Origin of the sequence: Mycolicibacterium vaccae NBRC 14118 = CIP 105934, assembly GCF_001552715.1 — a bacterium.
GTDB lineage: Bacteria > Actinomycetota > Actinomycetes > Mycobacteriales > Mycobacteriaceae > Mycobacterium > Mycobacterium vaccae.
The window spans coordinates 1-50,656 of the sequence record NZ_BCRS01000021.1 but is presented as its reverse complement, the minus strand read 5'-3'; the positions used below and the strand labels follow the sequence as shown (position 1 = coordinate 50,656).

The 50,656-nt window shown below is 68.9% G+C and carries 45 protein-coding genes; 30 read left to right on the top strand and 15 right to left on the bottom strand.

Annotated features, from left to right (window positions below; all coding sequences use genetic code 11):
• The first annotated feature begins 198 nt into the window (after positions 1–198).
• Positions 199–2,532 carry a DNA helicase PcrA gene (gene pcrA, locus MVA01S_RS06660; RefSeq protein ID WP_003930048.1) on the top strand — a complete coding sequence of 778 codons (2,334 nt, stop codon included), beginning with the start codon at positions 199–201 and terminating at the stop codon, positions 2,530–2,532.
• On the opposite strand, the gene MVA01S_RS06655 is transcribed toward pcrA, so the two are convergent.
• Entirely contained in the window at positions 2,529–3,131 is a 603-nt protein-coding gene (locus tag MVA01S_RS06655) for a hypothetical protein (RefSeq protein WP_003930049.1), read from the bottom strand. The genes pcrA and MVA01S_RS06655 overlap by 4 nt on opposite strands.
• Positions 3,132–4,181 carry a M23 family metallopeptidase gene (locus MVA01S_RS06650; RefSeq protein WP_003930050.1) on the bottom strand — a complete coding sequence of 350 codons (1,050 nt, stop codon included), beginning with the start codon at positions 4,179–4,181 and terminating at the stop codon, positions 3,132–3,134.
• A gap of 252 nt (positions 4,182–4,433) precedes the next feature.
• On the opposite strand from MVA01S_RS06650, the gene sucC reads away from it, so the two are divergent.
• Both sucC and sucD read left to right on the top strand, forming a co-directional pair.
• Positions 4,434–5,597: an ADP-forming succinate--CoA ligase subunit beta gene (sucC, locus tag MVA01S_RS06645; protein WP_003930051.1), complete on the top strand. Its 1,164-nt coding sequence runs from the start codon at positions 4,434–4,436 to the stop codon at positions 5,595–5,597.
• Between the two features lie 12 nt (positions 5,598–5,609).
• Complete coding sequence (gene sucD, locus MVA01S_RS06640) at positions 5,610–6,512, top strand: succinate--CoA ligase subunit alpha (RefSeq protein ID WP_003930052.1); 903 nt, start codon at positions 5,610–5,612, stop codon at positions 6,510–6,512.
• Positions 6,513–6,578: 66 nt separating this feature from the next.
• On the opposite strand, the gene MVA01S_RS06635 is transcribed toward sucD, so the two are convergent.
• Both MVA01S_RS06635 and MVA01S_RS06630 read right to left on the bottom strand, forming a co-directional pair.
• Positions 6,579–7,688, bottom strand: a complete 1,110-nt coding sequence (locus MVA01S_RS06635) for a MarR family transcriptional regulator (RefSeq protein ID WP_003930053.1) — start codon at positions 7,686–7,688, stop codon at positions 6,579–6,581.
• Entirely contained in the window at positions 7,667–8,806 is a 1,140-nt protein-coding gene (locus MVA01S_RS06630; RefSeq protein WP_040540920.1) for an ATP-binding protein, read from the bottom strand. The genes MVA01S_RS06635 and MVA01S_RS06630 overlap by 22 nt, the downstream gene beginning before the upstream one ends.
• Positions 8,807–8,954: 148 nt before the next feature.
• Here MVA01S_RS06630 and MVA01S_RS06625 point away from each other — a divergent pair, with 148 nt between their 5' ends.
• Entirely contained in the window at positions 8,955–10,484 is a 1,530-nt protein-coding gene (locus tag MVA01S_RS06625) for an acetyl-CoA acetyltransferase (protein WP_003930055.1), read from the top strand.
• Here MVA01S_RS06625 and MVA01S_RS06620 read toward each other — a convergent pair whose 3' ends face one another.
• On the bottom strand, positions 10,485–10,997 hold the full coding sequence (locus MVA01S_RS06620; RefSeq protein ID WP_003930056.1) for a hypothetical protein: 513 nt from the start codon (positions 10,995–10,997) through the stop codon (positions 10,485–10,487). It abuts the gene before it with no gap.
• A 69-nt stretch (positions 10,998–11,066) separates the two neighbouring features.
• Positions 11,067–11,915, bottom strand: a complete 849-nt coding sequence (locus tag MVA01S_RS06615; protein ID WP_003930057.1) for an LLM class F420-dependent oxidoreductase — start codon at positions 11,913–11,915, stop codon at positions 11,067–11,069.
• 133 nt (positions 11,916–12,048) lie between these two features.
• Between MVA01S_RS06615 and MVA01S_RS06610 the strand changes: the two genes are divergently transcribed.
• From MVA01S_RS06610 to MVA01S_RS06575, 8 genes are all read left to right on the top strand, one after another.
• Entirely contained in the window at positions 12,049–12,579 is a 531-nt protein-coding gene (locus tag MVA01S_RS06610) for a hypothetical protein (RefSeq protein WP_003930058.1), read from the top strand.
• On the top strand, positions 12,548–13,705 hold the full coding sequence (locus MVA01S_RS06605; RefSeq protein ID WP_003930059.1) for a type III PLP-dependent enzyme: 1,158 nt from the start codon (positions 12,548–12,550) through the stop codon (positions 13,703–13,705). The genes MVA01S_RS06610 and MVA01S_RS06605 overlap by 32 nt, the downstream gene beginning before the upstream one ends.
• A 76-nt stretch (positions 13,706–13,781) precedes the next feature.
• Positions 13,782–14,921 carry a dimethylsulfone monooxygenase SfnG gene (gene sfnG / locus MVA01S_RS06600; RefSeq protein ID WP_003930060.1) on the top strand — a complete coding sequence of 380 codons (1,140 nt, stop codon included), beginning with the start codon at positions 13,782–13,784 and terminating at the stop codon, positions 14,919–14,921.
• 151 nt (positions 14,922–15,072) lie between these two features.
• Positions 15,073–15,933: a DUF5336 domain-containing protein gene (locus MVA01S_RS06595; protein ID WP_060941561.1), complete on the top strand. Its 861-nt coding sequence runs from the start codon at positions 15,073–15,075 to the stop codon at positions 15,931–15,933.
• 60 nt (positions 15,934–15,993) lie between these two features.
• Positions 15,994–17,475 (top strand): cell division protein PerM, encoded by a 1,482-nt coding sequence (locus MVA01S_RS06590; protein ID WP_003930099.1) that lies wholly within the window; start codon positions 15,994–15,996, stop codon positions 17,473–17,475.
• A gap of 9 nt (positions 17,476–17,484) precedes the next feature.
• Positions 17,485–18,141 carry a phosphoribosylglycinamide formyltransferase gene (gene purN / locus MVA01S_RS06585; RefSeq protein WP_040540922.1) on the top strand — a complete coding sequence of 219 codons (657 nt, stop codon included), beginning with the start codon at positions 17,485–17,487 and terminating at the stop codon, positions 18,139–18,141.
• Positions 18,138–19,727: a bifunctional phosphoribosylaminoimidazolecarboxamide formyltransferase/IMP cyclohydrolase gene (gene purH, locus MVA01S_RS06580; RefSeq protein WP_003930101.1), complete on the top strand. Its 1,590-nt coding sequence runs from the start codon at positions 18,138–18,140 to the stop codon at positions 19,725–19,727. Before purN ends, purH begins: the two co-directional genes overlap by 4 nt.
• A 13-nt stretch (positions 19,728–19,740) precedes the next feature.
• The gene (locus MVA01S_RS06575; protein WP_051015254.1) at positions 19,741–20,415 is read left to right on the top strand and encodes a hypothetical protein; all 675 of its coding nucleotides are present in this window, start codon (positions 19,741–19,743) and stop codon (positions 20,413–20,415) included.
• A 7-nt stretch (positions 20,416–20,422) separates the two neighbouring features.
• On the opposite strand, the gene MVA01S_RS06570 is transcribed toward MVA01S_RS06575, so the two are convergent.
• Positions 20,423–21,094, bottom strand: a complete 672-nt coding sequence (locus MVA01S_RS06570) for a FadR/GntR family transcriptional regulator (RefSeq protein ID WP_003930103.1) — start codon at positions 21,092–21,094, stop codon at positions 20,423–20,425.
• The gene (locus tag MVA01S_RS06565) at positions 21,091–21,768 is read right to left on the bottom strand and encodes a FadR/GntR family transcriptional regulator (protein ID WP_003930104.1); all 678 of its coding nucleotides are present in this window, start codon (positions 21,766–21,768) and stop codon (positions 21,091–21,093) included. Before MVA01S_RS06565 ends, MVA01S_RS06570 begins: the two co-directional genes overlap by 4 nt.
• A gap of 169 nt (positions 21,769–21,937) precedes the next feature.
• On the opposite strand from MVA01S_RS06565, the gene MVA01S_RS06560 reads away from it, so the two are divergent.
• From MVA01S_RS06560 to MVA01S_RS06500, 13 genes are all read left to right on the top strand, one after another.
• Positions 21,938–22,660, top strand: coding sequence for a transposase domain-containing protein (locus MVA01S_RS06560; protein WP_040540924.1), 723 nt, complete (start codon positions 21,938–21,940; stop codon positions 22,658–22,660).
• Positions 22,661–22,797: 137 nt separating this feature from the next.
• Complete coding sequence (locus tag MVA01S_RS06555) at positions 22,798–24,111, top strand: ABC transporter substrate-binding protein (RefSeq protein WP_003930106.1); 1,314 nt, start codon at positions 22,798–22,800, stop codon at positions 24,109–24,111.
• A 4-nt stretch (positions 24,112–24,115) separates the two neighbouring features.
• Positions 24,116–25,003, top strand: coding sequence for a branched-chain amino acid ABC transporter permease (locus MVA01S_RS06550; protein ID WP_003930107.1), 888 nt, complete (start codon positions 24,116–24,118; stop codon positions 25,001–25,003).
• Positions 25,004–25,111: 108 nt separating this feature from the next.
• Entirely contained in the window at positions 25,112–26,152 is a 1,041-nt protein-coding gene (locus MVA01S_RS06545; protein WP_003930108.1) for a branched-chain amino acid ABC transporter permease, read from the top strand.
• Positions 26,149–26,919: an ABC transporter ATP-binding protein gene (locus MVA01S_RS06540; RefSeq protein WP_003930109.1), complete on the top strand. Its 771-nt coding sequence runs from the start codon at positions 26,149–26,151 to the stop codon at positions 26,917–26,919. The genes MVA01S_RS06545 and MVA01S_RS06540 overlap by 4 nt, the downstream gene beginning before the upstream one ends.
• Positions 26,920–26,926: 7 nt before the next feature.
• Positions 26,927–27,718: an ABC transporter ATP-binding protein gene (locus MVA01S_RS06535; protein ID WP_051015256.1), complete on the top strand. Its 792-nt coding sequence runs from the start codon at positions 26,927–26,929 to the stop codon at positions 27,716–27,718.
• Positions 27,709–28,554, top strand: coding sequence for a fumarylacetoacetate hydrolase family protein (locus MVA01S_RS06530; RefSeq protein ID WP_003930111.1), 846 nt, complete (start codon positions 27,709–27,711; stop codon positions 28,552–28,554). Before MVA01S_RS06535 ends, MVA01S_RS06530 begins: the two co-directional genes overlap by 10 nt.
• A 1-nt stretch (position 28,555) precedes the next feature.
• Positions 28,556–29,518 (top strand): DODA-type extradiol aromatic ring-opening family dioxygenase, encoded by a 963-nt coding sequence (locus tag MVA01S_RS06525; RefSeq protein ID WP_003930112.1) that lies wholly within the window; start codon positions 28,556–28,558, stop codon positions 29,516–29,518.
• 37 nt (positions 29,519–29,555) lie between these two features.
• A complete protein-coding gene (locus MVA01S_RS06520; RefSeq protein ID WP_003930113.1) occupies positions 29,556–29,963 on the top strand; it encodes a RidA family protein in 408 nt (135 codons plus the stop codon).
• Complete coding sequence (locus MVA01S_RS06515; protein ID WP_003930114.1) at positions 29,960–30,823, top strand: alpha/beta fold hydrolase; 864 nt, start codon at positions 29,960–29,962, stop codon at positions 30,821–30,823. Before MVA01S_RS06520 ends, MVA01S_RS06515 begins: the two co-directional genes overlap by 4 nt.
• Positions 30,820–32,250: an amidohydrolase family protein gene (locus MVA01S_RS06510; RefSeq protein ID WP_003930115.1), complete on the top strand. Its 1,431-nt coding sequence runs from the start codon at positions 30,820–30,822 to the stop codon at positions 32,248–32,250. Before MVA01S_RS06515 ends, MVA01S_RS06510 begins: the two co-directional genes overlap by 4 nt.
• Before the next feature lie 133 nt (positions 32,251–32,383).
• Complete coding sequence (locus MVA01S_RS06505) at positions 32,384–33,766, top strand: sigma 54-interacting transcriptional regulator (RefSeq protein ID WP_003930116.1); 1,383 nt, start codon at positions 32,384–32,386, stop codon at positions 33,764–33,766.
• Between the two features lie 11 nt (positions 33,767–33,777).
• Complete coding sequence (locus tag MVA01S_RS06500; protein ID WP_003930117.1) at positions 33,778–35,787, top strand: VWA domain-containing protein; 2,010 nt, start codon at positions 33,778–33,780, stop codon at positions 35,785–35,787.
• A gap of 6 nt (positions 35,788–35,793) precedes the next feature.
• Here MVA01S_RS06500 and MVA01S_RS06495 read toward each other — a convergent pair whose 3' ends face one another.
• From MVA01S_RS06495 to MVA01S_RS06465, 7 genes are all read right to left on the bottom strand, one after another.
• Positions 35,794–36,387 (bottom strand): DUF1707 SHOCT-like domain-containing protein, encoded by a 594-nt coding sequence (locus tag MVA01S_RS06495; RefSeq protein ID WP_003930118.1) that lies wholly within the window; start codon positions 36,385–36,387, stop codon positions 35,794–35,796.
• Positions 36,388–36,493: 106 nt separating this feature from the next.
• Positions 36,494–37,264, bottom strand: coding sequence for an enoyl-CoA hydratase family protein (locus tag MVA01S_RS06490; RefSeq protein ID WP_003930119.1), 771 nt, complete (start codon positions 37,262–37,264; stop codon positions 36,494–36,496).
• On the bottom strand, positions 37,264–38,415 hold the full coding sequence (locus MVA01S_RS06485; RefSeq protein WP_003930120.1) for an acyl-CoA dehydrogenase family protein: 1,152 nt from the start codon (positions 38,413–38,415) through the stop codon (positions 37,264–37,266). The genes MVA01S_RS06490 and MVA01S_RS06485 overlap by 1 nt, the downstream gene beginning before the upstream one ends.
• The gene (locus MVA01S_RS06480; protein ID WP_003930121.1) at positions 38,412–40,394 is read right to left on the bottom strand and encodes an acetyl/propionyl/methylcrotonyl-CoA carboxylase subunit alpha; all 1,983 of its coding nucleotides are present in this window, start codon (positions 40,392–40,394) and stop codon (positions 38,412–38,414) included. The genes MVA01S_RS06485 and MVA01S_RS06480 overlap by 4 nt, the downstream gene beginning before the upstream one ends.
• An 88-nt stretch (positions 40,395–40,482) precedes the next feature.
• Positions 40,483–42,108: an acyl-CoA carboxylase subunit beta gene (locus MVA01S_RS06475; protein ID WP_060941560.1), complete on the bottom strand. Its 1,626-nt coding sequence runs from the start codon at positions 42,106–42,108 to the stop codon at positions 40,483–40,485.
• A complete protein-coding gene (locus MVA01S_RS06470; protein WP_003930124.1) occupies positions 42,105–43,277 on the bottom strand; it encodes an acyl-CoA dehydrogenase family protein in 1,173 nt (390 codons plus the stop codon). The genes MVA01S_RS06475 and MVA01S_RS06470 overlap by 4 nt, the downstream gene beginning before the upstream one ends.
• Entirely contained in the window at positions 43,277–45,076 is a 1,800-nt protein-coding gene (locus MVA01S_RS06465; protein ID WP_051015257.1) for an acyclic terpene utilization AtuA family protein, read from the bottom strand. Before MVA01S_RS06465 ends, MVA01S_RS06470 begins: the two co-directional genes overlap by 1 nt.
• A 266-nt stretch (positions 45,077–45,342) precedes the next feature.
• On the opposite strand from MVA01S_RS06465, the gene rpmF reads away from it, so the two are divergent.
• From rpmF to MVA01S_RS06440, 5 genes are all read left to right on the top strand, one after another.
• Complete coding sequence (gene rpmF / locus MVA01S_RS06460) at positions 45,343–45,516, top strand: 50S ribosomal protein L32 (protein ID WP_003930126.1); 174 nt, start codon at positions 45,343–45,345, stop codon at positions 45,514–45,516.
• A 72-nt stretch (positions 45,517–45,588) separates the two neighbouring features.
• Entirely contained in the window at positions 45,589–46,278 is a 690-nt protein-coding gene (locus MVA01S_RS06455; RefSeq protein ID WP_040540982.1) for a response regulator transcription factor, read from the top strand.
• A complete protein-coding gene (locus MVA01S_RS06450) occupies positions 46,278–47,717 on the top strand; it encodes a sensor histidine kinase (protein ID WP_003930128.1) in 1,440 nt (479 codons plus the stop codon). The genes MVA01S_RS06455 and MVA01S_RS06450 overlap by 1 nt, the downstream gene beginning before the upstream one ends.
• 211 nt (positions 47,718–47,928) lie before the next feature.
• Positions 47,929–49,314: a S1C family serine protease gene (locus MVA01S_RS06445; RefSeq protein ID WP_003930129.1), complete on the top strand. Its 1,386-nt coding sequence runs from the start codon at positions 47,929–47,931 to the stop codon at positions 49,312–49,314.
• A 47-nt stretch (positions 49,315–49,361) separates the two neighbouring features.
• The gene (locus MVA01S_RS06440) at positions 49,362–49,889 is read left to right on the top strand and encodes a MogA/MoaB family molybdenum cofactor biosynthesis protein (protein WP_174538855.1); all 528 of its coding nucleotides are present in this window, start codon (positions 49,362–49,364) and stop codon (positions 49,887–49,889) included.
• Positions 49,890–50,656 lie beyond the last annotated feature (767 nt).

The window sequence follows — 50,656 nt, the reverse complement described above, 5'->3', positions numbered from 1 at the left end:
GGGCTGGCGGGCAGCCGCGGCGATGACGGCGCGGCCGGGACCGCCGGTCGGGCCGACAGTGGCGACGACGACTAGCTGCTGAGTGGCGCATGCCTCCGCGCGCGGCTCAGTGCCGTGTCGCGGAGGTTTGTGCCGTCAGCACATGCGCCCGTGGCGCGGAAAAAAATGTCGGCGCGCAGCGGTAAGTTTGGGGTCGATATGACTTCGCTCTTCTCCGAAACCAGCACCGACGAACTCCTCGACGGGCTCAATCCCCAGCAGCGCCAGGCGGTGCTGCACGAGGGCACACCTCTGCTGATCGTCGCCGGTGCAGGCTCGGGTAAGACGGCGGTGCTGACCCGCCGCATCGCCTACCTGCTGGCCGCCCGCGAGGTCGGCGTGGGGCAGATCCTGGCGATCACGTTCACCAACAAGGCCGCCGCGGAGATGCGTGAGCGCGTGGCGGCGCTCGTCGGCCCGCGGGCCCGCAACATGTGGGTCTCGACGTTCCACTCGACGTGCGTGCGGATCCTGCGCAACCAGGCCTCGCTGCTGCCGGGCCTGAACTCGAACTTCTCCATCTACGACGCCGACGATTCCCGCCGCCTGCTGCTGATGATCGGCAAGGACATGGGGCTCGACACCAAGAAGTACTCGCCGCGGCTGCTCTCCAACAGCATCTCCAACCTCAAGAACGAGCTGATCGGGCCCCCGCAGGCCGCCGCGGAGGCCTCCGAGGCCGCCGACGATCTCGCGCGGATCGTCGCCGACGTCTACGCCGAGTACCAGCGCAGGCTGCGCGCGGCCAACGCGCTGGACTTCGACGACCTGATCGGCGAGACCGTCGCCGTTCTGCAGGCGTTCCCGCAGATCGCGCAGTATTACCGGCGGCGCTTCCGCCACATCCTCGTCGACGAGTACCAGGACACCAACCACGCGCAGTACGTGCTGGTGCGTGAGCTGGTCGGAACGGCCGCCTCGGACGACGATGCTGCCGGCGTACCGCCCGCGGAGCTGTGCGTCGTCGGTGACGCCGACCAGTCGATCTATGCGTTCCGCGGCGCGACGATCCGCAACATCGAGGACTTCGAGCGGGACTACCCGAACGCCACCACGATCCTGCTGGAACAGAACTACCGCTCCACCCAGACGATTCTGAACGCGGCGAACTCGGTGATCTCCCGCAACGTCGGCCGGCGGGAGAAGCGGCTGTGGACCGACGCGGGCGAGGGCGAGCTGATCGTCGGCTACGTCGCCGACAACGAGCACGACGAGGCGCGCTTCGTCGCCCAGGAGATCGACGCGCTGGCCGATTCCGTGCCCGGGTTCTCCTACAACGACGTCGCGGTGTTCTACCGCACCAACAACTCCTCACGCGCCATCGAGGAGGTCTTCATCCGGGCCGGCATCCCGTACAAGGTCGTCGGTGGCGTGCGGTTCTACGAGCGCCGGGAGATCCGCGACATCGTCGCCTACCTGCGGGTGCTCGACAACCCCGGTGACGCGGTGAGCATGCGGCGCATCCTCAACACCCCGCGCCGCGGCATCGGCGACCGCGCCGAGGCCTGCGTGGCGGTGTACGCCGAGACCACCGGCGCCAACTTCAACGACGCGCTCGCCGCCGCCGCCGAGGGCAAGGTGCCGATGCTCAACACCCGGTCGGAGAAGGCGATCAAGGGGTTCGTCGAACTGCTGGACGACCTGCGCGGCGGCCTCGACGGCGAACTCGGCGATCTCGTCGAGACCGTGCTGGACCGCACCGGTTACCGCGCCGAGCTGGAGGCCTCCACCGATCCGCAGGACCTGGCCCGGCTCGACAACCTCAACGAACTGGTCAGCGTCGCCCATGAGTTCAGCATCGACCTGGCCAACGCCAGAGCCCTGGCCGACGAGGACGCGGCGGCCACACCCGACGAGGACGTGCCCGACACCGGCGTGCTGGCCGCTTTCCTGGAGCGGGTGTCGCTGGTCGCCGATGCCGACGACATCCCCGAGCACGGCTCCGGCGTCGTCACGATGATGACGCTGCACACCGCCAAGGGCCTGGAGTTCCCGGTCGTCTTCGTCACCGGCTGGGAAGACGGCATGTTCCCGCACATGCGTGCGCTCGGGGACCCCACCGAACTGTCCGAGGAACGCCGGTTGGCCTACGTCGGCATCACCCGGGCCCGGCAGCGGCTGTATCTGAGCCGGGCCAAGGTGCGGTCGTCATGGGGTCAGCCGATGCTGAACCCGGAGTCCCGGTTCCTGCGGGAGATTCCGCAGGAACTCATCGACTGGCGACGCACCGAGCAGCCGTCGTCGTCGTTCTCGGCGCCCGTCGGCAACGCGGGCCGGTACGGTGCCCCGCGCCCGTCGCCGACCCGGTCCGCCGGGGGCAAGCGCCCGCTGATCGTCCTGGAGCCCGGCGACCGCGTCACCCACGACAAGTACGGGCTGGGCCGGGTGGAAGAGGTCTCCGGGGCCGGCGAGTCGGCGATGTCGCTGATCGACTTCGGCAGTGCCGGGCGCGTGAAGCTGATGCACAACCACGCGCCGATCAGCAAGCTCTAGCCCGACCGGCTCCACCGCGCGGTGGCCGGCAGCGCCGCCAGCACGATCGACGACAGCGGAAGCAGCGGCATCGCGTACACCAGCGCGGGCAGCTTCGCCCCGGCGACGAACAGGCTCGCGAAGATCAGGATCGCGATCACGGCCCCGACCACGATCAGCAGGCGCGCGTTGGGGCGGCGCAGCAGCAGCGCGATCACCCCGCTGATGGAGCCCGCGGCCGCCACGGCCGCGAGGAACCCCATCGCCACGCAGAACAGCAGGTCCGTGGCCCACCACCCCGCGATCAGATCGGTGGCGATGACGCCGGTGGCCCACCCGGACACGATCGCCGACACCGCGGTGGCCTGGGCGGTCCGGGAGTCCGCGCGGGGAACGCGCGGTGCGCCGACGGCGACGGGTTTGGCACGCGGGACGTACCGGGTAACAGGAGCGGAGACAGACGCGGCAGCGAGCTCTCCGGTGGGATGACGTCGGAGAAGGCTCGTCGGTGACTCAGAGGAGGTCTCAGCGCCGGACAGGACGGGCTGGGAGCCGGTGTTCAGCGGCGCGCGCCGCAGGATCCGGGTCTCTTCGGTGGAATCAGAGGACTCGTCGGCCACTCAGCCAACGTAGCCGCCGGGGCTCAGGCCCCGCTTGGCCAGCCATCCGACGGGATCGACGCGGGTGCCGCCGATGTGCACCTCGAAGTGGCAGTGCGGGCCCGTGGAGTTTCCGGTGTTGCCCATCTTGGCGATCTGGTCGCCGGCCATCACGCGCTCGCCGACGTTGACCATGATCGAGCTGTTGTGGCCGTACAGCGTCACGGTGCCGTCGGCATGGCGAATCTTGACCACGTTGCCGTAGCCGCCCTCGGACCCTGCCGCGACGACCAGTCCGTCGGCCGCCGCCAGGATCGGGGTGCCGATCGCGTTGGCGATGTCGATGCCGGCGTGCAGCACGCCCCAGCGGTAGCCGAAGCCCGAGGTCCACACGCCGGTGGTGGGCATCACGAACTGAGGCTTGGTGAGCCGGGCCTCGCGCTCGGCGCGCTCCTGGGCGAACGCCGCGGCCTTGGTGATCTCCTCGGCGTGCACCGCGGAGTTCGCGGCCGGGGTGACCGTCACGATCTGCATGCCGTCCACCGAACCGGTGATGGCACCGTCGCCGAGCGCCGCCTGGTCCGCGGCCAGCACCGTCGCGGCCGGCGCCTTCGAGGTGTTGTTGGTCATCGTGTACGCACCGGCAGCGGTCGCTCCGACCGCCATCGCCGCCACGACGAGCCTGCCCCTGACCGGCACTTCAGTCTTGCGGTGCAGGCCTTTGCTGCCCCGCATATCGATGATGTCGGTCTTTGCTGCGCCGTCGCTGACGTCGGTGTGGCTGTCGCGGTAGGCGTGGGCGGACGGTTGCCGATCGGCGCGCGGTGCGGCGCGGAACTCGGCCGGCACGGCCAAGCGAAGGGGCGTCTCGTCGGCGGCGTCGTTGAGGTCGTCCAGCTCGGGAGCGTGGATCACCTGCGTGTCGCGATCAAATGCCGCGTGGGACAAGAACTCTAGAGAGTCAAGATCGTCGAGCTGCCCGAACTCGTTGAACGGGATGATGTCGGTGACTTCGGTCAGGCCAGGCGCCGCGGGGGCCTCGGAAGAGCGAGGCAGACGATGCTGAGGCAACCTGAATAATCCTTTGTCGTCGTGATCAGACCGTTATCTAGACCAGTGGACGTTAACCAAACTTGCATCGGAGTGGCAACCCGTCGCTCTATTCCGCCGCGATTTGTGATTTGAATCACTCCGGGGGAGCCGGTGAGATCGACCACATGAACGGTAGGCGGTGGCAATGGGCAGCACCCGGCTCGATACAGTTCGTCGGAGCCCGTCGGGCCGTAACTTTAGCCGCTCACAGACAGGGAATTTCCGGAGTCTATGGACCTCTTCGAGTATCAGGCGAAAGAGCTGTTCGCCAAGCACAACGTTCCCACCACTCCCGGCCGGGTCACCGACACCGCCGAGGACGCCAAGGCCATCGCCGAGGAGATCGGCAAGCCGGTCATGGTCAAGGCCCAGGTCAAGGTCGGCGGCCGTGGCAAGGCCGGCGGCGTCAAGTACGCCGCGACCCCCGATGACGCCTTCACCCACGCGCAGAACATCCTCGGCCTGGACATCAAGGGCCACGTCGTCAAGAAGCTGCTGGTCGCCGAGGCCAGCGACATCGCCGAGGAGTACTACATCTCCTTCCTGCTCGACCGCGCCAACCGCACCTACCTGGCCATGTGCTCGGTCGAGGGCGGCATGGAGATCGAAGAGGTCGCCGCGACCAAGCCCGAGCGGCTGGCCAAGGTGCCCGTCGACGCGGTCAAGGGTGTGGACGAGGCCTTCGCCCGCGAGATCGCCGAGAAGGGCCACCTGCCTGCCGAGGTGCTCGACGCCGCCGCGGTGACCATCGCCAAGCTGTGGGAGGTCTTCGTCAAGGAGGACGCGACGCTGGTCGAGGTGAACCCGCTCGTCCGCACGCCCGACGATCAGATCCTGGCGCTGGACGGCAAGGTCACCCTCGACGCGAACGCCGACTTCCGTCAGCCCGGCCACGCCGAGTTCGAGGACAAGGACGCCACGGACCCGCTGGAGCTCAAGGCCAAGGAGAACGACCTCAACTACGTCAAGCTCGACGGTGCCGTCGGCATCATCGGCAACGGCGCCGGTCTGGTCATGTCGACGCTGGACGTCGTCGCGTATGCCGGGGAGAAGCACGGCGGCGTGAAGCCGGCCAACTTCCTCGACATCGGTGGTGGCGCGTCGGCCGAGGTGATGGCCGCCGGGCTGGACGTGATCCTGAACGACTCTCAGGTCAAGAGCGTGTTCGTCAACGTGTTCGGCGGCATCACCGCGTGCGACGCGGTGGCCAACGGCATCGTCTCGGCGCTGCAGATCCTCGGTGACGAGGCCAACAAGCCGCTCGTGGTGCGTCTCGACGGCAACAACGTCGAAGAGGGCCGTCGCATCCTCTCTGAGGCCAACCATCCGCTGGTCATCCAGGCCGACACCATGGACGCCGGCGCCGACAAGGCCGCCGAGCTGGCGAACAAGTAAGGGACACAAGATATGTCGATCTTCCTGAACAAGGACAGCAAGGTCATCGTCCAGGGCATCACCGGCGGCGAGGGCACCAAGCACACCAAGCTGATGCTCAAGGCCGGCACCCAGATCGTGGGCGGGGTGAACGCGCGCAAGGCCGGCACCACGGTCACCCATCAGGACAAAGCGGGCAACGACGTCGAGCTCCCGGTCTTCGCCTCGGTCGCCGAGGCGATGAAGGAGACCGGCGCCGACGTGTCGATCGCTTTCGTGCCGCCGGCGTTCTCCAAGGACGCGATCATCGAGGCCATTGACGCCGAGATCCCGCTGCTGGTGGTCATCACCGAGGGAATCCCGGTGCAGGACACCGCCTATGCGTGGGCTTACAACGTCGAGAAGGGTCAGAAGACCCGCATCATCGGCCCCAACTGCCCGGGCATCATCACCCCCGGCGAATCGCTGGTCGGCATCACGCCGAACAACATCACCGACAAGGGCCCGATCGGCCTGGTGTCGAAGTCGGGCACGCTGACCTACCAGATGATGTACGAGCTGCGCGATCTCGGCTTCTCGACCGCCATCGGCATCGGCGGCGACCCGGTCATCGGCACCACCCACATCGACGCCATCGAGGCGTTCGAGAAGGACCCGGAGACCAAGATCATCGTGATGATCGGCGAAATCGGCGGCGACGCCGAGGAGCGGGCCGCCGACTACATCAAGGCCAACGTCTCCAAGCCGGTCGTCGGCTACGTCGCCGGCTTCACCGCCCCGGAGGGCAAGACCATGGGCCACGCCGGCGCCATCGTGTCGGGCTCCTCGGGCACCGCCGCCGCCAAGAAGGAGGCGCTGGAGGCTGCAGGCGTGAAGGTCGGCAAGACGCCGTCGGAGACGGCGAAGCTGGCTCGGGAGATCCTCGAAAACCTCTGATTCACATCGAGACTGCGGTCGGCACGCGATCCTTCGGGGTTCGTGAGCCGGCCGCAGTTTCGTTTGTCAGCCGGCGCGGTACTGCAGGTAGCTGCGCAGCAGCGGCTCGGTCAGGTCATACCAGGACGTGCGCCGGTCGTCCGCGGTCTTCGAGGAGGTCACCCAGTGGTCGGCGGCCAGCCGGCCCAGCGCGGCCGACGCGGACTGGTTCGAAACACCCACTGCGTGAGCCAGATCCGACACCGTCCGGGGACCGGGGCCGCGGGCCAGCTCCACGACCAGACGCTGCTCTCCGGCCGGCAGCAGCCACAACCGGTGCTGGAAGTACGGGGCGAGCCGGTCCAGCAGCGCATCGACTGCAGGGGTGAGCGCGTCGAGGCTGGGGGCATCGACGCACTCGGACAACAGATGCCACGACCGTGGTGCGCCGCCGACGATCCGGTGAATCGCGGCGACCCGGTCACGCCCGGCCGGGGAGTCCAGGAACGCGACGAGCTCGGAGTCGCCGCGCCGCTGGGCGGCCTGCCGCAGCAGGGTCGAGGTGTCCTCGACGCCGAGATCCGGCAGCGTCTCGACCATGAAGGACCCGTACCACGGGTACTCCCGCGAGGAGACGCCGGCGAACAGCGCCGGGGTGGTCGCGACGATCAGCACCGCGGTCGAGGTCTCCACCCACGCGCGCAGGCTGCCCTGCCCGGCGGTGCCGAGCGCGTCGAAGACCCGGTCGAGGTTCTCGACCGCCAGCAGGATCGTGCGGCCCGCGGCCGCGTCGATCAGCGCGGCCTCGACACCGACCGGGTCCCGGGCCAGGCGCAGCGACCTGGCCTCCTCGGCCAGGACGGGGTCGACCGCGCGGGTCATCTCCACGAGCAGGTCGGTGTAGGAGCCGATCGCCAGCGAGTCCTCGGCGACGACCACGGGCAGCACCCGCGCAGCGGTCGCCGTGTCCGACAGTGCCCGGGCGAGGGCGACCTGCAAGGTATGCGTCTTGCCGGAGCCCCGCGGGCCGACCAGCAGCGTGTGCGGGCGGGATCCGTCGCGGGCGGCCGACGTGATGCGCGCGGTCAGGGTCGCCAGTAGGTCGGTGCGCCCGACCGTCAGCGCGTCCAGCTCGTCCGCGGACACCGCCGACGGAGTGAACAGTGCCGGGATGCTCACCGGCGCATCGCTTTCCATGCGCGCAACACCAGGGGAGAGGAGAACCGGTCGGTGACCGGGTCGCCGCCCGCACGGGTCAGATAGTGGTCGAGCGTCAGCCGTTCGACGAACGACACCAGCTGCGCGCGGTCGGTGATCGGGCTGCCCTCGCTGCGCAGCCGCATCAGCACGGTGTCGACGTCCAGTGGCCGGCTGGCGTGCGCATAGACGTCGAGCACCCCGGCGATCGCCGGGGCGTCCGCGCCGTAGTAGTGCGGAAGCCGGTCCCGGTAGTGCCTCAGATCCCAGGGGTCATACGGGTTCTCGATCGCATCCAGCACCAACAGGCCGATCAGCTCGGGATACACCGGCATCTGGGTGTCGTAGGACGACTTGCGGGCCGCTGCCACCAGGTGCTGGATGTAGTACGGCACGTTCTCCGCGGCCGCCGCGATGGCCGCCCCGACGTCGTGCTGGTCGGTGGTGGGGGTGCCGGTGCCCAGAAGCAGGCACTCGGCCAGGTAGGTGGCGTGATCGGCACGGATGGGGCCGACGGCGATCTTCGGGATGTCATTGACGGTGCTGGGCGCATCGGCGGAGACGTGGTGGAACCCGATCGATCCCGACAGTACGGTCGCCACCCGGCCCGGGTGTTCCTGGCGGACGCGGCGCAGCAGGTGCAGGAAGGTGTCGCCGGAGCCGGGCTGTGCCCGTTCGAGGTTGCGTGCCAGCACGCTGACCTCGTCGATGAACAGCGCCAGGATGCGCCCGTCGGTGCGCCGGATGGCCCGGTGCAGCAGGTCGTCCAGCGTCGCGGCGGCGCGGCTGTCGCGTTCCAGGCGAACGGGTCCGGCGGTGAGCGTCAGCCGGATCTTGGCCAGTTCGGTCGCCCAGGCCGGGTCCAGGCGGGCCAGTTCGGAGATCAGCGCGGAGACGAACTCGGCGTAGGTCTCCCGCTCGGCGCTGACCGACACCACCACCGCGCCCTGATCGGCGGCCAGCCGCTGCACGAGCCGGGACAGCGAGGTCTTGCCGTGGCGCCGGTCGCCGACCAGCACCGCGCCCGAATGCGGCAGCGACGCGAGGACCTCGGAGGATTCCCGGACGCGGCCGACGACGTCCTCGGTGGGCACGACGCCGCCGACGACCAGCGACATCGGACGGGGCTGCCAGTTCACCCGGCAAGTCTACGTCAAAGGCGATGTACATCAATATAGATGTACGTCTGCTGTGTTGTACGTCGTGGGCGTTGGCAAGCTCACAGCACACTCGATTAGCCTCGCAAAGTAACTGAGAGGACGGCACATGGCAGTTGATCCACGGACCCCCGTCGTTGTCGGGGTCGGGCAGTTCACCGAACGCATCGACGATCCCGGATACCGCGGGAAGTCGGCGGTCGACCTGGCCACCGCTGCGGCGCGATCGGCGCTGCGCGACACCGGCGCCGACGAGGCCGCTGTCGCCCGTGCCGTCGACACGGTCTTCGGGCTCCGGCAGTTCGAGATCTCCGGACCGATGCCCGCCGTGCTCGGCAAGTCGAACAACTATCCGCGGTCGGTGATGAACCGACTCGGCGGCGACCCCGCCCGGGTGGTCCTCGAACCGGTCGGCGGGCAGAGCCCGCAGAAGCTGGTCACCGAGGCCGGGAACGCCATCGTCGCCGGGGACGCCGACGTCGTCATGATCATGGGCTCCGAGGCGGGCTCGACCCTCAAGTACTTCGCCGGCCGCGACGACAAGCCCGACTTCACCGAGCACGTCGACGGCCAGCTCGAGGACCGCGGCCACCAGATCTACAACTACATCGACGAATACACCGTCACGCACGGGCTGACCGGCGCGCCGGTGCAGTACGGCCTCCTGGACAACGCGCGCCGGGCCCGGTTGGGCCTCGGTGTCGCCGAGTATCGCCACCAGATGGCCGAACTGTTCGCGCCGATGTCGAAAGTGGCTGCGGAGAACCCGTTCTCGTCGTCACCGGTGCAGCGGTCGGTCGCCGAGATCGAGACCGTGACCGACGAGAACCGGATGATCTGTGATCCCTACCCGAGGCTGCTCGTCGCCCGCGACACCGTGAACCAGGGCGCGGCGGCAGTCGTCATGTCCGTCGAGGCCGCCCGCAGGCTCGGGGTGCCGTCGCAGAAATGGGTGTACCTGCACGGCCATTCCGATCTCATCGAGCAGGCCCTGCTGGACCGCGCGGACCTCGGTGCGTCGCCGGCGTCGGTGCTGGCCGCCCAGGAAGCGTTGCGGGTGGCCGGAATCGGCGTCGACGACGTCGCCACCTTCGACCTGTACAGCTGCTTCCCGTTCCCCGTGTTCGTGATCTGCGAGGCGCTCGGGCTGGCCGCCGACGACCCGCGCGGCCTCACCCTGACCGGCGGCCTGCCGTACTTCGGCGGGCCCGGCAACAGCTACTCCCTGCATGCCATTGCCGAGACTGTCGCCCGGATGCGCGACACGCCAGGGCAATTCGGCTTCGTCGGAGCCAACGGCGGAATCATGAGCAAGTACTCGGTGGGCATCTACTCCGCCGAGCCCGCGCCGTGGCGCAGCGCGCGCAGCGCGGAGCTGACCGCGCAGATCGCCGAGCTGCCGAAGGTCCCGGTCACCAAGGAGCCGGACGGGACCGGCACCGTCGAGACCTACTCGGTGCGCTACGACTGGCCGGTGCGCACCGGCATCATCGTCGGGCGGCTGGACGCCGACGGCAGCCGCTTCATGGCGACCACCGAGGACGCCGAACTCGTCGCGCTGATGTCCGACGAGGACCCGCTGGGCGTCGACATCGCCGTCGCGCCGACCGGGAACGGCAACCGCGCGAAACTGCGTTGACTAGAACAGCTGCGTGGACGTCGGGGTCAGGACGAAGCCGTGGTCGCCGACACGACAGGCGGTGACACCGGTGTCGTCGACCCCGCACTCGATGCTGCCCTCGGTGATCGTGTGCATCGCGGGCAGCGGTGCGGGAATCGTCGCCGGGTCGGTCGGGATCGCCGGATCCGGTTGCGGATAGAGCGGTTCGGCGGTCGCGGCCGCATCGGTGGCCACCAACACCTGCCAGGTCCCCGGGCCCAGGTCGGGGCGAGGCCCGTCGCACGACAACGTCTGCCGCGACGGGTCGCCCCGGGAGTTCATCGTGTTGTGGATGCACTGCTGCCCGTCGGGGGTCGTGAAGGCGAACCCGCCGACGTACGGCGAGTCCTGCGCGTAGGCCCCGGCATCGACGGCGGGATAGCCGGACAGGTCCGGGAAACCGGGCGGCTCGGCCCACGCCGGCGGCGCCGTCATCAGCAGCACCGGGACCGATGCGGTCAGTGTCAGGCGGCGGAACCGGTCGCGGACCATCGTGTGCTCCCAAGCCTCAGCGGGCGGATCACACCAGCCTAGCCACCGCCGGGACGGTATCCGCCGGTGTCAGCCCAGCCCGTCGAGCTTGCCGGCCAGTCGTTCGACGTAGGCCGCGACCTCGGAGTCGGACTTGTCGGGCAGGCCGAACAGGACTTCGGTGACGCCGAGGTCCTTCCAGCGCGCCAGCTTGTCCGGATCCGGCTTGAAGTCCAGCGCGACGATCTGGGGCGCACCGTCCCGGTCCGCCGAGGCCCAGGTGTCCTGCAGCAGCTTCACCGGCGCGTCGATGTCGAAGTCGCGCGGCGTGGTGATCCAGCCGTCGGCCGACCGGGCGATCCACTTGAAGTTCTTCTCGGTGCCCGCAGCGCCGACGAGCACCGGGATGTGGGCCTGCACGGGCTTCGGCCACGCCCAGGACGGCCCGAACTTCACGAACTCTCCGTCGTACTCGGCTTCCTCCTGCGTCCACAGCGCCCGCATGGCCTCCAGGTATTCGCGCAGCATCGTGCGGCGGCGCCCCGGCGGCACGTTGTGGTCGGCCAGTTCGTCGGTGTTCCAGCCGAACCCGACGCCCAGGGACACCCGGCCCCCGGAGAGGTGGTCGAGCGTGGCGATGGACTTCGCCAGCGTGATGCAGTCGTGTTCCACCGGCAGCGCGACCGCGGTGGACAACCGGACCCGCGAGGTGACCGCGGCAGCGGTGCCCAGCGACACCCACGGGTCCAGCGTGCGCATGTAGCGGTCGTCGGGCAGCGTCTCGTCGCCCGTGGTGGGGTGGGCGGCCTGACGCTTGATCGGAATGTGGGTGTGCTCAGGCACGTAGAACGTCGTGAAACCGTGGTCGTCGGCCAGTTTCGCGGCTGCCGCCGGCGTGATGCCGCGGTCGGAGGTGAACAGCACCAACCCAAAGTCCATACCCGGAATTAGAACGTGTTCCAATCCGTGTGCGCAAGGGGGGTACCTGTTCGGCAGCGGCGGGCCGTCCGCCCCGAACACGGGTAGCCGGCTACTCGCGACATCGGGTTCCCGACGCGGAACAGTGCGATCCATGGGGGACTTCACCGCAGCCAAGGCGAAGCTCAAGGAATGGGGCCGGCGCTATCTGCCCTGCGAAACAGCGGGAACGGCAGGGGAGTTCGGGGCGGCAGCGGCCGTCTACGCCACGACCGGGTCGACGGCCCTTGCCGCGGTGGCGGCCACGGTGGGCGCTTCCGTCGGGTACTACGCGGTGGCGTTCGCCGCGGCGCTGCGCGGCGCCCACCGCGACCTGGCGCACCGCCGCGCAGTGCCGCGGACGGCGCTGGCGAGCCTGCTGGCGCTACGCAGCGTGGTCATCGAGTTCGGTCCCGCCGAACTGATCGACAGCATCGTGGTCCGGCCGCTGGCCTTCTATCTCGGGCCCGCCCTGTTCGGCCACGTGGTGGCCGGCTGGATCTTCGGCAAGGTCGTCTCCGACGCCGCCTTCTACGCCTGCGCGATCGTCAGCTACGAGCGCTTCAGCGCACTGCTCGTGCGGCGCCGACCGGAACCGAGGAAGGAGACCGCACGTGAATCCGCTGCGACGGTCTCAGCTGCGTGACGAACTGCGTGACCGCGGCCGGCGTTGGTCTGAGCTGGCCCGGACCCACGGCACCCCGGTGCTCATCCTCGAACCGCACCTGGTGGCACGCCGCTTCGACGAACTGCGCGCCGCGCTGCCGGGTTTCGGCCTGCACTACGCAGTCAAAGCGCTGCCGCACCCGATCGTGTTGTCCACCATCGCGATCTGCGGAGGCGGGTTCGACGTGGCCACCCGCGGCGAGATCGAAATGCTGCAGCAGCTGGGCCTGCCCCTGCATCGCTGCATCCACACCAACCCGATCAAGAAGCCCGCCGACATCGACCACGCCTATGCCGCGGGCGTTCGGACATTCGTCGTCGAGAACCCCTGTGAAGCAGAGAAATTCACCGACCGTCCGGACGACGTGGAACTTCTGGTTCGGCTGGCGTTCCGCAACCCGGGCGCGAAATCGGATCTGTCGACCAAGTTCGGGGTCGAACCCGCCGACGCCGAGCTGATGGTCAAACACCTGCTCACCACCGGCGTGCGGTTCGCAGGCTTCAGCTTTCACGTCGGCAGCCAGGGGGACTCGGCCGAACCGTACCGGCACGCGCTGCGGCAGACGCTGGAGCTGGCCACGCATCTGCAGCACAGCCTCGGCGTGCCGACCCGGGTGATCGACATCGGTGGCGGGTTCCCGGTCAGCTACCGCGATGCCGCGCCGACGGTCGGCGAGATCGGCGCGGCCGTCGACGACGTGCTCGGCGACCGCCGCGGGCAGTTCGAGTTGTTGGCCGAACCGGGACGCTTCCTGGCCGCCGACTGCATGACATTGCTGACCAGTGTGGTGGGGTCCGCGGAACGCGACGGACAGCTGTGGCACTACCTCGACGACGGGCTCTACGGCAGCTACTCGAACGTGATGACCGAGGACGTGCACCCGCCGATCCTCGCGGTCGCCGAGCTCACCGACGCGGAACCGGCCCTCGAACCCGTGACGCTGGCCGGGCCGACCTGCGACAGCGCCGACGTGATCGCCCGCAGGTACCCGATGCCCGCACTCGGCACGGGCGACCTGCTGATCAGCCCGATGATGGGCGCCTACACCAGCGTCACCGCGTCCCGCTTCAACGGGATCGCCCCCACTCCGGTGGTGATGGCCTGAGCGGCGCGCCGGACCTTTTCCTCACCACGATCCATACCGATGACCGCGGGGCCGCCCGGGGCTTCGATGACTCAGCATGACGACCGAACGCATCGCCGACCACGTCAAGTTCGCCTACTGGGTGCCCAACGTCAGCGGCGGCCTGGTCACCAGCGACATCGAGCAGCGCACCGACTGGAACTACGACTACAACAAGAAGCTCGCCCAGACCGCGGAGAACAGCGGGTTCGAGTACGCGCTGTCCCAGGTCCGCTACGAGGCCAGCTACGGCGCCGAGTACCAACACGAGTCGACCAGCTTCAGTCTGGCGCTGCTGCTGGCGACCGAACGGCTCAAGGTGATCGCCGCCGTGCATCCGGGCCTGTGGCAGCCGGCCGTCCTGGCCAAGCTCGGCGCCACCGCGGACCATCTGTCCGGCGGACGGTTCGCCGTCAATGTGGTCTCCGGCTGGTTCAAGGACGAGTTCACCCACCTCGGCGAGCCGTGGCTCGAACACGACGAACGGTACCGGCGTAGCGCCGAATTCCTGCAGGTCCTCCGAAAGATCTGGACCGAGGACGAGGTCGATTTCCGCGGCGACTTCTACCGCATCCACGACTTCACCCTCAAGCCGAAACCGCTCAACACGCCCGAGCGGCCCAACCCGGAACTGTTCCAGGGTGGCAACTCCACCGCCGCGCGGCGCAACGGCGGGCGCCACGCCGACTGGTACTTCTCCAACGGCAAGGACTTCGACGGCGTCACCGAGCAGTTGGTCGAGGTCCGCGACCACGCCCGCAGCGCCACTCCGGCGGGCCGCGAGGTCAAGTTCGGGCTGAACGGCTTCATCATCGCCCGCGACACGGAAAGAGAAGCGAAAGAGGTGCTGCGCGAGATCATCGCGAAGGCGAACACGCCTGCGGTGGAAGGCTTCCGCAGCGCCGTGCAGCAGGCCGGCAACTCCACCTCCGACAAGCACGGCATGTGGGCGGACTCCACGTTCGAAGATCTGGTGCAGTACAACGACGGCTTCCGCACCCAGCTCATCGGCACACCCGAGCAGATCGCCGAACGCATCGCCGCCTACCGCCGGCGCGGAGTCGACCTGATCCTGGGCGGTTTCCTGCACTTCCAGGAGGAGATCGAGTACTTCGGGGCGCGGGTGTTGCCGCTGGTCCGTGAGATCGAGGATGCCGAACGTGATTCGGCGTTCGCCCCCGTGCTCACCGCGGTATAGCGACGCCCGGCCGACCCCGATGAGGTGACAGGCGCACCCCGGGGTGCGCTAGCGTGGTTTATCGAATCGCTCAGGCGGATTGATCGACGTCGACTGTCGTCCTGGATGGCGGCACCGTCGGTTCCGATGCCCGCACAGCACAGGAGAGGTCATGTCGTACCCACAAGGCGCGCCCGGAGGTCCTGGTTACCCGGGCCAGCAGCCGACCACCCAGTTCACCGCACCGACGCAGCAGTTCAGCAGGATCTCCGACGCCGACCCGGTGACCGAGGGCCCGAGCCGACTGCCCGCCTACCTCAGCGCCGCCGTCGCGACCCTCGGCCTGCTCGTGTACCTGTCGAGCTTCGGTCCGCAGTTCAGCGTCGCGGCGTCCAACTTCCCGGGTCTGGGTGAGTTGACCGGAAGCTCGCTGGGCATCGTCTTCGCGGTCATCGCCGCGGTCGTGGCCGGCCTGCTGGCCGCGGTGGGCCTGCTGCCGCGGCAGCGCAACTTCACCGCGGTGGCCGCCGTCGCCGCGGTCCTGGGTTTTCTGCTGGTGATCGCCGAGGTCCTCAACAAGCCCGCCGAGGCGTCCATCGACTGGGGTCTCTACCTCGTCATCGCGTTCACGCTGCTGCAGGCGGCCGTCGCCGTCGTGGTCATGCTGTTCGATTCCGGCGTCATCACCGCCCCGGTGCCGCGGCCCAAGTACGAACAGCCGCAGTCCTACGGCCAGTACCCCGGTTACTACGGCCAGCAGCAGCAGCACGGCGGGCCGGGCCAGCACCAGCAGGGCCCGCCCCAGCAGCGTCCCGGATACCCGACGCAGTACACCGGCAGCGGTTACCCCGGCACCGGTCAGAGCACCGGCGGGTTCCAGGCCGCGACCCCGTCGGGACCTTCGGGCCCGCCCACCCCGCCCACCGGTTTCCCCACCTACGGTCAGCCGCCCGCGAGCAACACGCCGACCACCCAGACACCGGCGCCACCCCAGTCGCCGTCTTCCTCGCAGTCGGATCAGTCCTCGTCGTAGTCTGAGCCGCGCGTGCGCGACCGTCGCGCGCCCGAGCGTCTGCGAGGAGCGGCCCAACCCGTGAGCACCCGGCCAGTCGGCACACGGCAGGCGCGTGACCTGCTACGGGTCGCGTTCGGACCGTCGCTCGTCGCGTTGCTGATCATCGCTGCGGTGGTTCTGCTGCAGCTGGTGATCGCCAACAGCGACATGACAGGCGCTCTCGGCGCCATCGCCAGCATGTGGCTGGGTGTACATCTGGTGCCGGTGTCCATCGGCGGCAGCGCCCTCGGGGTGATGCCGCTGTTGCCGGTGCTGGTGATGATCTACGGCACCGCGCGCACGACCGCGGCGGCCACGGCGCCGGGAACATCGTGGTTCGTCACCCGCTGGGTGGTGGGCTCGGCGCTGGGCGGGCCGATACTGATCGCCGCAATCTGTCTGGCGGTCATCCACGATGCCGCCTCTGTGCTGACCGAACTGCAGACCCCGGACGCGCTGCACGCGTTCGGCTCGGTGCTGGCGGTCCACGCGATCGGCGCGGCGCTCGGCGTCGGCTCCCGGGTGGGCAGGTCTCTGCTGGCCTCCTCACCCCTGCCGAAATGGCTGCCCGAGGCATTCCGGGCCGCCGCGGCCGGTGTGCTCGCGCTGATGGGGCTGTCCGGCGCCATCGTCGCCGGATCACTGATCGTGCACTGGTCGACGATGCACGACCTGTTCTCCATCACCGACTCGATGTTCGGGCAGCTCAGCCTGATGGTGCTGTCGGTGCTCTACCTGCCCAACGTGATGGTCGGCGCCGCCGCGGTCGCGGTGGGGTCGAGCGCGCACATCGGTCTGGCGACGTTCAGCCCGTTCACCGTGTTCGGTGGGGACATCCCGGCGTTGCCGGTGCTGGCCGCGGTGCCGACGCCGCCGCTCGGGCCGGTGTGGGTGGCGCTGATGATCGTCGCGGCCGTCTCGGCGGTCGCGCTGGGCCAGCAGTGCGCGCGCCGGCCTCTGCCCCTGGGTCCCGCGCTGGCCAAGCTGTCCGTCGCCGCGGTGGCCGCGGCCGCGACGATGGCGCTGCTCGGACATGCCGGTGGGGGACCGCTGGGCAATTTCGGCGACGTCGGGGTCGACCAGACCACCTTCGCGCCTGCGGTGTTCCTGTGGATGTGGGGGATCGGTGCGCTGACCGTGGGGATGTCCGGCGGCGTCACCCCCCGGGTCCGCAAGCCCAAGCCGGTGCCCGGGCCGGCGGCCGCAGACCCGGACGACGACCTCGGCGGCGAGGACGGCACCGGCGAGGACCCGGACCCGGAGACCGTCGAGATCGTGCCCGGCGAGCCTGCTCCCGGTCCCGAACGCGAACCCGAACCTGAACCGCAGCCCGACCCCGAGGCCGTCTCTGCGCCCGGCCCCGAGGAGTTGGACCGTCCAGCGCCGTCCTCGGCCGCGGTCGCGTCCGCTGCCGGGACTGCGGCGGACTTCGACCCCGAGGACCACTTCGTGGTCGACGAGGAAACGCGCAGCGTGGCGGACGACGACAGCGGCGGCGAACGCGAACGCGGGGCCCACTAGGCTTTCAGCGTGCAATCCCAGGCCCGCGGAGACGAGGAGCGATCTGGCATCCGCGTGCCACCGAGCGCGCCGGCCAGAGTCGTCGTGCTGGCCTCGGGAGGCGGTTCGCTACTGGCCTCGCTGCTGCGATCGGACGTCGGCGGGTACCCGGCCCGGGTGGTCGCGGTGGGCACCGACCGGCCGTGCGCGGCGCTGGAGGTCGCGGCCGGATACTCCGTACCGACCTTCACCGTGCCACCCGCCGAGTTTGCCGATCGCGCCGCGTGGGACGCCGCGCTGACCGCCGCGACCGTAGCTCACCAACCGGACCTCGTCGTGTCGGCCGGGTTCATGAGAATTCTTGGACCGGCGTTCCTTTCGGCGTTCCCCGGCCGTGTGCTCAACACCCATCCGGCGCTGCTGCCCGCGTTCCCGGGTGCGCACGCGGTACGCGACGCGCTGGCCTACGGGGTGCGGGTGAGCGGATGCACGGTCCACCTCGTGGACGAGGGCACCGACACCGGGCCGATTCTCGCCCAGCAGGCGGTGGCGGTGCGTGACGACGACGACGAGGCGAGCCTGCACGAACGGATCAAGGTGAGCGAAAGACAACTGCTGGTGGACGTGGTGGCAGCGGTGGCCACCCGCGGCGTGAGATGGACAGGACGAAAGGCGACCCTAGGATGAGCGACAACGACGAGGTGTTCCGGCGGCCGATCCGCCGGGCGCTGATCAGCGTGTACGACAAGACCGGACTCGTTGCTCTCGCGCAGGGGCTGCATGCTTCCGGTGTGGACATCGTGTCCACCGGGTCGACCGCGAAAACCATTGCCGGGGCGGGTGTTCCGGTCACCCCGGTGGAGGAGGTCACCGGCTTCCCCGAGGTGCTCGACGGCCGGGTGAAAACCCTGCACCCGCACGTGCACGCCGGTCTGCTCGCCGACCAGCGCAGGCCCGAACACGTGGCCGCACTCGAGCAGCTCGGTGTCGCCGCCTTCGAACTCGTGGTGGTGAACCTGTACCCGTTCACCGAGACCGTCGACTCCGGGGCCGGGGTCGACGAGTGCGTGGAGCAGATCGACATCGGCGGGCCCTCGATGGTGCGCGCGGCCGCCAAGAACCATCCCAGCGTCGCCGTGGTCGTCGACCCGCTCGGGTATGACGGTGTGCTGGCCGCGGTGCGAGCCGGCGGATTCACCTATGCGGAGCGAAAGAAGCTGGCGGCGTTGGCTTTCCGTCACACCGCTGAGTACGACGTCGCGGTGGCGTCCTGGATGGATTCGGTGCTGGCCCCCGACGACACCGCAGGCGACGTGTCCGCAGTGCTGCCGCGCTGGCTGGGTGCGACGTTCCGCCGGTCGGCTGTGCTGCGCTACGGCGAGAACCCGCATCAGCAGGCCGCGCTGTACGGCGACGTCGGCGGTTGGCCGGGTCTGGCGCAGGCCGAGCAGCTGCACGGCAAGGAGATGTCCTACAACAACTACACCGACGCCGACGCGGCGTGGCGGGCGGCGTTCGACCACGAGGACATCTGCGTGGCGATCATCAAGCACGCCAACCCGTGTGGCATCGCGGTGTCGTCGGTGTCGGTGGCCGATGCGCACCGCAAGGCCCACGAGTGTGACCCGCTGTCGGCGTTCGGCGGGGTGATCGCGACCAACACCGAGGTGACGGTCGAGATGGCCGAGACCGTCGCCGGGATCTTCACCGAGGTGATCGTTGCGCCGGCCTACGAGCCGGGCGCCGTCGAGGTGCTGTCGGGGAAGAAGAACATCCGTGTGCTCGTGGCCTCTCAGCCGCAGCCGGACGGCACCGAGTTCCGTCAGGTCAGCGGTGGACTGCTGGTGCAGCAGCGTGACGCACTCGACGCCGCCGGGGACGACCCCGCCAACTGGCGGCTGGCCACCGGTTCGCCCGCGGACCCGGCCATGCTCGCCGATCTGGTGTTCGCCTGGCGGACGTGCCGTGCGGTCAAGTCGAACGCGATCGTGCTGGCCAAGGACGGAGCGACCGTGGGTGTGGGCATGGGCCAGGTCAACCGGGTCGACGCGGCCCGGTTGGCCGTCGAGCGCGCCGGTGACCGTGCCCGCGGCGCGGTCGGCGCCTCGGACGCGTTCTTCCCGTTCCCGGACGGGCTCGAGACACTGATCAGAGCCGGGGTCACGGCGGTCGTGCATCCCGGCGGTTCGGTGCGCGACGACGAGGTGACCGCGGCCGCCGAGGCCGCCGGGGTCACGCTGTACCTCACCGGGGCGCGGCATTTCGCGCACTAGGGGTGACGGGCTGATGTTTTCGCGCAGAACGCGGCGCCGAGCGGTCGCGGCTGCCGTGGTCATCGCCGCGATGCTCGTGCCGTCGTGTACCAGGGTGGTCCACGACGCGCGGGCGGTCGCCGTCGAGCCCGGCACGCCGTTCGGCTCCTACGCGTCGGCGGACGCATGCACGCCGGTGAACGGCAAGCTCGCCGACATCGCGCCGCCGCGTGGGGCCGCGGCCGACGCCGAACCGGTGCTGCGCATCCCGCAGCCCGACGGCTGGAAACGGATCACCGCGCTGGACTCCCCGATGATCCGGTTCGTGATGCGCAACGACGGCCTGGCCAAGGGCGGGGTCGCACCGACGGCGGTGGTGACGCTGGAGTCCCACCGCGGCGAGATCACGGCGCAGAAGTTCTTCGCCGACCAGCAGCGGCAGGTGAAGCAGCTCGGCGTGACCGATCTGACGCTGACCGACACCACGGTGTGCGGACTGCCCGCGGTGCGGGGGCACTATCTGGTGTCACTGCTGCCCGGCCTCAAGCCGCGCCGCGCCGACCTGCTCAGTGTCGTGATGTTCAGCGAGGGCCGGACCTACGGCGTGGCCGTCACGGTGCAGAGCGCCGACGAGCAGGATCCGGACTACCGCCGCGATGTCGACCAGATCCTGGGCGGCTTCCAGATGCTGCCGCCTGGGAGCCGCTGAGGGACGGTCAGGGTAGGCCTGCGAGCAGCTGCCCACGCACCGTCTGCAGATGGCGCCGCATGGCCTCCCGGCTGCGGACCGCGTCGCGGTCGAAGATGGCCTCGGCGATCTCCCGGTGCTGCCCCTGGCACACCGCGTAGTTGTCGGCGCTGTACGGACGGGCGTCGAGCGCGCTGCCCGCGAGCCGGCGCCGGCCCGACTCGACCATGTCATGGAGTGCCGCCACCACGGAATTGTGGGTGGCGTTCGCCAGCGCCCGGTGAAAAGCGATGTCGCACTCCACGAATTCCTCCGGGGTGCGTGCGGCATCGCCCTGCTCCAGGCAGCGCCTGATCTCGGCGAAGTCCTCGGCGGTGGCCGCCACGGCCACCAGTGTCATGAGGTTGGGTTCCCACGCCGCACGGGCGCCGATGAGGTCGAGCGGGCTGATCTCGACTTGCTCCGCGATGGCCGCGGGGGCGGCTCCGTCATGGGTCAGGAACGTGCCGCGCCCGACCTCTCGGGTGATCCGCCCCTGGTTTTCCAGCGCGTCGAGCTGTCTGCGGACGTCGTGGCGGCTGCAGCCGAGCAGCTCGGCGAGCGCGCGCTCGGTGGGCACCCGGCTGCCTGGCCGGAGTGCGCCGGCCAGTATCTGGTCGTCGATGTACCGGGCGACGGTGGTGGCGTCGTCGTCGTTCACTGGCCGAACACCACAGACCGTACGAAGCGGAGGTGCTCGGTCATCGCCGCGCCCGCGCGGCGCCGGTCGCGCTGCATGAGCGCCGCGACGATCTCCTCGTGTTCGTGCTCGATGACGGCCCGGTTCTCGGGGGTGTAGCCGTCGCGTTTGAGCCGACCCCACACCGGGTTGTTCCTCGTCGAGTTCAGCACGTCCACCATGGCCACGATCTGCGGGTTGTGCGTGGCCACCGCGAACGCGTGATGCAGTGTGACGTCCCACTGCTCGAATGTTTCGTAGTCGGTGGCAGCCGCGCCGCGGGCCAGGCAGCGACGCAGTTGGGCGAAGTCGTCTTCGGTGGCGGCGAGCGCGGCCAGCGAGACGACCTCGGGCTCGAAGATCAGCGAGGCGGTCATGATCGCCGCAGGCGTGAACGCGCCGCCGCCGATACCGGAGGGCTGGTTGTCGCCGTCCGGGACCAGGAAGGTTCCCCGTCCCACCTCGCGGACCACCCGTCCCTCGCGCTCCAGCTCTGACATCACGCGGCGCACCTGCGCGCGGGAGCAGCCGAGCATGCCGGCGAGGTGCCGCTCGGCCGGCAGTCGGCCGTCCGGAGGAAGGTCCGCCGCCCCCACCCACTCATCGATCAGCCGACGGACGTCGCGGTCGACGTCCGGCCCCGCTGCTTCGCTCATCGTCTCCCCCTCTGAGTGCACGCCCTTCACTGTAACCAATGTGACCAAATTGGGCGCAGTGACGATCAAGAGAGGCATAAGTCGACCAATGTGCCGTGATTGGTTACAGTTACGCGTGCGTAAACTCTGGGCTGTCCGGGTTCACTACCGGTTGACTTAAGGCGGCACGATGAGCGGTGTGTCTGACCGCCTGGCCCTATCGGCGTTGGTCGGCGCGATCCCGGTCGGCATGGTCGAAACGGCGTCGCACACCGCGGGGGTCGTCCCCGGACGGGTGCGCAGCCTGCCGCCGTGGGTGACGACCTACCACCTGTTGGCGTCGGCGATGTGCCCGCTCGCCGGCTACGACGACATCACCGATCTGCTGTGGACGACGCTGCCTGCCGCCACCGGACGCGGACTGTCCGGCGAACGTCCGACCAGAAGCGCGGTCACCAGGGCCCGGTCGCGCCTCGGCACGCTGCCGTTGGCGCTGCTGTTGCGCGAGACCGTGCGGCCAGTCTCGGCGGCCGGCATGGAAAATGGGCTTGCCCTGCATCGATACCGAGCGGCTGGCATGCCCGGCCTGTGGTGGATCACCGACGCGGGCACCGGCGCGCTGCGTGCCTGTGATGCGCGCGGCGCAGATCTCGACACCGCGGCGGCACTGCTGGACAGTGTCTCTGCGGCGCAGGTGACCGTGGACCTGCCCGCGTCCGCTGTCGAGTCCCTGCAGCAGCGCGCGGCGGCCGGGCTCCGGATCGTGGCGGCGCCGCAACCGGCGGAGCCCGAGAATCCGTTCCGCGGATTACGCGCCCGCACCGCCGATGCGTGGCGCCAGGACGCGCTGGCCCGGGCGTGCGTGACCGTGGCGCTGGAGAAGGCGCTGGTGACGTGCCGGGCGCGCGTCTGATCGCGCCCTAAGTCAACAAAGGGCTTAGGTGGCCGCTCGGCAATTTGCGTGATTGTGTTCCCCGCACAGCCCAACTCTTCTAGCCTGATTGGGCGGTGAATGGTTGAAGATTGGTTGCCGACTCACGTGGGAGAGACATGAAGAAATCGACGAAGGTCTGGTCCAGCGCAGCGGCCGCGGCCGCCTTGTTCGCGGTGCCCGCATGCTCGGGCGGCGGTGGCGGCGACGCCGGCGGCTCCGGTGATCCCCTGGTGGTGGGCATGCTGATGGCATTCAGCGGCCCCACCGCGGTGGAAGGCGCCGAAGTGGTCAACGGGTGCCTGCCCGCTGCCGCGGAGATCAACGAGGCCGGTGGCGTGCTCGGACGCGACATCGAGTGCGAGGCGTTCGACACCAAAGGCACAGCCAGTGACTCGGTGCCGGCCGCACGCCAGATGCTGAGCACCACGTCCAATCTGTTCACCGTGCTGGGCCCCAGCACCGCCGAGGCCGCCGCGGCCGCCCCGGTACTCGAAGAAGCCGGCCAGGTGATGTTCTCCCCGGCCGGAGACGGTCGCTTCGACCGCACCGAGCTCGACTACTACTACCGCCTGATCACCTCCGACACCGTCGGCGCGCAGGCGATGGCGCTGCACTCCCAGCAGCAGGGATTCGACAAGGTGGCCCTGGTCTTCGTCGGCGGCGCGTCTGCGCAGGCGAACATCCCGCCGCTGGAAGAGGCACTCGGCGGCCTGGGCGTCGGCGTCACCGAAGCGATGACCATCCAGCCGGAGCAGCCGTCCTACCGGACCGAGGTGGCCCGCATCCTGCAGAACCGGCCGGCCGCCATCATCTTCGAAGCCGATGCCGTCACCGCGGGCACCTTCCTGACCGAGCTCAACCAGGCCGGCGGGGCAGACATCCCGATCGTCACCAACACCCTTGCCACCACCGGTGATTGGCAGAAGGTAGCGGTGAACGCCTACGGCGGCGACGAGGCCCTGGCCAAGTCCCTGCAGGTCGTCGTCCGGTACGCGCAGGAAGGCGGAGCCGGGACCGAGACCTACGTCGAGACCCTGCAGTCGCTGGAGGGTCAGGACGGGATCGACGTTCCGTCCTTCAAGGACAGCGCATACTCCCGGGCCGCCTACGACGGTGTGATCCTGTCGGGGCTGGCCGCCACGAAGACCGATTCGGTGGAACCCGAGGACTACAACTCGGCGATCCCGGAGCTCCTGGCCGCCGGTGACGGCAAGACCGTGGTCACCAACTACTCCGAAGGCGTCGAGGCGCTCGGCAAGGGCGAGGACATCCAGTACGTCGGCGCCAACGGTGAGTACCGGCTCAACGAATTCCACAACGTGATCGGCGCTTTCGCGCTCTACGACTGGGATCCGGCCGCCAAGGAGCTGCGGTTGGTGAACCAGCTGCCCGCCGACGAGCTCGAGGCGCTCGCGAGCGGACAGCGCTGATCTCGTGAATCTCCTTGTCTCGGCGACGGTGTTCGGGGTGGTGATCGCCGCGGTGCTCGCCCTGGCCGCGGTCGGTTTCACCCTGCAGTACAGCGTCTCCAACGTCTTCAACCTCGCGTTCAGTGAGACGATGGTGATCTCCGGCTTCGCGGCGCTCGGGGCCGGTAACGCCGGGCTCCCGATGGCGGGCGCGGCGCTGGTCGGGGTGGCGGCCGGTGTCGTGGTCTCGCTACTGCTCAATCACTTCGTCTACCAACCGTTCGCCCGGCGCGGGGTGTCGGTGTTCCAGATGCTGGTGATCAGCCTGGCGGTCAGCTTGGTGCTGGCCAACGGCCTGCTGGCGCTGGTCGGCCCGCTGTCGTTCCGGTACGAGGTCACCCCGACGGTGGTGTTCACCATCGCCAGCGCGGCCGTCACCGATCTGCAGTTGATCGTGATTGTGCTCGCGGTCGCCGCCATGGTCGGAATGCACTTGCTGCTCAAGCGTTCCCGGTTGGGACTGGCCATGCGGGCCGCCTCGGTGGACGGCGGCCTCGCCCAGTCCTGCGGTATCGCCACCCAGCGCGTGGTGGCCACCGCGTGGGCCATCTCCGGAGGACTGTGCGGTCTGGCCGGCGTCGCGCTGTTCATCATCAGCTCGTCGTTCTCGGCGACCTCGGGCCGCACGTTCATCGTGCTGGTGATCGCCGCGGCTGTGCTCGGCGGAATCGGTGACGCCTACGGCGCGATGCTCGGTGCCCTCGTGCTGGGACTGGCGACGGAGGTGACCGCGGTGTGGCTGGATCCCAGCTTCAAGATCGCGATCGCGCTGCTGGTGCTGATCGGCGTGCTGATGGCGCGGCCGCAGGGCATCCGCGCGGAGTTCTCGTCAGGAAGGGCACTACAGGTATGAGGACCCAGCGAGGAGTGGACGTGCGAGGCACGAGCGCGGGAACGGATCGCGCATGAGGACCCAGCGAGGAGTGGACGTGCGAGGCACGAGCGCGGGAACGGATCGCGCATGAGTGCAGATCTTTCCTTCTACATCGTCACACTGGTGGTCTATGCCGCCGTGGCCGTCATCGGCTGTTGGGGGCTGGAGCTTCAGTACTCGGACACGGGTCTGCTCAACCTGAGCTACATCGTGTCGGTGGCAGTGGGCGGCTACACCGTGGCTCTGCTGTCGCTGGGGCCGCCGGAAACCGGAGGCGGCACCGTCGTCCAGGAGTACTTCTGGGGTGCGTCGCTGCCGTTCCCGTTGCCGTTCGTCGGTGCGGTGCTGGCCGGCATGCTGGTGTCGTTGCCGATCGGTCTGGTCGCGCTGCGGCGCCTGCGCTCCGACTACCAGGCGGTGGCGATGCTGTCGGTGGCGCTGATCGCCGCGGCGCTGGTGGTCGCGATGCCCGGGCTGCTCGGCGGCGGGCACGGGCTGTACCTCATCCCGGCTCCGCTCAAGGAGGAACTGGGCCTGCGATCGACCGAATACTCCTGGCTCTACGCCGGATTCGCGGTGCTGCTCACATTACTGGCGGCCTGGGTGGTGCTACGGATCTCCCGGACTCCGCTGTGGCGGGTGCTGCGGGCGGTGCGGGAGAACCCGGAAGCCGCCGACGCCCTCGGCGTCAACGTCACCCCGGTGCGGTTGTCGGCCTTCGCCGTCGGCAATGGCCTCGGTGCGCTCAGCGGCGCTGTCCTGGCCTCGTTCATCGGCACCTACGCGCCGGCGGACTGGTCCTACCAGGAGACACTGATCCTGATGGGCGCCGTGATCGTCGGTGGCGCCGGCAACCGGTTCGGTGTCCTGCTCGGTGCCATGGTGCTGCCGGTCGGCCTGACCGAGGCGACGCGCTACCTGCCGCAGTTCGGTGCCCCCGGCACCGTCGACGCCCTGCAGTTCGTGGTGGTCGGCCTGGTCATCCTCGCGTTCCTGTGGTGGCGCCCGCAAGGCGTCTTCCCCGAGCGCAAGCGCACATTCGGCCTCGACGGGGCACCGGTGCCGTTCTGGAACACGCTGCGTCCGGAATCGTCTGGCGAGGTTCGCGCCAAGCAGGGAGTCGCATGATGGCCGACGAGAACATCCTGACCATCGAAGGACTGACGGTCGCCTACGGCAAGAACCGGGTGTTGCAGGACGTGTCACTGCACGTGCCCAGCGCCAAGATCACCGCGGTGGTCGGTCCCAACGGCGCCGGGAAGTCCACACTGTTGCACGCGTTGGCCGGCACCGCGCCCGTGGAGGCCGGCAGGGTGCTGCATCGCGGGCAGGACATCGCAAAACTGCCGCCCTACAAGCGGTCCCGTCGCGGCATCATGCGGACCTTCCAGATGCCCGCCGATTTCGGGCGTCTGACGGTGCTGGAGAACCTGCTGCTGGCCGACCGCACGGTGGGCGGCACCGGGTTCCTCCAAGTGTTCACCAGGCCCAGGCGCAGCTGGCTGCCCGCTCAGCGCGACGCGGTCATCAGAGCCCGGGCGCTGTTGGCCGAGTTCGGACTCGACGCCAAGGAGAACGACTACATGGGTGACCTCTCCGGAGGTCAGCGGCGGATTCTCGAGCTGCTCCGGGCCGTCACCACCGAGCCCGAGATGTTGCTGCTCGACGAACCTTTCGCCGGCGTGCACGCGAGCATCATCGAGCGCATCTCCGACTTCCTGGTCGAGCTGCGGGACCGGGGCATCAGCATCCTGATGGTCGCTCACGAACTCGACGCAGTGGAACGCCTGACCGACGCCGTCGTGGTGATGGCCCGCGGTCAGGTGTTGTTCGAAGGATCCATGGCGGCAGCCCGCCGCGAAAAGGAAGTGGTCGATGCTTATGTCGCCGGATAGCACCCGCATGAGCCCCGGCGCTGCCGTGCTCGGCGTTCACGAACTCACGGTCGGTTACAACGGCGTACCGATCGTGCACAACGTCAGCCTGGAGCTGACGGCCGGAAAGACCGCCTGCGTGGTCGGGCCCAACGGCTGCGGCAAGAGCACTCTGCTCAAAGGGCTGGCCGGTCTGGTCAAGCCGATGGGCGGAACGGTCGATCTGGCCGGGCGCGGCGACATCACCGCCCTGTCCACCGCCGAACGGGCCGCAGCGGGAATGGGATACGTGCCGCAGATCGACGACGTGTTCAAACCGCTGACGGTGGAGGAGAACATCGTCATCGGCGGATACCGGCTGTCTCGGGACAAGGTCGCGGCCAACAAGGAACGCGTGCTCGAACTGTTCCCGCGGCTCAAGACGATGCTCAAGCGGCACGCCGGTGTGCTCTCGGGCGGGGAGCGCAAGATGCTGGCGATGGCGCGGGTGCTGATGCTCGAGCCGAAGGTGCTGCTGCTCGACGAGCCCACCGCCGGTCTGACCGAGGAGATGGCGTCGCGCCTGCTCGACGAGCAGCTGGCCGAGTTGAAGGCCAGCGGGATCGCGGTGCTCCTCGTCGAACAACGGGCCAATCTGGCGATGGCATCGGCAGATTGGGCCTACGTACTGGCCACCGGGCGGGTGCGCCGGTCCGGGTCGGCGGCCGAACTGCGCGCCGATCCCAGCTTTTCGCACATCTTCCTCGGCGGTACCGAGGAAGCCATCCTGTCCGGTGCTGCCGACACCACGAAAACCGAAGGAGAAGTTCGTTGCAGTTAGTTCAGTTCGTCCACCAGGGTGCCACGCGGTGCGGCTACCTCGACGGGGACGAGATCGTCGGTGTGGACTGGTCACTGCGCGACGCTCTGGTGCTGCTGACCGCGGGACAGCCTGAGCGCATCGCCGAAGCCCGTGCCGGGCGCGTGAAGCTCAGTGACGTGGTGCTGTTGCCGCCGGTGACCCCGTCGAGCCGCATCTTCTGCATCGGCATCAACTACCTGGACCACCAGCAGGAGTCCATGGACGTCTTCCTGGCGACCGTGCCGAAGGCACCGGTGGTCTTCATGAAGGATCTGTCCACGATCGCCGGTCCCTTCGACCTGCTCGACCTGCCGAGTTCGGTGTCGGTCGAGTTCGACTGGGAGGCCGAACTCGGGGTGGTCATCGGGGCGCCCGCGCGCAACGTGTCCGAGGAGGACTCCTGGGATGTGGTGGCCGGCTACACCGTCGTCAACGACGTGTCGGTGCGCGACCGTCAGGTCCGGCACGTGCAGTGGACGCTCGGCAAGAACGCACCGGCCTCCACGCCGATCGGCCCGGGCATCGTCGACCGCGACACCGTCGGGATCAAGCCCGACATCGAGGTGACCTGCCGGGTCAACGGTGTGGTCAAGCAGAACGCATTCACCCGGGACCTGATCTTCGACATCCCGAGGTTGATCGCCGAAATCTCCCAGGTGACACCGCTGCTGCCGGGGGACATCATCGTCAGCGGCACTGCCGCCGGCGTGGGTTTCAAGCGCAACCCGCCCGAATTCCTCCGCGACGGAGACGTCGTCGAGGTCGAGATCGCCGGTGTCGGAACGATTTCGAACAAGGTGAGGACGGAGTGCTGACATGCCCGTAGTCGGCGGGATCTCCGCCTCGCACGCACCGGGCATACTCGGCTGGCCCGACGACGTCACCGCCGACGAGCACAGGTCGGTCTTCGCCGCCTACGACGAGCTCAAGCACACCGTCGCCGAGGCGAAGCCCGACGTGATCGTCGCGTTCCTGGACGACCATTTCGAGAACCACTTCCGCAACCTGATGCCGTCGGTCAGCGTCGGCGTGGCCGAACAGCACACCGGTCCCGGCGAGCACCTGCTCGAACTGCTCAAGTTCGACCGGGTGCACACCTTCGGTGGCGAGAAGGTGCTCGCCGAGCACATCCTGCGCACGCTGGTGGCCTCCGGCATCGACGCGGCCCGGATGGGTACGGCCGAATTCGGCAACAACCTGATGGTGCCGATGAAGCTGCTGCGGCCCGAGAGCGACATCCCGATCATCCCGGTGTACATCAACGTGTTCACCCCGCCGTTGATCAGCATGAAGCGGGCCTACGAGGTGGGAGTGGCCGTCCGAAAGGCCGTCGAGGGCAGCGACCAGCGAATCATGTTCTGGGGCACCGGCGGTCTGTCGCACTGGCCGCCGATCTGGGAGCCGAGCCGCGGGTCGGACGACTTCCTGACCAGGATGAAGACGTTCCAGAACGAAGGCCGCGGCTACCTCGAGCGCGACCCCGACCTGTGGACCGACATCGGCCCCTATGAGATCAAGATGGCCGAGGAGATGGGGGACGCCTGCGTCAACCCCGAATGGGACCGGGAATTCCTGGAACTGCTGTCCGGTGGTGACATGGAGGCCCTGTTCGCCTGGACCTACGACGACATCGAGAAGCGTGGCGGCCATGGCGGTCACGAGATCCTCAACTGGATGGCCGTCGCCGGGGCGATGGGTGGGGTGGCGTGTGAAGTGCTCACCTACCAACCCACCCCGGCCTGGATCTGCGGCACCGGCGCAGTCCGCTACACCGTTTGAAACATCGAAAAGAACAGCAAAGAAAAGAGATAACGCAGTGATCACCTACCAGGACGCCCCCCTGCCGAAGTTCGGTAACTACTCCACCCTGGGAATCGCGACGCCCGGTGACATCGTCATGGTGGCCGGGCAGATGGGCGCGGACGCCGACGGAAAGTTCCCCACCTCCGACGGCGCCGAGCAGGTGAAGGCCACCTACGACAACATCGGGATCGCCCTGGCCGCGATCGGTCTGGGCTTCGAGCACGTCGTCGGGTTCCGCACCCTGCTGGTGGGCCGCGACATGATCCCGGAGTTCATGAAGGGCCGGCTGGAGAAGTTCGCCGAGATCTACCCGTCCGGCGTGTACCCGCCCAACACGATCATGATCATCTCCGGACTGGTGGAGGAAGCCGCACGCGTCGAGATCGAGGCACTGGCCGTGCGCCCGGCGGCAGATTCGTGACCGAGCAGTACCGGCGTTACCCGTTCCACCACGGTCGCGAGACGGTGATCGCCTACCCCGTCACCGGGGCGGGCGTCACCACTCGTGTGGTGGAGTCAGGGTCCGGGGACAACGTGCTGGTGTGCCTGCACGGCGCGGGCTCCCGGGCCGACCGCTTCGTGCCGGTGATGCCGGGTCTGGTGGCCGAGGGCTTCCGGGTGCTGGCCATCGACTTCCCCGGCCACGGACTCGCCGAGAAGCGGGGCGACATCGATTACACCGGACAGGGTTTCGCCGACGTGATCGCCGGTGTGCTGGACTCCCTGGGCCTGTCGAAGGTGACCTTCCTCGGCACGTCCCTGGGTGGACATGTCGCAGCGGCCATCGCGGTGCAGCGGCCGGATCTGGTTGCCGGACTGGTGCTGATCGGTTCGGTCGGCGTCAGCGACTTCCCGCAGGAATTCCACACTCCGCCCGAGGTGCTCTCCGACGGCAGCGTGGAGGGCGTGCGGCGCAAGTTGACGTTCCTGGTCTCGGATCCGGAGATGGTGACCGACGCCTGGGTGCGCGAGGAATCGATGATCAACTCCTCGACCGGAGCCAAGCAGGCCCTGCTGAAGGTCTCGCAGTGGCTCGATGAGGACTGCAACGACTTCCGGCAGGACGCCGAACTGGCCACGCTGCTACCGGGCCTGCCCGTGCTGCTGGTGTGGGGCGCCGACGACAAGTGGACCCCGCCGTCGATGGGCGTCGAAGCGCAGAAGAACCTGCCCGGTGCGCTCCTGGAACTGATGCCCGGCTGTGGGCATGCCCCGTACTTCGAGAACCCGGATCTGTTCGTCGAGCTGATCCGCAAACACGGCGTGGGAGGCCTGAAATGACCGATCGTTGGCTGCTGATCGAGAACGGAACCGTCGTCGACGGCGACGCGAACCCGCCGCTCCCGGATTGCGCTGTGCTGGTGCACAATGCGCGGATCGTGAAGATCGGTTCGGTGGACCGCGAGACCGACATCCCGCGCGGCGCGCGACTGGAGGTGATCGACGCCCGCGGCAAGACCGTGATGCCGGGGCTGATCGACATCCACTGCCACATGACCTACGGGCTGGCGCGCACCGAGGAAGAGATCGGCATCTACACACCGCCGGAGCTGCGGACGTTGATCGCCGCGGCGAACGTGGAGAAGGTGCTCGCAGCGGGCGTCACGAGCATCTCCCAGCCCGGCGGCAGCTACTTCATCGGTGTAGGGCTGCGGGAGGGCATCAAGCAGGGCATCGTGCACGGTCCCCGGATGACCAGTGCCGGAAGGTATCTGACCACCAGCAACGGCTTGACCGACTGGTTCCCGGACGCCACCGGCAATCCGGATTCGAGCACCGGAAAGCTGACCAACACCCTCGACGAGATGAAAGACGAGATCCGCCGCCAGAAGAAGGCCGGGGTGGATCTGATCAAGCTGGCCGACAGCCCGTTCGGTGACTTCCAGGCCTTCACCGACGACGAGCTGAAGTTCTGTGCCGATCTCGCTCATCAGCTCGGTATGCAGATCACCATCCATGCCCGCGGTGACGGCGAGATGAATGCGGCGGTGGAAGCCGGCTTCGACCACATCATGCACGGCAACCACATGTCGGACGCCACCATCGAGAAGCTGGCCAAGAGCCAGATCCCGCTGGCGCCGACCCAGCTGCTGATGCATCACATCGTCGAGTTCGCCGAGACGCTGCGAGTGCGGCCGAACATCTCCGAGGCCACCAAACGGATGAACGACGCGACGATGGACAGCCTGCACCGCGCGTATGCGGCCGGAGTGAAGTTCGCGATGGGCACCGACAGCGGGTTCTCCCTGGTGCCGTACGGGCAGTGGCATGCCCGCGAGCTGGAGATGCTGATGCTCTACACGGGCATGAGCTCACTGGAGGCCATCCAGGCCGGCACCAAACACGGCGCCAACGCGATGGGCCTGCCCGACGACCTCGGTGTGCTCGCCGAGGGCAAGCTGGCCGACATCATCGTCGTCGACGGGGACCCGGTCGCCGACATCCGGGTGCTCTACCAGCCCGGCAAGGTCGAGACCGTGATCCTCAACGGTGAGGTCCAGACGTTCCCGGAGGACATCAGGACCCGCTTCATCCGCAACGACTACCTGCCGCACGAGTACGGCTGGGACCTGTTGAGCTACGAACGGGCCTACGAGGGTGCCGAAACCCCGAAGACCCAACTCGACTGGACCAGTGAGCAGCGTCTGGACGTCGTCAACGACGTGCGTAAGTACGAGAAGGTGGGCGCTCAACCCGCCGCGGAGTAGGTCACCGACCACACCGTCGGGCCGCTCACCCCTCGGCGGCCCGACGGTGTCCGGTGTCGGCGACGGTATCGATTTGTGCCCTCTGAGCAGCGAGCCGCTGCCTGATGTCGGGGACAGTCGTAGCGTGGTCGTTGTGACATCACCTAACGACCTGCCCCGCACCGTCGGCGAGCTGCGTGACTCCGGCCATCAGGAGCGCAGCATCAAGGCCGAGCTGCGGGAGAACCTGCTGGCCCGGCTCGCTGCCGGCGACGACATCTGGCCCGGCCTGTTCGGCTTCGAGGACACGGTGCTGCCGCAGGTCGAGCGGGCACTGATCGCCGGGCACGACTTCGTGCTGCTCGGCGAACGCGGTCAGGGCAAGACCCGTCTGCTGCGGTCCCTGGTGGGTCTGCTCGACGAGTGGACCCCGGCGATCGCCGGCTCCGAACTCGGTGAGCACCCGTACAGTCCGATCACCCCGGAATCGATCCGGCGGGCCGCCGATTCCGGCGATGACCTGCCGATCACCTGGCGACACCGCAGCGAGCGGTACACCGAGAAACTGGCCACCCCCGACACCAGCGTGGCCGACCTGGTCGGGGACATCGACCCGATCAAGGTCGCCGAGGGCCGCAGCCTGGGGGATCCGGAGACCATCGCCTACGGCCTGATCCCGCGCGCCCACCGCGGCATCGTCGCCGTCAACGAGCTTCCCGACCTCGCCGAGCGCATCCAGGTCTCGATGCTCAACGTGATGGAGGAGCGCGACATCCAGGTCCGCGGTTACACGCTGCGGCTGCCGCTGGACGTGCTCGTGGTGGCCAGCGCGAACCCCGAGGACTACACCAACCGCGGGCGGATCATCACCCCGCTCAAGGACCGGTTCGGCGCCGAGATCCGTACCCACTACCCGCTGCAGCTCGACGCGGAGGTCGGTGTCATCTCCCAGGAGGCGCACCTGGCCGCCGAGGTGCCCGAGTACCTGCTGCAGATCCTGGCCCGGTTCGCCCGCAGCCTGCGCGAGTCCAGCTCCATCGACCAGCGTTCCGGGGTGTCGGCGCGCTTCGCGATCGCGGCCGCCGAGACCGTGGCCGCGTCAGCGCGGCACCGCGCCGCGCTGCTCGGCGAGCAGGACCCGGTCGCCCGGGTGGTCGATCTGCAGAACGTGATCGACGTCCTGCGCGGCAAGCTGGAGTTCGAATCCGGCGAGGAAGGACGCGAGCAGGCCGTCCTGGAGCACCTGCTGCGCCGCGCCACCGCCGAGACCGCGCAGCGGCTGCTCGGCGGTATCGACGTCGGCCCGATCGTGACCGCGGTGGAGAACGGCTCGCCGGTCACCACCGGTGAGCGGGTGTCGGCCCGCGAGGTGCTGGCGGCGCTGCCCGAGGTGCCCGCCGTCGCGCAGATCCAGCAGCGCCTCGACGCGACGTCCGAGGGGCAGCGCGCGGCAGCGATCGAGCTGGCGCTGGAGGCGCTGTATCTGGCCAAGCGCATCGACAAGGTGTCCGGTGAAGGCGAAACCGTCTATGGCTGAGGAGAGCGGCAATGGCTAAGAGGCTGTCGCGGTACTCGCGCTACACCGGCGGGCCGGACCCGCTGGCCCCTCCGGTGGACCTGCGGGAGGCGCTGGAGGCCATCGGCCAGGACGTCATGGAGGGCACCTCGCCGCGCCGGGCGCTGTCCGAGCTGCTGCGGCGGGGCACCAAGAACATGCCAGGGGCCGACAAGCTCGCCGCCGAGGCCAACCGGCGTCGCCGGGAACTGTTGCAGCGCAACAACCTCGACGGCACGCTGGCCGACATCAAGAAGTTGCTCGACGAGGCCGTGCTGGCCGAGCGCAAGGAGCTGGCACGGGCCCTCGACGACGACGCCCGGTTCGGGGAGCTTCAGCTGGAGTCGCTGTCGCCGTCGCCGGCCAAGGCCGTCCAGGAGCTCTCCGAATACGACTGGCGGTCGCCGGAGGCGCGCGAAAAGTATGAGCAGATCAAGGATCTGCTCGGGCGCGAAATGCTCGATCAGCGGTTCGCCGGGATGAAGGAGGCGTTGGAGAACGCCACCGACGAGGATCGGCAGCGGGTCAACGACATGCTCGACGACCTCAACGATCTGCTCGACAAACATGCCCAGGGGAAGGACTCCCCGGAAGATTTCCACGACTTCATGGCCAAGCACGGCGAGTTCTTCCCGGAGAACCCGCAGAACATCGACGAGCTGCTGGACTCGCTGGCCAAGCGGGCCGCCGCCGCGCAGCGGTTCCGCAACAGCCTGTCCGAGCAACAGCGTGCCGAGCTGGATGCGTTGGCGCAACAGGCTTTCGGATCGCCGTCGCTGATGAACGCGCTCAACCGGCTGGATTCCCACCTGCAGGCCGCCCGGCCCGGTGAGGACTGGTCGGGTTCGGAACGGTTCTCCGGCGACGACCCGCTGGGCATGGGTGAGGGCGCCCAGGCGCTGGCCGACATCTCCGAGCTCGAGCAGCTCGCCGAGCAGCTCTCGCAGAGCTACTCCGGTGCCACGATGGACGACGTCGACCTCGACATGCTGGCGCGCCAGCTCGGGGACCAGGCCGCCGTCGATGCCCGCACCCTGTCGGATCTGGAACGGGCCCTGATGAACCAGGGCTTCCTCGACCGTGGGTCCGACGGGCAGTGGCGGCTGTCTCCCAAGGCCATGCGGCAGCTCGGTCAGGCGGCACTTCGTGATGTGGCGCAACAGATCTCGGGTCGACACGGGGAACGTGACACCCGGCGTGCCGGGGCGGCGGGCGAACTGACGGGGGCCACCCGGCCGTGGCAGTTCGGCGACACCGAACCGTGGAACGTCACCAGGACGCTCACCAACGCGGTGCTGCGCACCGCGGGGACCGAACCGGTCAGCCGTGACCCGATGAATCCGAAAGGTGTTACCGCACCGCATATTCGGGTCACCGTGGACGATGTGGAGATCTCCGAGACCGAGACGCGCACCCAGGCTGCGGTGGCGTTGCTGGTCGACACGTCGTTTTCGATGGTGATGGAGAACCGCTGGCTGCCGATGAAGCAGACCGCGCTGGCGCTCAATCACCTCGTCAGCACCCGGTTCCGCTCGGACGCGCTGCAGATCATCGCGTTCGGCCGGTATGCCCGCACGGTCACCGCCGCCGAACTGACCGGGCTGGAAGGCGTCTACGAGCAGGGCACCAACCTGCACCATGCGCTGGCGCTGGCGACCCGGCACCTCCGGCGTCATCCGAATGCACAGCCGGTGGTGCTGGTGGTCACCGACGGCGAACCCACCGCCCACCTCGAGGACTTCGACGGTGACGGCCGCTCCTCGGTGTTCTTCGATTACCCGCCGCACCCGCGGACCATCGCGCACACCGTGCGCGGTTTCGACGAGGTGGCCCGACTGGGGGCGCAGGTGACGATCTTCCGGCTCGGGAGTGACCCCGGGCTGGCGAGATTCATCGATCAGGTGGCGCGCCGGGTCAGCGGCCGGGTCGTGGTGCCCGACCTGGACGGTCTGGGCGCGGCGGTGGTCGGCGACTACCTGGGGGCGCGCCGGCGGCGGCGGTGAGCGGGACTAGTTCTCCGACTCGACCGCAGGCTTGCGCTTCTTGCGCTTGACTCCGACGCTGCCCCACAGCGCGAATCCGCGGATGCGGACCCGGGGCGCACCGGGGGACCCACCACCGTCGACGCCGTGGTCGAAGCTGCCCATCACCGCGACACCCTGGGAGTCGACGTTGACCTCCGGGGGCACCAGGATCGTCTGCCCACCCATGATCGAGTAGGAACGGATCTCGACCTCCGGTGAGGTGAAATCGGCGTAGCGCAGATCGACGACGCCGCCACCCCACAGCGCGAAGGTGGTCAGCCGGCACGGCACGTTCCACCGGCCGCGGCGCTCGTAGCCACTGAGGATGGCCAGCAGCATCGTCGACGGCGCCGGCCGGCACGGACCGCTTCGCCCGCGCGTCACGGCGCCCGGCAGATCGGCCGACAGCCGGTCCAGTTCGTCGTAGGTCGTGGCGGCGTAGGCCTGGTTCAGGCGGGATTCGTACTCGGAGAGGCCCAGCGTTCCGGACGCGGCGGCGTCGGTCAGCAGTTGCGCAACCTGGATGCGGTCGGTGTCCCCGGCGCGCATCGACCCGTTGCGGGAGGCGGGGCTGCTCATCGGGGGCTCGTCTTCATCGATGGCTCCTCGCTCCGTACGCGATACATCGCCCCGAGCCTACGACGAACGTCGGCACATGCAAGTCCCTTGACCAAACTGTGAGGTGTCAGCCCAGCCAGCGCGGCGGACGCTTCTGCAGGAACGCGACCATGCCCTCCCGCGCCTCGGCGGAGCCGAACAACTCGGCCGACTGCTGCGTCAATTTCTCTGCGCGCCGATCGAAGTCGTCGAGCAGCGCCGCTGTGGTCAACGCCTTCGACGCGGCCAGTCCCTGCGGGGAGCCCTGCGCGATCGCCGACGTCAGTTCGGCGACGGCGCTGGGCACGTCGTTGGTGGCCAGCGTGACCAACCCGATCGCCGCGGCCTCGGCCGCGCCGAACCGCTCCCCGGTCACGAAGTACCGACCGGCCGCGCGCGCGGACATCTTCGGCAGCAGGGCCAGCGAGATGATCGACGGCGCAAGTCCGATCCTGGCCTCGGTCAGCGCGAACGTCGCCCCGCCGCCGGCGACCGCGATGTCGCACGCACCGACCAGACCCAGACCGCCCGCGCGGACATGCCCGTCGACCGCGGCGATCACGGGCAGTGGCAGTTCGAGGATTCTGCGCAGCAGCCGGGTCATCTCGCGTGCCCGGGCGGCGACCCCGTCGGTGGCGTCGGCACCGGCCGCCTCGCTCAGGTCGGCGCCCGCGCAGAATGTCCGCCCGGTATGGCCGAGCACGACCGCGCGCACCGCAGGGTCGGTGGCGGCCCGGGACAGACCGTCGTGCACCTGCTCGACCAGTGCCGAGGACAGCGCGTTGCGGTTGTGCGGGGAGTCCAGGGTCAGCCGCGCGACCGCACCGTCGCGTTCGTAGCCGACCAGGGGGCTGGTCATCAGTAGGACCGGGGGAGGCCCAGTGAGGTCTGCGCCACGAAGTTGAGGATCATCTCCCGGCTCACCGGCGCGATCCGCGCCAGCCGCGACGCGGTCAGCGCCGACGCGATGCCGTACTCCCGGGTCAGGCCGTTACCGCCCAGCGACTGCACGGCCTGGTCGACGGCCCGCACCGAGGCCTCGCCCGCCGCGTACTTGGCCATGTTCGCCGCCTCCGCCGCGCCGGCGTCGTCACCCGCGTCGTACAGCGTCGCGGCCTTCTGCATCATCAGCCGGGCCAGTTCGATCTCGATGTGGTTCTGCGCCAACGGATGTGACAGGCCCTGATGGGCGCCGATGGGCGTCTTCCACACCTTGCGGGTCTTGACGTAGTCGACGGCCTTACCGATCGCGAATCGGCCCATGCCCACCGCGCTGGCCGCACCCATGATGCGTTCGGGATTCAACCCGGCGAACAGCTGGGCGAGCGCCGCGTCCTCCGAGCCCACCAACGCGTCGGCCGGCAACCGCACCTCGTCGAGGAACACCTGGAACTGGGACTCCGGGCTGACGATCTCCATCGGGATCTTGGTGTAGGTGAAACCCGGTGTGTCGGTGGGCACCACGAACAGTGCCGGCTTGAGGTTGCCCTCCCTGTGGGTGCGCCCCACCACCAGCACCGCCTGGGCCTGGTCGACGCCGGAGATGTAGACCTTCTGCCCGGACAGGATCCAGTCGCTGCCGTCGCGGCGCGCGGTGGTGGTGATGTTGTGCGAGTTCGAGCCGGCGTCGGGTTCGGTGATCGCGAACGCCATCGTCAGGGTGCCGTCGGCGATGCCGGGCAGCCAACGCCTCTTCTGCTCCTCGGTGCCGAACCTCGCGATGATGGTGCCGTTGATCGCGGGGGAGACGACCATCATCAACAGCCCCGACCCGGCCGCCGCCATCTCCTCCATGACCAGGCTCAACTCGTACATGCCCGCCCCGCCGCCGCCGTACTCCTCGGGCAGGTTGACCCCGATGAATCCGAGTCTGCCTGCCTCAGACCATAATTCGTCGGTGTGTTGGCCGGCGCGGGCCTTCTCCAGGTAATAGTCCTGCCCGTAGTTGGCAGCCATCGCGGCCACCGCCTTGCGCAGCGCCTGCTGCTCCTCGGTTTCGATGAAGCTCATGGCGACTCTCCTTCTCGGCTTTCGACTCGGGCCAGGACGGCGCCGACCTCGACCTGGCGGCCGGGTTCGACGTTGATCTCGACCAGGACACCGTCGGCGGGGGAGGCGATGGTGTGTTCCATCTTCATGGCCTCCAGCCACACCAGCGGCTGTCCGGCCCGCACGGTGTCGCCGGCGGCGGCGCCGACCCGCAGGACGGAGCCGGGCATCGGCGCCAGCAGCGAACCGTGCGCGACCGAGGCGGACGGGTCGGGGAAGCGGGGCAGCGCGCGCAGGTGCACGGATCCGCCGGGGGAGTCGACGAAGATCTCGTCACCGTGGCGGGCGACGTCGAACGGGCGGTCCACTCCGGCGACCGTCAGCACCACCTGTCGCGCACCCGCCGACACCGGTGACACGTCGTGGTGGCCGTCGACGGTGACGCCGTCCCGGGAGAAGCGGTAGCGCACTTCGTGGGCCGACCCGGTGTCGTCCTCGAAGGTCTTGTGCTGGAACCCGGAAGCGAGGTTGCGCCAGCCGCTCGGGATCGCGGCGAACGCGGTTGCCCGGCTGCGGTTGTCGGCCGCATCGGCCAGTGCGGCGGCGACGGCGCTCAACGCGACGGTCCCGTGGTCGGCGATCGGGGCGGCGAGCCGGGCAAGGCCGTGGCTGTCGAAGAACCCGGTGTCGGTCGCGCCGGCGAGGAAATCCGGGTGACGTAACACGTTGACCAACAGGTCACGGTTGGTGCGCACCCCGTGGATGCGGGCGCGGGCCAGTGCGTCGGCCAGCAGCGCGGCCGCCTGTCCGCGGGTCGGGGCGTAGGAGATCACCTTCGCGATCATCGGGTCGTAGAAGACCGAGATGGCCGCACCGTCGACGATGCCGGAATCCAGTCGCACCCCGGCCCGGTCGAGCAGCCCGAACTCGGTGCCGGCGGTGGGGACCTCGAAATGGTGGACGGTCCCGGGCTGCGGTTGCCAATCGCTGGCCGGGTCCTCGGCGTAGAGCCGCGCCTCGATCGCCGCGCCACGCGACGGCGGGGGCGCGGGATCCAGGCGCGCCCCGCCGGCGACGGCCAGCTGCAGCTCGACGAGATCCAGCCCCGTGGTGAGCTCGGTGACCGGGTGCTCGACCTGCAGGCGCGTGTTCATCTCCAGGAAGAAGAAGGACCCGCTGTCGTCCGGGTCGGCGGAGGCCATGAACTCAACGGTGCCGGCACCGGTGTAGCCGATCGCGGTGGCGGCCACCCGGGCGGCGTCGAACAGCTTGTCCCGCATGCCGGTGACGCGTTCGACGAGCGGTGAAGGCGCTTCCTCCACGATCTTCTGGTGCCTGCGCTGGATCGAGCATTCCCGCTCGCCGACCGCCCACACGGTGCCGTGCGCGTCGGCCATCACCTGAACCTCGACATGGTGGCCCGCGTCGAGATAGCGCTCGCAGAACACGGTCGGATCCCCGAACGCCGACTGGGCCTCCCGGCGCGCGGCCTCGACCTGCGCGGGCAGCTCGGCCAACACGCGGACCACCCGCATCCCCCGGCCGCCGCCCCCGGCCGAGGCTTTGACCAGCACCGGCAACATGTCGGCGGTGACGGCGTCCGGGTCGAGCTCGGCGAGTACGGGCACACCCGCGGCGGCCATGATCTTCTTCGCCTCGATCTTCGAACCCATCGCCGCGACCGCGGGCACCGGCGGCCCGATCCACGTCAGGCCCGCCTGCTGCACTGCCGCGGCGAAATCGGCGTTCTCCGAGAGGAAGCCGTAGCCGGGGTGGACCGCGTCGGCGCCCGCCGACACCGCGGCCGCGACGATCTGGTCCGGGTCGAGGTAGCCGCGGGTGCCCTGCAGCCGCACCCGGGCGTCGGCCTCGGCGACGTGCGGGGCTCCGGCGTCGGGGTCGGTGTACACCGCGACCGTGCCGATGCCGAGACGGCGACACGTCGCGAACACCCGCCGGGCGATCTCGCCGCGGTTGGCGACCAGCACTCGCGTGATCATCGCCGCCCCCCGCGCCGAAACTGAAGTTGTGCGCGAACGATCGGTGACATCTGCGTCATAAGTTCAGATTCGGCGTGGCTCATCGCGCTCACATCCGGAAGACGCCGAAGTTCGACGTCCCCTCGATCGGGCCGCCGGCGATGGCGGACAGGCACATTCCCAGCACGGTCCGGGTGTCGCGGGGGTCGATCACCCCGTCGTCGTAAAGCCGCCCGGACAGGAACATCGGCAACGACTCCGCGTCGATCTGGGCCTCCACCGCCGCGCGCAGCCCGGCGTCCGCAGCCTCATCGACCTGCTGCCCGCGGGCCTCGGTGGCGGCCCGGTTCACGATCGACAGCACCCCGGCCAACTGGGCGCCGCCCATGACCGCGGATTTGGCGCTCGGCCAGGCGAACAGGAACCGGGGGTCGTAGGCCCGCCCGCACATGCCGTAGTGGCCGGCCCCGTAGGACGCGCCGATCAGCAGCGACAGGTGCGGCACCGTGGAGTTCGAGACGGCGTTGATCATCATCGAGCCGTGCTTGATCATCCCGCCTTCCTCGTAGTCCTTGCCGACCATGTAGCCGGTGGTGTTGTGCAGGAACAACAGTGGAGTGTGGGCGCGGTTGGCCAGCTGGATGAACTGGGCGGCCTTCTGGGCCTCGGCGCTGAACAGCACGCCGCGGGCGTTGGCCAGGATGCCGATCGGGTAACCATGCAGGGTGGCCCATCCGGTCACCAGCGACCCGCCGTAGAGCGGCTTGAACTCGTCGAACTCCGACGCGTCCACGACGCGGGCGATCACCTCGCGCGGGTCGAACGGGATACGCAGATCAGGGGGTACGACGCCGATCAACTCGTTCTCGTCGAACAGTGGCGCGCGCACCGGCCCGGGCCGCGGGCCGAGCTTGCGCCAGTTCAGTCGCGCGACGATACGCCGGCCGATACGCAACGCGTCGAGTTCGTCGACGGCGAGGTAGTCGGCCAGCCCCGAGGTGCGCGCGTGCATCTCGGCGCCGCCGAGCGATTCGTCGTCGGACTCCTCACCGGTGGCCATCTTCACCAGCGGGGGACCGGCCAGGAAGACCTTGGACCGGTTCTCGATCATCACCACGTGGTCGGACATGCCGGGGATGTAGGCGCCGCCGGCAGTGGAGTTGCCGAACACCAGCGCGATCGTCGGGATTCCGGCCGCCGAGAGCCGGGTCAGATCGCGGAACATCTGCCCGCCGGGGATGAAGATCTCCTTCTGGGTGGGCAGATCCGCACCGCCGGATTCCACCAGGGAGATCACCGGGAGCCGGTTCTGCAGCGCGATCTGGTTGGCGCGCAGGATCTTCCGCAGAGTCCACGGGTTACTTGTGCCGCCCTTGACCGTCGGGTCGTTGGCGACGAGCAGACACTCGACCCCGCTCACCGCGCCGATGCCCACCACGACGCTGGCACCGACGGTGAATTCGGTGCCCCATGCGGCCAGCGGACTCAATTCCAGGAACGGCGCATCCGGGTCGAGCAGCGCTTCGATGCGTTCACGCGCGGTCATCTTGCCCCGGGCGTGGTGCCGGGCCACGTACTTGTCACCGCCCCCGGCCAGCGCCCTGGCGTGCTCGGCGTGCAGCTCGGCGAGTTTGGCGGTCATCGCCTCGGCCGCCTCGGTGAACGCGGGGGAGCGGACGTCGATCGCGGTGCGCAGCGTCGACGCGCGGTCGGCCGCGCTGCCCGCGGCGGTCATGACCGGTATCCCAACGTCCTGGCGGCCAGCGAGGTCAGGATCTCACTTGTGCCGCCCCCGATCCCGAGGATGCGCATGTCCCGGTACTGGCGTTCGACCTCGGATTCGGCCATGTAGCCGAGACCGCCGAACAGCTGCACCGCCTGGTTGGCCACCCACTCGCCCGCCTCGACCGCGGTGTTCTTGGCGAAGCAGACCTCGGTGATCAGGTCCGTCTCACCGGCGAGCTGTCGTTCGACGAGATGCCGGGTGTAGACGCGGGCCACGTCGATGCGCCTGGCCATCTCGGCGAGCGTGTTCTGCACCGACTGGCGGGAGATGAGCGGCCTGCCGAACGTCTCACGGTTACGGCACCACTCGACGGTCAGGTCGAGGCAGCGCTGTGCGCTCGAATAGGCCTGTGCGGCAAGACCGACCCGCTCGGAGACGAACGCGGCCGCGATCTGCAGGAAACCGGTGTCCACCCCGCCGATCAGGTTGGCGGCCGGCACCCGGACGTCGGCGTAGGACAACTCGGCGGTATCCGACGAACGCCAGCCCATCTTGTCCAGCCTGCGGCTCACCTGGAATCCGGGTGAGCTACCCGGCCCGTGCTTGTCCACGACGAGCAGCGAAATGCCCGCCGCGCCAGGTCCTCCGGTGCGCACCGCGGTGACGACGTAATCGGCGCGCACACCGGAGGTGATGTAGGTCTTGGCGCCGTTGAGCACATAGTGAGGCCCGTCCTCGCCTGAGACGAGTTCGGCACGGGTGCTCAGCCGGGCCACGTCGGACCCGCCGCCGGGCTCGGTGATCGCCAGCGCGCCGATCATCTCGCCGCGCAGCGTCGGCCGCACGTAGGTGTCGATCAGATACCTGTCGCCGGAGGCGATCATGTGCGGCACCGCGATGCCGGAGGTGAACAGCGACGCGAACACCCCGCCCGGCGCTCCGGCCTGGTGCAGCTCCTCGCAGATGACCACCGCGTCGGCGCCGTCGCCGCCCTCCCCGCCGACCGATTCGGGGAAGCCCGCGCCGAGCAGGCCGGCCCGGGCAGCCGTGCGGTGCAGCTCGCGCGGCAGCTCACCGACACTCTCCCACTCGCGGGCGTGGGGCAGCACCTCACGTTCGGCGAAGGCCCGCACCGTCTTTCGCAGTGCGTCGCGCTCCGGGGTGGTCCAGATGCTCATCAGAGCAACTCCTCAGGTATGTCGGGGCACATTCCGACAGGTATGTCGGAGCACAATTCGACAGGTATGTCGACGTGGCGGCTGCGCAGCCATTCACCGAGGCCCTTTGCCTGGGGGTCGAAGCGGGCCTGGTAGGCCACGCCCTGACCGAGGATTCCGTCGATGACGAAGTTCACCGCGCGCAGGTTCGGCAGCACGTGCCGGGTGACCGGCAGGTCGGCGGTCTCGGGCAGCAGCGCGCGCAACGCGTCGACGGTCAGCGTGTGGACCAGCCACCCCCACTGCCGGTCGGCCTTACCGGTCGCGTCGCTCGCCCCGGAGGTGTGCACCCAGACGCCGATGTTGGCGCTGCCGCCCTTGTCGCCGCTGCGGGCGCCGGCGACGGTGCCCAGCGGCAGCCGGCGGGTCGGTCCGTACTCGCGCGGGGCCGGCAGCGCCGGTTCGGCGACCTCCGTCAACGCCGCGGTGACCGACGGCGCAGGCACGTCGATCCGGGTGCCGTCGGCCAGTACCGCGACGTGCGGCACCTCGTCGGCGGGGACGTGGGCTGCGGTGAACACTCCGTAGACCTGGGCATCGCCGGGTGGGGCGGTGCTGGTGAATCCCGGGTAGCTGGCCAACGCCAATTCCACTGCAGCGGAGGAGAACCGGCGCCCGACCAGCTCGGCGTCGGGGTCGCGCACCGTGCACCGCAGCAGCGCGCTGGCGGTCTGTTCGGTCGCGGCGTCGACGTGATCGGTGCGCGCCAGCGTCCACTCCAACTCGGCGGGGGTGGCGGTCAGGCTGCTCTCCAGTTGAAGGCGGACCAGCTCGGCCTTGGCCTCGATGTCAAGGCCGGTCAGCACGAACGTGACCTCGTTGCGGAATCCGCCGATGTGGTTGAGCGACACCTTCAGCGTCGGCGGTGGTGGCTCACCGGTCACGCCGCTGATGCGTACCCGGTCGGCGCCGTCGCCGCACACCCGGACCGAGTCGACGCGCAGGGTGGCGTCGGGGTTCGCGTAACGGGCACCGCCGATCTCGTAGAGCAGCTGCGCGGTGACGGTGTCCGGGGTGACCGCGCCGCCGGTGCCGGGATGCTTGGTGATCACCGATGAGCCGTCGTCGTGGATCTCGGCGATCGGGAAGCCGGGACGGGTCAGTGCCCTCAGGTCGGGGAAGTCCCGCGCGAAGAACGCGTAGTTGCCGCCGGTGGCCTGGGTCCCGCACTCGATCACGTGCCCGGCGGCGACGGCGCCGGCGATGCGGTCGTGGTCGGTGGGCTGCCAACCGAAGTGGCAGGCGGCGGGGCCGACGACCACCGACGCGTCGGTCACCCGGCCCGTGACCACCACGTCGGCGCCGGAGTTCAGGCTCTCGACGATGCCCCACGCCCCGAGGTAGGCGTTCGCGGTCAACGGGGTTCCCAGTCCCAGAGACGCGGCGCGGGCCAGCAGGTCGTCGCCCTCGACATGGGCCACGGTGACATCGAGGCCGAGCCGGTCGGCCAGCGCGCGGACCGCGGCGGCCAGCCCAGCCGGATTCAGGCCACCGGCGTTGGCCACGATGCGCACGTCGCGGTCCTTGGCCAGGCCCAGACATTCCTCCAGCTGCCGCAGGAACGTCCTGGCGTAGCCGCGGTCCGGGTCCTTCATCCGGTCGCGGCCCAGGATCAGCATCGTCAACTCGGCGAGGTAGTCGCCGGTGAGGAAGTCCAGGTCACCGCCGGTGAGCATCTCGCGCATCGCCGATATCCGGTCGCCGTAGAACCCCGAACAGTTGCCGATGCGCACCGGACCCCGAGACGGCGCAGTCGTCACGCACACTCCTGACTGTCGGCGGACAGGCGACCAACCAACCGGTAGGTTAGCGAGTACCGGCGGTATCGGGTGGTGGTTTCGCGGAGGTTGCCCGGATTCAGTCTGGGGCCTAGGTCGATCCGGCCCGGGCGTTTCGGTCCGGGCCGTGAGTTTGGAGCCGACCCAGCTCACCGGCTATCCTGAACCACAATTGCCAGCGTCCGGCCACGTCCAGGCTCGCCGGCAGTGCCAACTGGTAACACCCCCGATAGATGGAGAGCTCGATCATGGCTGTGCCGAAGCGCAGGATGTCGCGTGCGAACACCCGTAGCCGTCGCGCGCAGTGGAAGGCCACCGCTACCAACCTCGTCGGTGTCACCGTCGCGGGTCAGCAGCGCAAGGTGCCCCGTCGCCTGCTCAAGGCCGCGCGCCTGGGCCTGATCGACCTCGACCGCCGCTAACTCTCAGGTAAGGCGCCGAATTGGCGGCTCACCTCTCAGCCCACTCTCAGACGAGGGGTTGAGACTGTGCCGGTGCGCATACTTGTCGTTGATGACGATCGCGCGGTGCGCGAATCCCTACGCCGGTCGCTGTCGTTCAATGGATATTCGGTGGAGCTGGCCCAGGACGGCCGTGAAGCGCTCGACCTGATTGCCAGCGAACGGCCCGACGCGGTGGTGCTCGACGTGATGATGCCGAGGCTCGACGGGCTCGAGGTCTGCCGTCAGTTGCGCAGCACCGGGGACGACCTGCCGATCCTGGTGCTCACCGCACGCGATTCGGTGTCGGAGCGGGTGGCCGGCCTGGACGCCGGCGCCGATGACTACCTACCCAAGCCGTTCGCGCTGGAGGAGCTGCTCGCCCGGATGCGCGCGCTGCTGCGCCGCACCAGCCCGGACGACGGCTCCGCCGAATCAGCGGCGATGACCTTCTCGGATCTGTCGCTGGATCCGGTCACCCGCGAGGTCACCCGCGGAGAGCGTCCGATCAGCCTGACCCGCACCGAGTTCTCGCTGCTGGAGATGCTCATCGCGAACCCGCGGCGGGTGCTGACCCGAGGCCGGATTCTGGAAGAGGTGTGGGGCTTCGACTTCCCCACCTCGGGAAACGCGCTTGAGGTGTACGTCGGTTACCTGCGCCGCAAGACCGAGGCCGAGGGCGAACCACGGCTGATCCACACCGTGCGCGGTGTGGGATACGTGCTGCGCGAGACCCCGCCCTGATGGCCGCCGACCTGGCCCTGTGGCCGGGGCGGCAGTCGGCCCCGCCCCCTCCGGCCAGCTCGGTGTCGCTGCGCTGGCGGGTGATGTTGCTCGCCATGTCGATGGTGGTCATCTCGGTCGTGCTGATGGCCGTGGCCGTCTACGCGGTGGTCTCCCGAGCGCTGTACGACGACATCGACGACCAGCTCCGCAGCCGCGCTCAGATGCTCGTCGAGAGCGGCGCGTTGGACGCCGACCCGGGCAAGGCGATCGAGGGCACCGCCTACTCGGACATGAACGCGATGTTCTACATCCCCGGGCGCAGCAAGTACACCGCCAACCAGCAGGGGCAGACGCTGCCGGTCGGGCCGCCCGAGCAGGAGGTGATGAACGGCGCGCTGCTGATGTCGCTGCGCACCGTCGAGCACCAACGGGTGCTGGCCGTGCGTCTGGACAGCGGCAACTCGCTGCTGCTGTCCAAGAGCCTGGCCCCGACCGGCCAGGTCCTCAAACGGCTCGGCTCCGTGCTTCTCATCGTCGGCGGTCTCGGGGTCGCGGTCGCCGCGATCGCCGGTGGCATGGTCGCCAGTGCCGGGCTGCGGCCGGTGGCCCGGCTGACGCAAGCCGCCGAACGCGTGGCGCGCACCGACGATCTGCGCCCGATACCGGTGGTCGGCAACGACGAACTCGCCCGCCTCACCGAGGCCTTCAACATGATGTTGCGGGCACTCGCGGAATCGCGGGAACGGCAGGCCCGCCTGGTTGCCGATGCGGGCCACGAGCTGCGCACGCCGCTGACCTCGATGCGTACCAACATCGAGCTGCTGATGGAGTCGATGAAGCCGGGCGCGCCGCGGATTCCCGAAGAGGACATGGTCGAACTGCGCGCCGATGTCATCGCCCAGATCGAGGAGATGTCCACGCTGGTCGGCGATCTGGTGGACCTCACCCGCGGCGATGCCGGCTTCGCGGTGCACGAAACCGTCGAGCTCACCGAGGTGATCGACCGCTCGCTGGAGCGCGTGCGCCGGCGACGCAACGACATCGAGTTCGATCTGTCGGTGACCCCGTGGCAGGTTTACGGCGACGCGGCAGGACTGGGGCGGGCCGTACTGAACCTGCTCGACAACGCGGCCAAGTGGAGCCCTCCCGGGGCCCACGTCGGTGTACGGCTCACCCAGGTCGACGCCACCCACGCCGAACTGGTGGTGTCAGATCACGGCCCCGGCATCCCGCCGCAGGAACGCGGATTGGTCTTCGAACGGTTCTTCCGGTCCACCACCGCCAGGGCGATGCCGGGATCGGGTCTGGGCCTGGCCATCGTGAAACAGGTGGTGCTCAAACACGGCGGCATCCTGCACATCGGGGAGACCGTGCCGGGCGGTCAACCGCCAGGTACCGCGATGCACGTGGTGTTGCCGGGCCGGCCGTCCCCGATCGGGCCCGACCAGACCGAGTAGAGATCGCGACACGGGGGGTACACGCGCCATGAAGGTGAATGCGATCGGCGGACCGTTGGCGATGATGGGGGCTGACGCGACGGCGCGCCCGAAAAGTTGTCAGAACGGCAATCTATCTCTAAGCCGATTCTCAGCACGCTTGGGCACGCTGAGCTAGCAACGTTCGTTTTCCTTGCGACGGTCCCAACTCCAGGAAGAGCACTGCACCGACATGACCAACCATCCGAGGTACTCGCCCACTCAGCAACCTGGGCGGCAGTCCGGATACCCCGGGCAGGCCCCTGGCCACCAGCCGGGGCACAATGCCAGCCACAACGGTCAGCAGACCGGTGCCTACGAACAACAGGGCAGCGGTGGTTGGGACTGGCGCTACGCCACCGAGCAGCAGCGGCAGGGGTTCCGGTCGCCCTACGACCCGTATGCGGGTGCCCCGATGCCCGCCGGTTCCGGGCAGTACCCCCGGCCCGGCATGCCCGCCCCTGCACAGCCGCCGAAGAAGCGGCCCCGCACCGCAGGCCTGGCCGCCGCGGCCGTGGCGCTGGCGATGGTCTCCGCAGGCATCGGCGGCGGGGTGGCGACGCTGGTGCACCCCGACCACGGCGTCGGCGGCATCAGCGCGTCCGGGGCGGCGCCGAGTATGCCCGCCGCCAGCGCCCCGGCCGGGTCGGTCGAGGCGGTCGCCGCCAAGGTGGTCCCCAGCGTGGTCAAGTTGGAGGTCAATCAGGGCAGGTCGTCCGAAGAGGGCTCCGGGGTGATCCTGTCGCCCGACGGACTGATCCTCACCAACAACCACGTCGTGGCCACGGCCGCAGGCAACACGGGCGGTAACGACGACCCGCAGACCAAGGTGACGTTCTCCGACGGCAAGACGGCCCGGTTCACCGTGATCGGCGCCGATCCCAGCAGCGACATCGCGGTGGTGCGTGCCCAGAACGTGTCGGACCTGACGCCGATCAGCATCGGTTCCTCGGCAGACCTGCGGGTCGGCCAGGACGTGGTGGCCATCGGCTCCCCGCTCGGTCTGGAAGGGACCGTGACCACCGGCATCATCAGCGCGTTGAACCGGCCGGTGGCCGCCGGCGGCGACGCGCGCAACCAGAACACCGTGCTCGACGCCATCCAGACCGATGCGGCGATCAACCCGGGTAACTCCGGCGGCGCCCTGGTCAACATGAACGGCGAGCTGGTCGGCGTGAACTCCGCGATCGCCACGATGGGTGCCGACGCCGGGGGACCGCAGGGCGGTTCGATCGGCCTCGGCTTCGCGATTCCGGTCGACCAGGCCAAGCGGATCGCCGACGAGATCATCAAGACCGGCTCGGCATCGCGCGCGTCGCTGGGTGTGCAGGTCGGTAACGAGGTCGGCGTCGACGGGGCCAAGATCGTCGAGGTCAACAACGGCGGTGCGGCCTCGGCCGCGGGTCTGCCCAGCGGCGTGATCGTCACCAAACTCGACGACCGGGTGATCAGCAGCGCCGACGCGCTGGTGGCGGCGGTGCGGTCCAAGGCCCCCGGGGACAAGGTGACGCTGACGTTCCTGGACCCGTCGGGCCGGACGCAGTCGGTCGACGTGACCCTCGGCAAGGCCAGCCCGTGAGAACTCCCGCGGGCCAGCATCGCCCCGACCTGCGTGTGGCTGCACCGATGACGGAGCCGAGATATACGGTTGAACTCATGGAACAGCCCCACGCGTTGGTCGGCCGTGCACTGGTGGTCGTCGTTGACGACCGCACCGCCCACGGCGACGAAGAGGACAACACCGGCCCACTGGTGACCGAACTGCTCGGCGAGGCGGGGTTCGTCGTCGACGGTGTGGTGGTGGTGTCCTCCGACGAGGTGGAGATCCGCAACGCCCTCAACACCGCCGTCATCGGAGGCGTCGATCTCGTCGTGTCCGTCGGCGGTACCGGGGTGACGCCCCGCGATGTCACCCCCGAGTCGACCCGTGAGCTTCTCGACCGGGAACTGCTGGGTATCGCCGAGGCGCTGCGGGCATCCGGGCTGTCGGCCGGGATCATCGACGCGGGCGTCTCCCGCGGTCTGGCCGGTATCTCCGGCAGCACGCTGGTGGTGAACCTGGCCGGATCCCGCGCCGCGGTGCGCGACGGCATGGCCACGCTCGGACCGCTGGCGGCCCAGGTCATCGCCCAGCTATCCAGTTTGGATATCTAACGGGTTGTCGGCGTCAGTTGGTGTGGCATGACGAAACTCCAGGCACGGCGTGCATTCCTGGTGGACCGCAGTGAGCGCTTTATTTGTGAAAGCAACAAATCCGTGTTGTTACAGCTAGGTGAACGTCGCGCTCGGGCAAACTGTGATCTTGACCACACTAAGATCGGTGTGTGATGCCGGATCCACAGAGGTCGCGCGACCTAGTTAATCGGGTTTTCGGTGACGAGTTACCGGACGTAACCACTGATGAATGGGATTCGACGTCGCCGGAGGATGCGGCGGACCGCGACCGGTGGCTCCGTGACAACCGGCCGCCTCACCACGACTGAGCAGTACTTTCCCTCCCACGCCCGCAGAGCGGGCGGGTAACGCCCCAGAACTCCCTGGCGAATAGCTGAGTGCGGGGTCACATTCCGCGGTGGTTGAACTGCCTTTTCGCGTCGACGGGCGTCAAGGGCGGGCGACCGCCTCGGGTTGTCCAGCAAAGGATGTGCCGCGAGTAGCTCGGTTTCAGGCCGGTTGAGCTACGCGTTGCCCGCCTGATGTCGCCCCGTTATGTTCCTCATGCAACGATGTGCGCAACGTAAGAGCAAGATGTGGACTTTCTAATCTTTCCCACATCAAAGTCTTGCGAAGTGTGTGATGTAGCGGTAGCCAGGCACGGACAAAGCGAAGCCCCATCCCGGGGCTTTGTTCTACAGAGCTAGGGAGAAGATGAAGGCAATCAGTCGGGTGCTAATCGCGATGGTCGCATCCATCGCCGCTTT

Coding starts and splice junctions, on each gene's coding strand:
- pcrA (WP_003930048.1), top strand. CDS start 199: ATGACTTCGCTCTTCTCCGAAACCAGCACCGACGAACTCCTCGACGGG.
- sucC (WP_003930051.1), top strand. CDS start 4,434: ATGGACCTCTTCGAGTATCAGGCGAAAGAGCTGTTCGCCAAGCACAAC.
- sucD (WP_003930052.1), top strand. CDS start 5,610: ATGTCGATCTTCCTGAACAAGGACAGCAAGGTCATCGTCCAGGGCATC.
- MVA01S_RS06635 (WP_003930053.1), bottom strand. CDS start 7,688: ATGGAAAGCGATGCGCCGGTGAGCATCCCGGCACTGTTCACTCCGTCG.
- MVA01S_RS06630 (WP_040540920.1), bottom strand. CDS start 8,806: ATGTCGCTGGTCGTCGGCGGCGTCGTGCCCACCGAGGACGTCGTCGGC.
- MVA01S_RS06625 (WP_003930055.1), top strand. CDS start 8,955: ATGGCAGTTGATCCACGGACCCCCGTCGTTGTCGGGGTCGGGCAGTTC.
- MVA01S_RS06620 (WP_003930056.1), bottom strand. CDS start 10,997: ATGGTCCGCGACCGGTTCCGCCGCCTGACACTGACCGCATCGGTCCCG.
- MVA01S_RS06615 (WP_003930057.1), bottom strand. CDS start 11,915: ATGGACTTTGGGTTGGTGCTGTTCACCTCCGACCGCGGCATCACGCCG.
- MVA01S_RS06610 (WP_003930058.1), top strand. CDS start 12,049: ATGGGGGACTTCACCGCAGCCAAGGCGAAGCTCAAGGAATGGGGCCGG.
- sfnG (WP_003930060.1), top strand. CDS start 13,782: ATGACGACCGAACGCATCGCCGACCACGTCAAGTTCGCCTACTGGGTG.
- MVA01S_RS06595 (WP_060941561.1), top strand. CDS start 15,073: ATGTCGTACCCACAAGGCGCGCCCGGAGGTCCTGGTTACCCGGGCCAG.
- purH (WP_003930101.1), top strand. CDS start 18,138: ATGAGCGACAACGACGAGGTGTTCCGGCGGCCGATCCGCCGGGCGCTG.
- MVA01S_RS06575 (WP_051015254.1), top strand. CDS start 19,741: ATGTTTTCGCGCAGAACGCGGCGCCGAGCGGTCGCGGCTGCCGTGGTC.
- MVA01S_RS06565 (WP_003930104.1), bottom strand. CDS start 21,768: ATGAGCGAAGCAGCGGGGCCGGACGTCGACCGCGACGTCCGTCGGCTG.
- MVA01S_RS06560 (WP_040540924.1), top strand. CDS start 21,938: ATGAGCGGTGTGTCTGACCGCCTGGCCCTATCGGCGTTGGTCGGCGCG.
- MVA01S_RS06555 (WP_003930106.1), top strand. CDS start 22,798: ATGAAGAAATCGACGAAGGTCTGGTCCAGCGCAGCGGCCGCGGCCGCC.
- MVA01S_RS06545 (WP_003930108.1), top strand. CDS start 25,112: ATGAGTGCAGATCTTTCCTTCTACATCGTCACACTGGTGGTCTATGCC.
- MVA01S_RS06540 (WP_003930109.1), top strand. CDS start 26,149: ATGATGGCCGACGAGAACATCCTGACCATCGAAGGACTGACGGTCGCC.
- MVA01S_RS06535 (WP_051015256.1), top strand. CDS start 26,927: ATGAGCCCCGGCGCTGCCGTGCTCGGCGTTCACGAACTCACGGTCGGT.
- MVA01S_RS06525 (WP_003930112.1), top strand. CDS start 28,556: ATGCCCGTAGTCGGCGGGATCTCCGCCTCGCACGCACCGGGCATACTC.
- MVA01S_RS06510 (WP_003930115.1), top strand. CDS start 30,820: ATGACCGATCGTTGGCTGCTGATCGAGAACGGAACCGTCGTCGACGGC.
- MVA01S_RS06500 (WP_003930117.1), top strand. CDS start 33,778: ATGGCTAAGAGGCTGTCGCGGTACTCGCGCTACACCGGCGGGCCGGAC.
- MVA01S_RS06495 (WP_003930118.1), bottom strand. CDS start 36,387: ATGAGCAGCCCCGCCTCCCGCAACGGGTCGATGCGCGCCGGGGACACC.
- MVA01S_RS06490 (WP_003930119.1), bottom strand. CDS start 37,264: ATGACCAGCCCCCTGGTCGGCTACGAACGCGACGGTGCGGTCGCGCGG.
- MVA01S_RS06485 (WP_003930120.1), bottom strand. CDS start 38,415: ATGAGCTTCATCGAAACCGAGGAGCAGCAGGCGCTGCGCAAGGCGGTG.
- MVA01S_RS06480 (WP_003930121.1), bottom strand. CDS start 40,394: ATGATCACGCGAGTGCTGGTCGCCAACCGCGGCGAGATCGCCCGGCGG.
- MVA01S_RS06475 (WP_060941560.1), bottom strand. CDS start 42,108: ATGACCGCCGCGGGCAGCGCGGCCGACCGCGCGTCGACGCTGCGCACC.
- MVA01S_RS06470 (WP_003930124.1), bottom strand. CDS start 43,277: ATGAGCATCTGGACCACCCCGGAGCGCGACGCACTGCGAAAGACGGTG.
- rpmF (WP_003930126.1), top strand. CDS start 45,343: ATGGCTGTGCCGAAGCGCAGGATGTCGCGTGCGAACACCCGTAGCCGT.
- MVA01S_RS06450 (WP_003930128.1), top strand. CDS start 46,278: ATGGCCGCCGACCTGGCCCTGTGGCCGGGGCGGCAGTCGGCCCCGCCC.
- MVA01S_RS06445 (WP_003930129.1), top strand. CDS start 47,929: ATGACCAACCATCCGAGGTACTCGCCCACTCAGCAACCTGGGCGGCAG.
- MVA01S_RS06440 (WP_174538855.1), top strand. CDS start 49,362: ATGACGGAGCCGAGATATACGGTTGAACTCATGGAACAGCCCCACGCG.